The sequence below is a fragment of the Flavobacterium sp. BFFFF1 genome (assembly GCF_002256285.1).
Taxonomy (GTDB): domain Bacteria; phylum Bacteroidota; class Bacteroidia; order Flavobacteriales; family Flavobacteriaceae; genus Flavobacterium.
Genome location: NZ_NKJE01000003.1, coordinates 128615 through 184290 on the forward strand (window position 1 = coordinate 128615; position 55676 = coordinate 184290).

Consider the following 55676-nt stretch of genomic DNA (forward strand, 5'->3'; position numbering starts at 1 on the left):
CCGGAGATGCCTTTTCCCGGTACTTCGGAAAACCCGCATACCTGTAGCGTTCCTTTTTCCGAAAGATGGTTGTACAGCATCCTGCTCAGCGGATGATTTGACTGCTTTAACAGGTTTGCTATCCCGGTATTTTGTTTGGAATCAATGGATATCCCTTCATAACTGATTGCCGACTTGCTATTGGTGGTTATTGTTCCTGTTTTGTCAAAAACAATCGTATCGACTTTTGCCAGCTGTTCAATGGCCAAAGTGTTTTTCAGGTAAAACTTTTTCCTGCCGAGGATTCGCAGTACGTTCCCAAGCGTAAATGGTGCTGTTAAGGCTAACGCACAGGGACAGGCGACAATTAGTACCGCGGTAAACACATTGAACGCCACATTGGCATCAATGCCAATCCAAAACCCAAATCCGCCAAAAGCAATTAGAAGTAAAATTGGCGTGAAATAACGGCTGATCCTGTCAGTAATATTGGTATAATTGACTGTGGTTCCCTTATCAAATATCTTATTGCTCCAAAGCTGGGTAAGATAACTTTGTGACACTGGTTTTACCACTTCCATTTCTACAACAGCACCTGAAAGGCGTCCGCCTGCGTAGATCTTATCCCCCGATTTTTTTGACACAGGCACCGCCTCACCAGTGACAAAACTATAGTCGATGGAAGCCGTTTTGGATATCAATATGCCATCCGCAGGAATGATTTCAAGGTTACGGATCAGCAAACGATCACCCTTAATAACCTCATAAACCGGTACGTTTTCCTCCACTCCGGACAAATGCACTTTGGTAACCGCGATGGGAAAATACGATTTAAAATCCCTTTCGAAATTCAGGAATTTATATGTCTTAAGCTGGAACATTTTTCCAAGCAGCATAAAAAATACCAATCCGGTCATGCTGTCGAAAAAGCCCGGGCCGTGGTTCAGTATCAGATCGGAAACACTTCGGACAAACATCACGATGATCCCTAACGCAATCGGAACTTCGATGTTAAGTGCCCGGGCACGGATGCTTTTCCAGGCTGCACGGTAATAGCCGCTGGCAGAATATAGAAAACTCGGTAGCGAGAGGCCGAAAATCAACCATCGGAAAAAACCCCGGTATTGGTCGAGCCAGAACTCATGGTGTTCAAAATATTCGGGAAAAGACAACAACATAATGTTTCCGAAGCAAAAAAACGCAATGCCCAATTTATAGGTCAGACTGCGGTCGGCCGGTGTTTCTGTATTGCGGTAATCTTCCAGGCTGATACGGGGTTCATAGCCAATTGCTGACAAAAGTCTGACCACATCCTTAAGCGAAAGCGCCCCGGCATTGAAATTGATCCGGACTTTTTTCTCGTGGAAGTTTACTTTTGAGGACACAATTTCAGGCTGCAATTTTCGCAGGTTTTCCAAAATCCAGATACAGGAACTGCAGTGAATGTGGGGGACCTGAAGCGCGACTATCTGGGTGTTGCCTTCACGAAACTCCAGGATACTTTCAACGATTTTTTCGTTGTCCAGAAAGTCATACTTTTTTGCATCCTCCAATGGCATTGCCCCCGGATTATCCTGAAAATCATAGTACGAGGAGAGTCCGCTCGTCGTGAAGATTTCATAAACCGTTTTGCATCCGTTACAACAAAATATCTTATTGTCAAAATGCAGGATTTCCGGATCGGGCGCATGTAACCCACAATGGAAGCATTGATTATCGCTCATAATTTTGCTCGTTTACCTGTAGCAAATGTCCATCGATACGCCCTCCTGAAAAATGATGCATATCATTTTTAGCTGTTGATTGCTGTGATGGATATCATAGTTTTTTGACGATGGCATGAGTAATTTCGGCGGTACACTAAAACCATCAACAGTCATGAAAAAAATTCTTTTCCCATTCGATTTTTCGATGACGTCCGTAAATGCATTTGCTTATGCGATCAAGCTCGCTAAAAAAGTCGGCGCTGAGATCATTACCGTCCATGCCTACAATTTTCCGGCAGGAGTGACTAACGAATACTACAGCAATTTGCTTGAAATGTACGATGTAACGGAACTGGGCAGCTTCGAAAACTATACAAACGAAGTGCCAAAGCTGCGCGAAATCGCTGAACAGCAGAAGGCGCAGCATGTAAAACTATCCCATGTACTCGAAAATGGTGAGGCTGTCGATACCATCTTAAAACTGGCGGATAAGAACCAGGTTGATTTCATAGTCATGGGAACAAACGGTGCGTCGGGACTTGAAGAAGGCCTGTTTGGCTCGGTCACCGAAAGGGTTATGAACCGTTCAAAATGTATCGTGCTTGCTATTCCAGGCTCCTGCAATGACCTTTCCCTGTCAAAAATCCTTTTCCTTTCCCAGTATGAACAACGGCACAAAAAAACACTCCACGACCTAACAGTTTTCGCAAAAGCCTTTAAAGCCCATATCGATGTGCTTCAGGTAAAACCGCACCACAGCGATGACGAGCCGGATACAATCAGCGAGTGGAAAAAGGAGTTTTCGAATGAAGATATCCATTTCCATATCATTGGCAGTGATACGATTGAAGAGACCATTACCGATTTTATGGAACTCCACCACAGCCATCTATTGGCCATGACCGTAAAACACAAAGGACTATTTGAAAGACTTTTTTACTACAGCATCGCAAGTAAAATGGTGTTCCATTCCAAAATTCCAGTATTGTCAATTCCTTACGAATAAAGATTCCTGTTTATGCAAAAATATATATCTGCCTCCGAAGCCGTCGCTACCATCCCATCCCATACGCGCGTATACGTGCAGGCTGCTGCGGCGACGCCATCGGTTCTAACACATGCCCTTGCCCAACGCGCTCCTGATTTGCGCGGTGTCGAAATATGCCATCTTCATACTGAAGGGCCAGCGCCGTATGCGAATCCTGCTTTGTATGCATCGTTTCATGTCAATTCATTTTTCATAGGGAAAAATGTCAGGCATACGCTTTCCGCCGGAAATGGCTCGTACACTCCGGTCTTCCTGAGTGAACTTCCGAGGTTATTCCGGAAAAAAGTCATTCCGCTGAATACAGTATTCATTCATGTTTCTGTACCTGACAAACATGGCTATTGTTCCCTGGGCGTATCGGCTGAAGCCACGCCGGCTGCAATTGAAATGGCCACGACAGTAATTGCTCAGGTAAATCCCAGTATGCCACGTACTTTCGGCGATACTAATATTCATATTTCTAAAATAGATTACCTGGTTGAAGTCAACGAGCCTATTTTCGGAAATGAACTGAGTCCTATTACTGAAAACGAAAATAAAATTGGCGGGTATATCGCATCCCTGATTGACGACCGCAGCACGTTACAAATGGGAATCGGATCAATTCCAAACGCAGCGCTGGCGAATCTCCACAATCATAAAGATCTTGGGCTGCACACTGAAATGTTTTCCGACGGCGTCATTGACCTGATTGAGAAAGGCATCATCAATTGTAAATTTAAGGGAACGGTAAAAGGACGAGCGTTGGCTACTTTTTTAATTGGTTCCCAAAGATTGTATGATTTTGTAAATGACAATCCGTTCATTGAAATGCGTGAGTCATCTTTTGTGAATGATACGGCGGTCATCCGCAGGAATCCGAAAATGGTAGCGATTAATTCGGCGATAGAAGTGGATTTGACGGGACAGGTATGTGCGGATTCCATTGGCACCAGAATGTACTCTGGCGTAGGCGGCCAAATGGATTTTATCAGGGGAGCCTCTTTAAGCGAAGGCGGCAAAGCGATAATTGCCCTTCCCTCGATAACAAAACGCGGGGAAAGCCGGATCGTACCCTACCTTAAAGAAGGTGCGGGTGTTGTGACCACGCGTTCCCATGTCCAGTATATCATCACCGAATATGGCATTGCAGATCTTTATGGAAAAACACTGCAGCAACGCGCAAAAGCACTAATCAACATTGCCCATCCGGACCATCGCGAGAAAATCGAGCGGGCGTACTTTGATAATGTACAAATGTCGAGATCGGAACATGCCATAATAAATAATCATGAATATTAGAAGCATACAACGGCGGAGGCTGTACAATCATTCCTTTTGGAGCCTGGTTTTATCTTGATGGTTTTCCTGAGCTCCTTCAATTGAATGTGAAGTTTGCGGGCTTTCGTAGTGTGCTGATAATTCGCTGAGGCTGCGATAATATTTTTGTACGACAATCATTTCTTCTTCTGTCATGTTCTCGATATCGACAAGCCGGTTACTCGAATTCTTACTGGATGCTACAAGTTCGTTGAGCTTTAGTTGAATCGCTGGCGAACCTTTGTTCTGGGCTTTTTGAATCAGGAATACCATTAAAAAAGCAACAATTGTTGTGCCTGTATTGATGAACAATTGCCAGGTTGGCGAAAAATCAGAAAATGGCCCGCTGACGCCCCACCCTATAACCATAAGAAACGCAAAACTAAATGCTGCAGTACTTCCTGCAGCTTTTGATACCCGCGTTGCAAACCGTTCAAAAACGGATTATGTCCTTTTTTTCGTTAAAATGGTGTATACTGCTGTAGGTTCTAACGTTGAGTTTTTAAATAAATAGGGGGGCCTAATGCTGCCGGTGGAATCCAGTTTATGGATCTTAGACTTTCAACGATATAGCTTGTGGCGTTGGAATGGTTACAGGTTTCAATCATGAGATTTATAACATTTTCATCTCGAAGCGATTGGCACAATATTGTACCTACAACAAAAACTATTAACGCGGAAATTAAAATGATTGTAATCGATAACGTAAAATAAAAAATCCTCAAACTATTCAAAATCAATAGTTTAAGGATTTCTGTTGTGACCTCGACTGGATTCAAACCAGTAACCTCTTGAGCCGTAATCAAGTGCGCTATTCAGTTGCGCCACGAGGCCTTTATGCGGGTGCAAATATACGTAAACTTACTGATTATGCAAATTCCAGCCATAATAAAAATCTATTTTTTTACAATGTCCTGTCAACGTGTAAAATAGCTATCCGTGTTTTCGGAAGAAAGTCCAATTACTACTCATCTTGAGAAACCTTTGTTTGGTTTCACGATTAGAAACAATGGAATCGATTTCAAGATGCCTATGGGTCTTGTCTTCAAAGACCCTTATAAAAGTAGCGATAACTTCATCGGTTGTCGATTCAATATCCTGATCGGTAAAAATGGAATTGGTAACGATAAAACTGGCATAGACAAAATCTTCGCAATCAACAATTTCATTGTTGAAATTATACCTTCGGCTTTTTTCGTTAATGTAACCAATATACTCGATCTGAAAATTTCCCCTGCGTAGAAGGTGTAAAACTGCATCGGTAATACCTTGCCTGAACCTCTCACGCTGGTCATTGGGCGGGGTGCTAATCGCAAAATATATTACAACTGTCAAAGTAAGCACATTGTCAGGAACGCAGAAATTGGCATCCGGCTTTAGATTCTTCATAGCGTATTGTATTGATTGTTATACAAAGTGACGCATTATTAAACAGACAACGTTATGCAATCTAAACGGAAAATTATAAAGTATAATTATCGAGATTGTAAGGATTAACAGGGAATTTATAAGAAATCAAAAAACGGTGTTAATTGCATGTCAATAAAAAGTGAAATGCATTATTTGAAACTATACCGCTTCGTAGTTTTGTGTTTACTTAAAAAGAGGCTTACGTATTATTGCTGGGTTGTTCCCGGAAATAATCTCAACGCAGACTAAAAACGACCCGGAAAATGGATAAAATGAAATACGAGCGATTTCAATAATCGGTGAAGCCAGTAGATATGGCACGATAATTTTAAGAACTGGAAAAGTTAAAAACTCCGCCAATGTGCAACGCGGTAAAAAAAACCGCAAAATCAAATATTAATTTGAAACCTAAAGGTAACTTACGCCTGAAAAGCTAAATTAATTTGAGTTTCTTTTTTAAATGTTCGAACTTATTTTGGTTTGGGTCTGAATTAAAACCGTCCCGTTTTTATAAGTTATTCATTAAAAACAAATTATAATATCTGTCTCACAATTTGAACGATAAGCTGTAAATTAAAAGAAACTTTTTCTATATTTACTCGCCTAAAGGCTGGAAAATTGAAATAACTCCCGATAAAATGAAACAAAACAGAGAAAAAATAAACATTATATTCACAGATGATGATATCGATGACTGCAATATGTTTGCGGACGCTTTATCAGAAGTTGGAATCAACCATTCATTAAACCTGTTCCATGATGGCAAAGATCTGCTTGCCTATCTTAACAATGAAGACACCAAGGTTCCGGATATTCTTTTTCTCGATTTAAATATGCCTTTCACGAATGGATTAGACAGTTTAAAATTAATACGTTCGAACAAGAAATACCGAGATTTGACCATAGCTATTTATTCCACTTCTTCGTCTGAGAAAGACCAGGAAGAGACCTTTATTGCTGGCGCCAATGTATACATCAGGAAACCCAATGAGTTTTCCACACTGAAACGGGTACTTAAGGAGGTTCTTGAAATTAACTGGCAGTATTATACTTCAAACCTAAACAAGGATACTTTCTTCCTGACAATTTAATTTTTTTTGAGAAGCTATTCACGCTCTTCGCTGTATTCCAGATAAATAAAACCTAAAGCTGGAAGCCTTGTTTTTTTTATATGGAGATGCCGATTCGACCGGGGCTGGTAGATGAATGACTGCATTTTAACGAGACTCGATTTAAATTGCTATTAAAATAAAAAACCCAGTGATTACTCACTGGGTTTTCTATTTATGAACATCTAAATCTTAGTTCTTAATCACTTTAACAGTTTTCACCTGATCCTGTGCAGTTACTTTAACGATGTAACTTCCAGATGCCAATGCTGACATATCAACCTGCGCTGTATTTGAACTCACTGCTTTAGCAATAACCTGCTGTCCAAGTAAGTTGTAAACTGCAATTGATGACATGCCTTCGGCAGTTAGGTTTAGCATATCGTTGACAGGGTTAGGGTGGTAAGAAAACCCTGAAAAAACAGGATTGTCAACACTTAAGTTTGTATTTTCAACTCTTAAGCTAAAAGTACCCTGCTCAATAACATTTGACCAAACCTGAACGTAGTACGTATTACCTGGTGTTAAATCACCAGCAAGGTCCGCAACTGACTCTGTTGCCTGATTTTGATAACAAAAGCCCATCGGCACTAACGCTGAACAATCTCCTGAATAAACAGCGAAGTTAAGCGAAGTCATCGTACCATTTGTCATCGTACAGGTTACACTGTCAGAAGGTGCTACAAATGAAAACCAAACATCCTGAATACTACCAAAAGTATCACATGTTGGCTGTATTGGGCTAATATCGCCGTATGAATTGTCAGAGTCTACTACAGTACCGTCTGTCGGTACGTCAAGAGCAGTAGTACAAACCTGGTTGGCAACTGCAGGTGGATTCACAGCACCGCAAATTACATCCATCGAATAAGCACCATTTGAAAAATCCGTATAACCTCTCAAGTCAATATAATAAGTTGAAACTCCATCTGAAGTAAATGTAACATACGAGCGGGTATTTGCCGTCGGGCAAGCATCACCACCGTCATCATTCCCTGCTACAACGGATAAATTTCCACTTGTCCCTGTGTAAACAAGGGCTGCGGTATCATACGAAGAGGCACATAAAACCAAATCAATCGTTTCAGGCGATCCACTTCCGGTATAGCTATACCACACATTTCGTGAGGTACCTGTAACACCAAATCCAACTGGCGCAGAAGCTTCATCAATAGTAGCCTGAGCTGTACTTCCCGTAACTGTAACGCCACAGCTCAATGGAATGGCATCAGCAAAATTATCGTTAAGCGGTGGACATTCCAATTGATTCAACGTCCCACTTGTTATCGTACAAGCTGGATTCTGATCATTCGCAATAGTTATTACAACCGGCGTATTGTTTTGGAAAGGACCAAATTGAACCTGTCCCGCAGCTGAAATAGTTTGCGGCGCGCTTCCCTGATCATCCGTCACTGTGACTGATGAAGCTGAACCCAGACTGGTAACATCAACTGAAACAAAAAATTGTGGTGCATTCGCGCAATCGGAAACTACGCTATATGTTGCAGCAGAATTTTCACAATCCAGATAGTATCCACATAAACTCCAGGTACCGATGCCATCATTGTTGTAATCCCAAGCCCTTAAATAATAGGTATCACCTACTGTTAGTCCTGTGTAGGTTTTTGTCCCTGCGTTACTGCAAGTTCCAACCTCCGTCAAATTCCCTGGTGTTCCTGAATATAAGGCAGTTGATACAGAGAAAATATCGCCTTGAATATTTGAAATGTTTGTTGTGATTGTAGATGCAGGTGCAACGATGTAATACCATAAGTCACCATTACCAACCGAAGGATTGTAATCTGTACAAGATGGATCAATCTCAGAATCAGAACCTGTTGTTCCATCATTGGAAATTCCGGTAATTTGGTTTGGTCCACATGCCGTACCTAAATCAAGCGTCAGTAAGATTGCGCCTGCAGCATCATCATTTACTGGAGGACAAGCTGTTTGGTTTAACACCGGACTTGTCAAGATACAATTACTATCCTGATCGTTTGAAATTGTTACGATAACTGGTGTATTATTAGGAAAAGGTCCAAACTGAACCGTTCCAGTAGCAGATAACGATTGTGAGGCACTACCCTGGTCATCACCAACAGTCACTGAAGTTGCAGAGCCAAGGCTTGTTACATCCACCCCAATCATGAATTGCTCCCCATTGGCACAATCAGAAATGACATGAAATTCTGCAGTAGCGTTTGTACAGGCAATCACCGACCAAGCCAAGGTAAATGTCCCTGAAGAAGTGGCTGAATAGCCATCCTGAATCCAGTAAAAAGTCTGGTCACTCCCCGTATCGTTTGCCCATACTACCTGAGTATAATCAGAATCGTCAAAACAGATAATCTGTGTCCTGTTCGTACAATCGCCATAAAAAGCGACAACTGTGGAATCAAAATCATTTACGGTCTGACCTATTGTAATCGTGGACCCGGCCGGCACCAAAATCGAATAATATAAATCGGGCGCAAGATTCGTGTTATCGAGACCACTATTAAAGCAGCTGATAAGATTGTCGTCGGTTGCGCCAACTGTGGTTCCATCCATTGGTGATGTCATTGAACCGAGATCAATGGCGGTGTCGCATGTTTCCTGCGCTTTCACCTGAAAAGCCACGAAAACAAAAAACAGTAATAAGTAAATTTTTTTCATAAAAATGTAATTAGATTAATTGCCCCCTAATTTAACTAAAATACTTGTATTCCAGCAACATATTTTAAATAATTGTTAAAAAAAAATTAAAATACTGAAACGACTGATTTAAATGTACCGAAGGCAACTTACTACCTAACGTTGCAAAATAAAAAAACCCTTCTTTTCAGAAGGGCTTTTAAGCTTAAAAAACCGAGGTTATTGCTTTACAACTTTAATTGTCTTAAATTGGTTCTCTGCCGTGACCTTTACAAAATAGGTTCCGGATGCCAGGTTAGACATATCAACTTCTCCAATATTCGCATTAATGGATTTCACCATAATTTGCTGACCAAGCATGTTCAAAACCGCAACGTTTGAAATTTCCTGATTGTTTGATAACTTAAGGATGTTTTTAACAGGATTAGGGAAAGCAGCAAATGATCCAAATGCAGCATTATCAATACCTAATGCAGTCGAAGTAATCTCAATGTCCATAACACCTTCAGCATCATTGGTAAAGCCACTGTAGTAACCCGCATTTACATAATATGTGGTTCCAACTAATGACCCTGTGATTGTGTAGGTCTCAGGATCTCCTGCTGAAAATCCATTGTCTACTGTACCCACGCATGTCAATGCTCCGCATGTCCCGGTGTAAATTCCAAGTTGTGGATCCCATGCAGTAGGATTGAGATTAATCGTGATATCGCCTCCATCACCTACAAAAGTGTACCATACACCATCATTCATTCCATTTGCAGCACAAGTGTTTATAAAACCGTCATTGTTAGTAGCTCCACTGGCATCCTGTGAATTCGTATAAGGAAAAGAAGTTACAGCCAACGCAGTATCACAAGAATCATTTGCCGGAGGACAGGCAACTTGAACCTGCTCAGGACTTGTAATTGTACAAACACTATTCTGGTCATTGGCAATCGTGAAAATTACTGGTGTTGCATTTGGAAATGGCCCAAATGTAAACGTACCCGTGCCATTGGCTACCTGCGGAGCACTTCCCTGATCGTCTGCAATCGTCAAGCTCGTTGCCGTTCCCATTTCAGTGATGTTTACATCAATAGTAAATTGTTCTCCATTGGCACAATCGGATACAACGGTATACTCTGCCACCGGCATTTCACAGTCAAGATAATATCCGCATAAATCCCAAGTACCCACTCCGTCATTGCTGTAGTCCCACATTCTAAGATAGTACGTTTCTCCAACAGTTAATCCTGTAAAAGTTTTTACTGCTGCATTGTCACAGACACCCACCTCTGTTAAGTTTCCTGAAGTGCCTGAATATAGTGCATTTGAAACAGTATACAAAGGCGATCCATTTGTACCTACAACGTTCGAGATACTAATGTTAATTGTTGGTGCAGGCGCTACGATATAGTACCATACATCCCCATTACCCGGCGTTGGATTGTAGGCACAAGAAGGCGCCACTTCCGAAGACTCCGTGCTCGCATCATTTGTAACTCCAATAACCTGGTTAGGCCCACATTCGGTACCAAGATCCAGAACAAGTTCAAGAGCTCCGGAAATATCATCATTTACAGGTGGAGGAGCGAGAGTTGTAAAATCCTTTCCTCTCCAAGTGCTTAAATCTCCGCCTCCACAGTTAGACCGTACCCAGAAATAATAGTGTGTAGATTCTACTAAACTTGAAAAGTCCACGCTAAAAGTAGCATCCGATACACTTCCTGTTGGTGAGGTCGATGCATCTGGGGCTGTGCTGTCTTCTGTAAAAATATAATCATAACCGCCGGCTGGAGCTGAGATTGACGCGATCCAGGTAACTGTGGCAGTGTTGGTTGTCAGGTTTGATACTGTTATATTTCCGGCTGGAAAGCAACTTGGAGGTGTACCGCATACGATTCCCCTTGTCCTGAATACAAATCCGTCACCACTACAGGCATTGTCTTTGTGGGTGTAAAACCTCACAACACCATCAACGTCAGAAAGCCAAAGGACATAAGCATTTTCGCCATAAGCAAGCGTCGTAGTACCGGCTTCATCGGCAATTGTGATTACGTCACCAGCGTTCGAGCTGGAAAACTGATAGGTCTCACCTGCAGTTACGTTTACTAATGAATACTCATCCGCAAATGCCAGCGTAGTAATTTCATTCAGCGTACTACCGTCACAAGTCGCAGCCGTGTATGTTGTGTCGGGATACTGCCCATTGGTTGCAGTGAGACATTGCGCCGATAAAAACGACGAAAATCCCAGCATTAAAAACATTAAAGTAATTTTTTTCATATATAGAGTTTTAGATTGGGCGCTAAAATAAAAATTTACGTCACAAATGGCAAAAATAATAGGCCAAAACTCAATACTTTAACAAATACTACGATCTAAACATAAAAAAAGTGGCCATTTACGGACCACTTTTAAATTTACCGAAATAAATCAATTTATTTTATGCTTTCGATCAACACCATTTCGTTAGCATCTGAATGATAATCCACCCCTGCAAATTCAAATCCGAACAAATTCAGAAAATCATTTTTATACCCAGCCAGATCGCCAATTTCAGGTAATATTTCAGTGGTTGCTTCCTGCCAGAGCTTCGCCACTTTTTCCTGTACATCATCACGCATTTCCCAGTCATCAATTCGGATTCTGCCTTTATCATCCGTAGGGATCGCTCCACCATGATACAGCCTGTCCTGAAACAAACGCTGGATTTGCTCTATGCATCCTTCATGTATCCCTTTCTCTTTCATGATTTTATACAACAGCGAAATATACAATGGTATCACGGGGATCGCAGAACTTGCCTGGGTAACCAGTGCCTTATTCACCGAAACGTATGCTTTCCCTCCTATTTCTTTTAAACTGTCGGTAATAGAGAATGCGGTAGCTTCCAGGTGGTCTTTTGCTCTTCCAATCGTTCCCTTTCTATAAACTGCTTCCGTAACTGCCGGGCCGATATAGGAATAAGCAATCGTCATTGCGCCGTCAGCAAGTAAGCCCGCATTTTTCAAATCGTCGATCCACATCGCCCAGTCTTCACCACCCATTACGACAACCGTGTTCTGAATTTCTTCTTCATTCGCGGGTTCGATGCTAACATTAGAAACAATGCCAGTGTGAAAATCTACTGTTTTATTGGTAAAGGTTTGTCCAATCGGCTTTAACGTCGAACGGTGGGTAACGCCTGTCTTAGGATGGGTCCTGACTGGAGATGCCAAACTGTAGATGATAAGATCAACCTGACCTAAATCCGATTTTATCATTTCGATAACCTGCTGCTTAACGTCGTCAGAAAATGCGTCACCATTAATGCTTTTTGCATAAAGCCCGGCGGCGTGGGCTTCTTTTTCAAATGCTGCCGAGTTGTACCAGCCCGGAGACGCTGTTTTGCCCTCAACCGGTGGCTTCTCAAAAAAGACCCCGATGGTAGCTGCGCCTGATCCAAACGCGCTTGTAATTCTTGATGCCAGTCCAAAGCCCGTTGAGGCGCCTATCACCAGGACTTTTTTAGCACCATCGATAGCGGCTTTTGATTTTACGTATTCAATTTGATTTTTAACGCTTTTCGCACAACCATCCGGGTGCGAGGTAAGGCAGATAAATCCGCGCATTCTTGGCTCTATAATCATATCAGCTTAAATTTAGTTTTTGTTTAAAAAGCGGAACGAAGTTAACAAAAATAAACGGGATTTCAGCAGCCTCCTATTATTGTAACCGAGCTTTGTTTATTACAATCCTGATTTTGGAAATGGCTGCCCCACGGTAAACCAAGATATTTTTAAAACACCAGGTCTCAGGAATAAATCGACAGTTTTCCCAGTACTGGTTATTTCGTATATCTTTTTCGGCACATCAATTTCGTCCGAAGTCTTTAATCCAGCCCATGGGGCAAGCTTAATATAATAAGTATCTGATTTGCCCTTTGAAATCCGCTTGCCCAGGACAACTACACTATATTTCTTTGGAACTGAGTTATCCAAACTACAATTAAGACAGGTAACACTGCCATAACTGTAACCCAGGACAAAAAGTAACAACATAATAGAAAGCACTATATCATTTTTTTTACGAAACCTAAAAGCCTTCACTGAAATCAATAAAATCAGGTACAGCAAAGTAGTACACCACATAGGCGCCCAAAACTCCTGAATATCAAAAAGGTTGTAGAATATCATTCCCCGCATTCCAAGGCTCATTGTAGAAGGGAGTATGGCGGGCATCACACTCGGAAAAGCACTTTCCCTTTTTGCAGTTATTTTAATTAGGCCCTCCGAAAGTTTTACGACGATAATAGCCACCAACGGAATCAATATTGCAGCGACGACTGCTGGTATATCACCTAAAAAAAATGCCCAAACCGCAATCAGGCCACTGATCCAGTTTAATACTTTGGCTGTTTTTCGCGCCTTCGTGAGTTTGACAGCCCTTTCTTCCTCTGTCTTGCCCAAAACAGGATTCATGAGTATTTCCCGCTCTTCCATTTCAGCTTCTTCCCGATCCAAATTGGGATATGAATGCACGAACCAATTTTCGATTTCGTCATAACCCTCGTAACTTGAGCTAATTTTTATTTTCTTTTTTGATCTGTCAAATGGTTCGACAAGGAGAACCTTGCCGGTGAAACGGTATCCCCTGATCTCGTCAAACGAAAGCGTCCTTCTGGAAAAAGCGCTTACTAAGACAATCTCCTCCTCATCCATAATGACTTTAGATTTGTATACCTGGCAAAGCAGATAGACCATGAGAAGGATCATAATCATTGAAAATGGAACCAATATCCAATAGCTGTCAGGTTCCGGTGGATGATTTACGCCCGAGACAAAAGGCAGTACAAGCAGCCAGCCGAAAAGCCCGATAACCATCGCCGCAATAAGGCAGATAAACAATTTCTGGCTGGATTTTATCGTGTACGCTTTCATTGCGGTCGGCTAGCTTAATAATGCTTTGGCGTGCATGATCGCAGAATCGGTAATGTCTTTTCCTGAAAGCATTTCGGCAATTTCGGTAATGCGTTCTTCAGGTGACAGTTGTTTCAAATCAGATTGAGTCTGTTCATTGGACACTGATTTAAATACTTTGAAATGTGAGGTGCCTTTAGCCGCAATCTGAGGCAAATGGGTTATCGCAAACACCTGCATTTCATGGCTCATCGACTTCATAATCTCTCCCATTTTATTGGCAATTTCGCCGGAAACACCCGTATCGATTTCATCAAAAATAATCGTTGGCAGTTTAGAGTACCTGGCTAAAACGGCCTTGACTGCCAGCATAATCCTTGACATTTCCCCCCCGGAGGCCACTTTTTTCAGCAATCCGAAATCAGATCCCTTATTCGCCGAAAATAAAAATTGCAACTCGTCTTTGCCATTCAAAAAATAATGATCCGATTCCACAATCCGTATATTAAACCGGGCGTCGGGCATTCCCAATTGAGACAGGATTGTAGTTAATTGCAGCGATAATTTAGGGATTGCCTCACTTCGCCTTTGATGAATTACAGCACCTTTGTCGTTAAGGCCGTTCTCGTCTGCGGTGATTTCTTCTTTCAACTTCTGTATTCCGGACTCGAGATCACCGGCAACTGCAACTTTCGAGGAGAGTGTTTCCTGAAGCTGAATCAGTTCTTCAACCGATTGTACCTGGTGTTTTTTCTGGAGCGCATAAATCACTTGTAACTTCTGTGTTACCTTTTCGAGTGCCGCGGGATCGTCAATCAGCTTTTCAGTGTGTCGGTTTATTTCGCCGAAAATATCATCCAGTTCAATCAGCGTACTGTCTGTTCTTTCAAGAAGCACTGCATATTCTTTGGAAACTGAGGCGATCTTCTGAAGTGACGCTTTGATTTCCTTCAAATGCTGCAGCACGCCGAACTGCTCGTTGTCTCCTAACGAAATCACCTTCGCAAATGATTCTTTGATGGCTTCCACATTGCTCAGCTGTTCGTTTACCGCTTCCAGCTCTTCCTGCAGACCCGGTTTCAGGGCGGTGGCAACAAGTTCGTCTAGTAAAAACGCATTGTAATCCTGCTCTTTATTCGCCTCCTGTAGTTGGAAAGTCAAATCTGCAAGTCGTTGCTTCCTGGTTTTATATCCTTTCAACTGCACTTCAAACGCTGCAAGCTGATCTGCGTTATCGGCAATTGCATCGATAATTTTAAACTGAATGCCTTCGTCCGAAAGCTCCTGGGTCTGATGCTGTGAGTGGATATCGATTAGAAACAAACCCAATTCCTGAAGTTCCGGCAAATTAACCGGGCTGTCATTAACAAATGCGCGGGATTTTCCTGTGGGCAAAATTTCCCTCCTTAAAATTGTCACGTCCTCATAGTCGAGGTCATTGTGCTTAAAAAAGTCCTGAAGTGTATACGCTGCAATATCGAAATGTGCTTCGACCACACATTTTTCGTCTTTTTTACGCAGTGATGAAAGGTCTGCCCTCTTGCCCAATACCAATCCCAAGGCACCAAGCAGAATGGATTTTCCCGCGCCGGTTTCTCCTGTAATAACAGAAAATCCATCGGAAAAATCGATGGATAATTTTTCAATTAAAGCAAAATTCCTAATGGAGAGGGAAATGAGCATCTTATTTTTTTAAGTGGATTACAATATTACGCAATCGCCTGTCAAAAACCAATCGATAAGTTACCCTAAAATTTAATGGAAGACCATTTTGATGAATTCACTGGCGAAAGTTTATTAAGCATTTCAGTAAGGTCAGCAATATTAATCGATGGACCGGCTGAAAAAATAGAAACAATTTCATCCGCTTTTGAGTCGAAGAAAACCCGGGTTAAAAACGCGTTTGGCCGCGTATCATAAACTTTCTGCAATGTCATCAGCGTTGCTTTTATTTTTTCTTTACCTGCTTTTGTATTTTCACCGAAAACATCAAGCGCGCCAATATGGTAATCGTATAGTGCTTCTCTGATCGGTGCAAAGGTATTCGAAAGCAAATCGTTAATCAGGAAAAAACGATTTTGGTTCCCGTCCTGCTGGCTCCAGCCTTTATAACCTCCCTGTTGTGCCACGCTGGCAATGGAATGCGCAGCATTAAAGTAGTCTGTCCCACCCATTAATGAATAGGTATCTGCATCGAGTCCTATGATAATATTGGCATAAAATGCCAATACAGAAACCAGATTTGAGTCAAAACTATTCGGGTTGAAAAACAGGTTCTCGTATTCAACATATTTGAAATTGAAATCCTTATCATTATAGTTGAAGACCGGTGAAGAATAGGTGGAATTGTATACCGGACGTGAAGATTGTATTTGCAGTGTTGCGGAAAACTGGTCTCCACTGTATGAAGCCACGTTGATAAACATCGTGCAGTCTATCCGTTCTTTTGTTTTAAAACTGGTTTCTGTCCACTTGGTTTTGTTCACAAACTCGTTGAGCGATTTCTCCAGTGTTTTGAATATCTGTTGATTGGTACTTCCAACGCGGTCGGAGTTTATCCTGACTTCGCAATTCAATTCCTGGGCATTTGAAATGCCGGTAGCAAACAGCAGAAAAAAGAGAATTTTACGCATTGAAATGTGTTATTACTTTATTTAAAATATCATCGGCAACGGCCTCCTTAGCCTTCAGTTCCATCGGTTCAATATTAAAATTCTTATCGATAAAAGTGATTTTATTTGTGGTTTTCCCGAATCCAGCACCCTCATCGCGCAGCGAATTAAGGACAATCAAATCGAGATTTTTCTTTTGAATTTTCAATTTGGCATTCTCAATTTCATTTTCTGTTTCCAGTGCGAACCCAATTAAAAACTGATTTTTTTTAGCCTGTCCCATCGATGCAAGAATATCCTTTGTTTTTTCTAACGCAATGGTAAATTCGTCCGATGATTTCTTAATCTTTTCTCCGGCAACTATTTTCGGCCTATAATCCGCGACCGCAGCTGCGGCAATGGCAACGTCCACCTCTCCATAAAAACGATGGCATGCGTCATACATTTCCTGTGCAGACACCACTTTAATGGTTTCGATATTGCCACTTTTAGCGGTAAAGTGCGTTGGGCCTGTAATCAAAATAATGGTAGCGCCGAGTCCAGCGGCTGATTCTGCAAGGTCAAATCCCATTTTTCCGGATGAATGATTCCCTATAAAACGCACAGGGTCTATCGCTTCGTATGTGGGCCCGGCAGTAATTAGGATTTTTTTTCCTTTCAAAGGCAATCGGGAAGCAATATCGCTCTCAATAAAATGCACTATATTCTCTGGTTCAGCCATCCTGCCCTCGCCCGATAATCCGCTCGCCAACTCTCCGCTTTCAGCAGGAATGATCGTGTTGCCGAATCGTTTCAAGATGTTAAAATTATCGAGTGTCGATCCATGCCTGTACATATCGAGGTCCATTGCAGGAGCAAAATAAACGGGGCATTTTGCAGAAAGATAGGTTGCAGTAAGCAAATTATCACACGTCCCGGAAGCCATTTTCGACAGTGTATTTGCCGTTGCAGGCGCAACAACCATCAGATCAGCCCAAAGTGCAAGATCGACATGATTATTCCAAACCGCATTTTCATCGTCATCATTGTAGAACGAGGAATGGACGGGATTTTTCGAGAGTGTCGATAACGTCAGTGGTGTGACGAAATCTTTAGAGGCAGGCGTCATGACTACCTGGACCTGCGCGCCTGCTTTTATAAAAAGTCTAACTAAACCTGCAGTTTTATATGCGGCAATGCCACCAGAAACACCCAGCAATATTTTCTTACCGCGTAAAACTGACATAGATACTATTTATTTGGAATCTTTGTGGTAGATTTTATCTTCCAGCCATTCCTGCACTGCTAAAGCGTGGGGTTTTGGCAATTTTTCGTAAAATTTAGAAACCTCAATCTGCTCTTTATTTTCGAAAATTTCTTCAAGACTGTCATTGTAGGTAGCAAACTCTTCCAATTTCTCAGTAAGTTCTTTCTTGATTTCAGAGTTAATCTGGTTTGCTCTTTTAGCCATAATTGTGATTGCCTCATACACATTTCCGGTTGGTTGCTCAATCTGGCTTTTATTATAAGTGATTGTATTCACCGGAGCATTCGTCTTTTTTAAATCCATGACTTATTATTATTTAGAAAATTGTTTTAAATCTGTTTCAATTCTGGCCAGCATATCATCTGCTTTGGCCTTATATTCGGTGGACGCATTAAATTTCATAAGGCTTGCATAAGCACTTTTCGCCACCAGCAGACGTTCCTCCATTTTTGAAGGAATACTGTTTATAGCGAGATTGTAAGCCGAGTCGAATTTGTAATATAATGCTTTTTCTTTGTAGGGCGTACCTGGAAAATCTGCAATGAAGTTATCGAAGGCTACCAATGCTGACTTGTAATCTGAAATCGTATTGTATTGTTTGGCAACCTCAAAATTCTTCTTTTCAATCTTCTCCCTTAGCTCTTTCGCAATGCGGTTAGCCTCAGTCAGGTATTCAGAATTTGGATAATTGTTGATGAACGACTGCAATTTATCAATGGCTTTGAATGTATCGACCTGGTCAAGACTGTATCGCGGAGACAATTTAGAAAAACTGTATGCTGCAAGGTAAGCTGCTTCTTCGGCTTTCTCGCTTTTTGGATAACTGGAAGAAAACTTATCGAACTGATAACTCGCTGGATAATACTGCTTTTCAGCATAAAAAGATTTGGCATACATATAAAACAACTTCTCTGCCTGTGGTTTTCCCTGGTAAGAAGGTGCAATCTGTTCAAAAAGCCTCAGCGCCTTAGAAAATTTGCCCTTATCGTACATTTTCGTCCCTACTTCGTATTTTTTTGCGGTGTCTTCGTTCTTTAGCGCTTTTTGGTATTCGCTACAGGAACTGAACAACACGAGAACAAATAGCAGAGAAATAAATTTCTTCATTTTTATTTTTTGAATTTTAATGATTTTGCCGGAAATCAGGGATTGTAATATTCACTGAAAATCAAGCAGCAAATTTAGTTATTAATTGCAGACTACAAAACATTTTTTTGTGGGTGTCTTTGACATGTCTCAGACTTAATATCCCAGTGATTTTACGAAACTATTAATCCGTCCAGCCAATTCTTCGTTGACTTCAACAAGTGGCAACCGAACGGTATTTTCCGAAAGCCCTAACGCTTTATGAATTTGCTTAATTCCGCCGGGATTACCTTGTTCAAAAATCATGTCAATCGAATCTGCTATCTTGTAATGCAGCGCGTACGCGTCATCTGTTTTTCTTTGCAATCCAAGGCGTACCATTTCGGAAAATTCCTTAGGAAACCCCTCGCCGATCACCGAAATTACGCCTGCTCCCCCCGCCAGTATCATAGGCAGCGTAATCATGTCATCGCCTGAAATGACCAGAAAATCTTTTGGTTTCATCTGTATCAACTTCATGGCCTGTACCATATCGCCTGCAGCTTCTTTCACACCGATGATATTTTCGAATTCGTTCGCAAGCCGGATAATGGTGGCTGGCAATACATTGCTGCTTGTTCTTCCGGGAACATTGTATAGGATAACCGGAACCGGTGAAGCGTTTGCGATCGCACTGAAGTGGCGGTAAATCCCTTCCTGTGTTGGTTTGTTATAATAAGGCGATACCGAAAGCACAGCCGAAAAATTTGAAAAATCGCGGGTTTTCAATTCAGCCACCACTGCGGCCGTATCGTTCCCCCCAACACCAAGCACCAGAGGAAGCCTTCCATTGTTTGCCTGCACAATCGTATCAATAACCAACTCCTTTTCCCCTTCCGTAAGTGTTGCCGGCTCTCCGGTCGTTCCAAGAACCACAAGATATTCGACACCGCCATCAATGACATGATTGACAATTTTTACAAGGGCTTCCGTATCCACGGAAAAATCTTTTTTGAAAGGAGTTACCAGCGCAACGCCGGTACCGAAGAATGGTTGCATAACTAAATTTTGTTTAAAATTTTGAGGTATTTAAATAGTTCGGAGATAAAGACCTGATAACTTTCTGCGACCGTAGTGATCATGAAATGGTTCAGGCGTTTGTCAATAGTGGAAAATCCGGCTTTAAATGAGGCTTTAGACCTTTGTGTCACCAACAAAAGTGGTGCTTTTTCAATATCGTAGTAACTAATCAGCAGGTCAAAGTTTTGGCTAATGAAATTCGTTACCGCGTCGCTGTGAAAATGAGCGTCCCAATCGATGTCTTTCAGGCTGAAAACTGGATAATCAAAAACTTCATTCTTTCTAATCCTATCCCTATAGGCGAGAACCGTAACATGATCCCTAGAAATTCCATTGTTCACCAGTTCGGCAACAAATGCTTCACGGGCATCAAAATAGCTTTCATCAATGAGGATACCGACCGAACTGATGCTGTTTCCATCAAAATTGTTCTTAACGTTAGAGAGGCTTTTTTTTAACTTTCTTTTTAATAAAAAATTCTTCAAAAACTTTAAAAACATATTACTTTTACTTGATTTACAAATTTACTCAAATTACTGCCAAAAATCGATGGTAAATCTAAAAAACAATAACGTAGCCGTAAAGCATTTTGTTTTATTCTTAACATTTCTGTTTTTTTTTAGTTGTGGACCACACAGAAATTATGTCACCAGAATAGAAGGAAAGCAGATTGGCATCAACAATTCTCAACCGGAGACCGCGGCGATTGACGCCTTTGTAAAGCCCTATCGGGAACACATTGATGAAGATCTGAGCGCTATTTTGGCTTACGCACCGGAAACACTCGAAAAATTTACTGGGGAATGGCAGACAAACATTGGTAACTTTATGTCCGATGTGACTATGCAAAGATGCACACCAATTTTTAAGACACGTGAAAACCTGCAAATTGACATTTGCTTACTCAACCACGGGGGAATACGTGCCGGCATTGCCAAAGGAAATGTCACCGCACGAACAGCATACGAAGTCATGCCTTTTGAAAACAGTGCGATCGTCGTAGCGCTTAAGGGAGAACAGTTGAAAGAAATTGCCACTTATATCATTAAAGAACACAAACCCCATCCATTGTCCGGAATGACCTTTACAATTAGTAAAGACAAAACCCCAAAGGATATCCTGGTCGGCGGCAACCCCTTGAACACCGAAAAAACCTACTACGTGGTCACTTCAGATTATCTGGCAAATGGCGGTGACAACATGGCGTTTTTTAAAAAATTTGTGGCCAAATATGATTTGGATTACAAGCTGCGTAACATCCTGATTGATTATTTTAAGGATGTGGATACTTTGGAAGTGCGTCATGACCAGCGCATTTCTGTTGAATAATAGCAAACGGAATACATACTCTAGCCCTGATCGAAGCGGCATCTCCCAATTTAAAAAACAAGGTGCCAGCCGTAGTTTTTAAAATTGGGAATACAGCGGAGAGCAGGATTAAGCTCCTAAAAAAATGAAGAGAAGGGATTTTATACAAAAGACTGCGGCAGGATCAGCATTTCTTGCCTTGCCAAGCGTACCGCTGATGGGTTTCGCGACAAGCGTAAAGCATCTGGTGATTTTGCACACCAATGACGTACACAGCCACATCGATCCGTTTCCGGCAGACGATCCAAAAAACGCGAATAAAGGTGGTGTTTCAAGGCGCGCCTCACTGGTTGAAAGCATCCGCAAAGAAAACCCAAATGTACTCCTGCTGGATGCCGGTGACGTTTTTCAGGGCACGCCTTATTTTAATTATTATGGCGGCGAATTGGAATTCAAGTTGATGAGCATGATGAAATATGATCTGGCTACGATGGGCAACCATGATTTTGACAACGGCATTGAAGGTTTTTACAAGCAGCTGCCCAATGCGAATTTTGAATTCGTTTCAGCCAATTACAATTTTAAAAATACCATCCTCGACAGCATTGTAAAGCCTTATAAGATTTTTATAAAAGACGGCATTAAGATTGGCATTTTCGGGTTAGGTGTGGAGCTCGAAGGACTGGTCGATAAAAAAAATTACAAGGAAACCGTGTACCTTAATCCCGTTGACATGGCTACCGAGATGGTGAAAAAACTCAAAAAGGAAGAAAAATGTGATTTGGTAATTTGCCTTTCCCATTTGGGCTATGCTTATAAAGATGATCCTGAAAAAATATGCGACCTGAAGTTAGCGGCACAAACTAAAGACATCGACCTTATTATTGGCGGCCATACGCATACCTTCCTTGACAAACCCACTATCGTTAAAAACCTTGATGGGAATGACGTACTGGTGAATCAGGTGGGCTGCTATGGTATAAACCTAGGAAGAATCGATTTTTACTTTGATCAAGATCAAAAATCAAATGTGTCCAGGGTAATTTCGGTATAGGTCAGGAATTAATCAGCTGATCCCGCCGTAAAAAATACCTTGCCATGAAGAAGTAAGACAGCAGCTGCGCCGACACATATATGATTTCGAACATCCAGAATGCGACATAAAAATGGTATAGCACATAAAAAATATCCGAGAGCAGGAAACAGGTCCACATCAACACACAACTAATTGTTTTCCGGGAACCTTTCGCAATATAATTCAGGATGGCCAGTTTTCCCATTACCGCCAATATGATCCCATATATAAGGAACAATTGAAAGAACCGCTGTTCGTTTTTGAAATCGAGACGCAACATTGTGATGAGCAGGTAGGTGATAAATACCAATACGATTAAAATGGGGAGCGCATCCCCTTTCCTGAATTTATTTGTCATAAAATCCTTCGCTACCTGCGGCAGGATCATGAGGTAAATCAGCATAAAACATCCGAAAGAGACCAGGAATGACGTTTCATACTCCATCATGCTGTAGACATCACCGGTGAACGCCAGCAAAAAGATAATGGCCTTATCAAAGCTGATTGTGTAATTATTGTTTACGTAATAATAATAAAATATAGAGGGTACGACCACCGCCTTCGGAAATATAACCCAGTCATTCATTCCAAGGCAGCCAAACAGTACGCAAAGCAATGCCGCTGCGAAATAAGTGATCAAGGCAGGGGTATCTATCTTCATTGCAACATTTTAATAAAATCTGATTCGGAGATCACTGGTACATTTAGTTTTGTCGCCTTTTCAAGTTTTGCAGGTCCCATATTGTCCCCAGCGACGACATAATCGGTTTTAGCCGATATAGCACTACCCACTTTTCCACCATTGTCTTCAATCGCCTTTTTAAGATCGTCTCGGGAAAATGTTTCAAACACCCCGGACACCACAAAGATCTTTCCCTGTAGCTTGTCCGTCGCGTCTGGGTTAATGCGCTCGACGGCTTCCAATTGCACACCATAACTTTTAAGCCTTTGGATAATCAAACCATTTTTTTCATTGGAGAAGAACTCAATGACACTTTGCGCAATCCGCTCTCCGATTTCGTCCACGAGAATGAGATCCATCAAACTTGCGCCAGCCATTGCGTCAATATTTTTATAATGTTTTGCCAGTTTTTTGGCGACTGTCTCCCCTACATACCGTATTCCAAGCGCGAACAGCACCCGTTCAAATGGAATTTGCTTTGAGTTTTCGATACCGTTAATCAGGTTTTCAGCTGATTTTTGCGCCATACGCTCCAACGGCAGTACATCTTCCACTTTCAATTTATAAAGGTCTGCGTAATCATTTATCAGTCCGTTGTTGTGCAACAATGCTACAGTCTCACCGCCCAGCCCTTCAATATCCATTGCTTTCCTGGAAATGTAATGTTGAATTCTCCCTATTATCTGCGGAGGACATCCGTAGTAATTCGGGCAATAGTGCTGCGCCTCGCCAGCGTTTCTTATTAATGCAGTATGACACTCCGGGCAATGCGTGATATATGCTGTAATGGATGTATCGGGTCTTCGCTTCGACAGGTCGACGGCGATAATTTTGGGAATAATTTCACCTCCCTTTTCAACGTATACTTCGTCTCCAATTCGGATGTCCAGCTTTTCAATCTGGTCTGCGTTATGTAAGGAGGCTCTTTTCACGACGGTCCCAGCGAGTTGTACCGGCTCCAAATTGGCTACCGGGGTAATCGCTCCCGTCCGGCCAACCTGGTAAGAAATCGAATTCAGCCGGGTAGACACCTGCTCCGACTTAAATTTATAGGCAATTGCCCAACGCGGCGCTTTGGCGGTATATCCTAATTCGTCCTGAAAGTGCAATGAATTTACTTTGATGACCACACCATCTGTTTCATAGGGAAGATTATGGCGGTGCGTGTCCCAATAATCAATAAATTCAAAAACTTCTGTTAGGTTTTTGGCCAGTTGTGCTTCTTTCGGGACTTTGAAACCCCAATCACGTGCGTGCTGTAATCCCTCATAATGCGTTTTGAACTGCAGTTTATTGCCAACAATCGAATATAATAAACAGTCTAATGGGCGACGGGCCACTTCAGCGCTGTCTTGCAGCTTTATACTCCCAGATGCGGTATTCCTTGGATTAGCATAAGGCATTTCCCCAATTTCAATCAGGTCCTGGTTCATTTTTTCAAAGCCAGCCAGTGGTAAAATAATTTCTCCCCTGATATCAAAACGGCCGGGAAAATCTCCTTTTAGTTGCAATGGGATTGATCTTATCGTCTTTACATTTGTAGTGACTTCATCGCCTTTGAAGCCATCGCCGCGGGTCACGGCGTGTTTAAGCAACCCATTTTCATAGGTAAGGCTTATGGATGCGCCATCATATTTTAACTCGCAGGTAAAATCCGGGTTGACATCGCCCAGAACTTTCAGTATCCGCTTTTCCCAATCTTCTACGTCTTCTTTGGAATAGGAATTGTCAAGCGAGTACATGCGGTTTTCATGAACAATGGTCGGGAAGTTTTTTGTAACCGTACCACCGACTCTTTGTGTAGGGGAATTTTCATCGAAATATTCAGGATGCTGGTTCTCCAATTCCTGAAGTGTTTTCAGTTTCAGGTCAAATTCTAAGTCAGAAATCGTGGGCTTATCGACTACATAATAATTGTAATTGTGTTGATTAAGTTCGTCTCGCAGCGCCTGAATTTTTGCCTTAACTTCCATTTATTTCCGGAATATAAACGTTAGAATTTAAAGTGCCAATTTAATAAATTTTATCTGCTTTAGGTAAAAAGACCGCTACCGATTTCGGCCTCATTTTAAAGATATTTTTGTGCGTATTTAGCATACCATTAGTAAGAAATGAAATAAAACACTTTTTTTTGTAATCTTTTGATATAAAACTCATTTAAAATAGTATATTTGAAAGCTCTTTTACAAGACAAGCCATTGACATTTTGTGAGTTTAAAATAGATGCCGTCCCCAAATTCTATCGTTAACCTATTCGAGATGAAGCATAACCAAAAACTTCATTTGCGAATATTTCTTACACGTTCATTTCCATAAGTACAGTACGAATGCTATTTGCAATATCACAAACACACACAAAAGCAAAAATCATTTTAACAATTGAAGGAAAATGCAAGAAGACAAAATTATTGACGCCGAATCGGTTATTCTAAGATTAAAGCAAGCTTTAAAAATCAGAAAAGATATTCATCTGGCCAGGATGCTGAATATCAGGCCGAATACCATTTCCACCTGGAAAAAGAGGAATACATTGGATTACCCTGCCATAATCGGCATTTGCCAGGAAATGGAACTGGACCTTAATGAAATTTTGCTGGAAAAGAAAACGACCAGGCAGAACGATTTAAGTAAACCGGTACAGACGAAACTTGTGAGCCGCGAAGTACAATTCGAATACTGCATGGGCTCTGACGAACTCGTAGAAAAACTCCCTAGATATAATTTTCCGTTCATCATCGGCAGCAATTCACGCGCTTTCCAGGTGTTGAGCAATAATATGTTCCCGATTATCGAGGAGAATTCATTTGTAATTTGTGAAGAGACTAAACTTAGTGAAATCCCGGAAAACAGTCTGGCTGTAATCATCAGCAGAAAAAAAGGGTTGTTTATTAACCGTATCCGTCGCATTGCCGATAAAAAAGACGTTTATCTGCTGACCAGTGAAAATACCTTTTTCAACAATGTCAATATGAGGGAGGAAGACATTAATGAAATCTGGCTGATTAAGGCATCTTTATCTTACAACATGAACGTCGATAACAAATTCAAGTTTATTAACGACAGCATTAAGGTAATCGATCGCGCACTGATTGATTTCAAGAGTTCATAACCGAGATAATCTGGCGGTAAAGTTGGCCATCACTCAAAAATGCGCCCTGTTGTATCAGCGCAAAAATAGAAGCATTGCGGTCTTCGCCGAAATCCCTTGTTCCCATCTTCATTTCAATGGTATCGGTAAACATATTGTCGCCCAGCCATTGCAATCCGGCTTTGGTCAGGAAATCAACATTTCCGTCAAGTGATTTGAGCACCAAAGATTTAATTTGAGCATCACCTGCATGAAAAAGAAAAATGTGGTTTTTCGAGAAATGCTCCAGGTATTCCGCACGCGTTAACACACCTTCCCAGATCAGGTCGGAAAAAACATCAAGTTCCTGCTCTGCGATCTGAGGGTTTTCGGACTTGATCTTGTCCCATTCTGCCTTGTCAATGGATTGGGTGGCCAGGAAGTTTATAAACTCCGGGTGCAGTTCTTCGAATTGTTCTTTAGTGAGGCGTGCGTATTTCATTTGGGCGGGGCTGGGTTGGAAAGTTTGAAGTTGAAAGTCTAAAGTTGCAAAGTTATAAAGTTTTGGAACTTGTCCATTCAAATTTCGTTGTCCATTAGTCAAAATTGTTGAAAACCGGATGTTGAAAAACGAATTTCGAAGTTTAACAGCACCCTAGCCCCGATTGAAGCCGGCATCCTTTTTTATTTTTCGGATTTGCCCTTCGACGGCACCCGAAGTAAAAAAATAAAAAAGATAAAGGCGGAAAGCGGGATTAGCTCCAAAAAAAAAAAAATCCCGACTTTCATCGGGATTTCTATACACTTTGCAAATCAGCTGCTCATTAGATCAGCTACTATTTCTCAGCTACAATCTCGTAAGGCAGGTCAACTACAACATCCCTGTGTAAACGCACAGAAGCATTGTATTTCCCGGTGCGTTTCACGATACCGCTTGTGATGAATTTCCTGTCGATTTCGTGTCCTGCTTTAGCCAAAGCTTCAGCAAGATCGATATTCGTAATCGAACCGAAAAGTTTTTCGCCACCTGCTTTTGCAGAAAGTTTGATATCCAATGATTTTAGGGTTTCAGCCAAAGCCTTAGCATCGTTAACGATTTTAGCTTCTTTGTGAGCCCTTTGTTTCAGGTTTTCAGCCAATACTTTTTTAGCTGAAGGTGTTGCCATTTGTGCAAACCCCTGAGGAATTAAGAAATTACGTCCGTAACCTGCTTTCACAGTAACGACATCATCTTTAAAACCTAAATTTTGAACGTCTTGTTTTAAGATCAATTCCATGTTGTTGTCCTTATTATAGAAGTTAGGTTCCGTTTGATGGAAACCAACAACTGATTTTTAAATTATTTCAATAAATCGGCCACGTATGGCATTAAAGCCAAGTGACGTGCTCTTTTCACAGCCACCGACACTTTTCTTTGGTATTTCAATGAAGTTCCGGTTAAACGGCGTGGAAGGATTTTCCCTTGCTCGTTCACGAATTTCAATAGGAAATCTGGATCTTTATAATCTACATATTTGATTCCGGATTTCTTGAAACGGCAATATTTTTTGGTTTTATTGGTTTCAATGTTCAAAGGCGTAAGATATCTGATATCCCCGTCTTTTTTTCCTTTTGCTGATTGCTCTATAGTAGACATAATTATGCTTTTGCTTTAAGTTTTGTTCTTCTTCTTTCAGCCCATGAAATGGCGTGTTTGTCAAGTGTTACAGTTAAAAAACGCATAACCCTTTCGTCACGTCTGAATTCAGTTTCGAAAGCGATAAGGTGCTCACCGGCAACTTTGAATTCAAATAAATGGTAAAAACCACTTTTTTTGTTTTGGATTTCGTAAGCCATTTTTTTCAGGCCCCAATCCTCTTTAGATACCATCTCAGCTCCTTTTGCGGTAAGAAAATCTTCAAATTTGCTTACTGTTTCCTTTACCTGAACTTCAGATAAAACGGGATTTAAGATGAAAACAGTTTCATAATGATTCATAAAAAATATTTTTAAATTGGGTGCAAAAGTAATCAATTAATTTAATTGCACAAGCATTAACCCATTATAATCGACGAAAGGCAATTTTTGACTGTAAAAATTAGTTTGTTTAAAAAATTTGATATACTTTTAAAATTCCCAAAATTTAAGAACAGAGATTTATGAAGTTGAATTGTGTAATTGTAGATGACAGCTCTATACAGAGGATGATTGTCGGAAAACTGGTTAGCAATCACCTTAACCTGAATTTAGTCGGTGAATTTTCAAATGCGATCGAGGCCAAGAATTTCATGTCATATAACTCAATTGACCTGTTATTTCTTGACGTCGAAATGCCTATTGTAAGTGGTTTCGACCTGCTTGATGGCCTTAAAACAAAGCCACAGGTTGTCTTTATTACCTCAAAACCGGAGTATGCGGTAAAGGCATTTGACTATGATGCAACAGATTATCTTCAGAAACCCATTACGAACGCCCGTTTTGAATCGGCGATAAAACGTGCCATCAACCTCTTTAACATGCAGAAAGAAAGCATGGAAGAGGATGGGGACCATATTTTCATCAAAAGTAAACTTAAGAAACTCAAGATATTTACCGCCAGGATCAAATGGATTGAGGCATATGGCGATTACGTTAAAGTGGTCACCGAAGATGAGAATCACCTTGTGCTGTCAACGATGAAATCTTTCGAAAATGACCTACCGGCAGATCGTTTTGTCCGCGTCCACAAGTCATACATTGTGAATATCGATAAGGTTGATAAGTTCAACAGCAAGTTTGCCGAAATCGGCCCAACAAAGATCCCGTTAAGCCGCAACAAAAAAGAAGATCTCAAAAAGGCGCTCGAGGTTTCTCAGTAAAAATCAACGTTTACAATTGCTTTGATTGCCCTGAACTGCGGAACAGCCTCAAAACTGTTCAGTATTTTACGCAGCGTCATTTTTGTGCTTCCTAAAGCCTTTTCCTGCGGAATTTTGATCATGATTGTCCTAATGTATTCATTCCTGATCCTGCTGATGGAAGGTTCTTCCGGGCCCAAAACCGGAATATCCAGATTTTGTTTTAACACTTCATAAAGCCAAAATGCACCCGCTTTCAGTTTTTCAAAATCACGGTGCTTCAGTGTTAATTTGATCAACCGAAAGTAAGGTGGATACTTGTATATCTGGCGTTCATAAAGTTGCTCTTTGTACATGCCGTGGTAATCATTCTGCGTAACCTGCTGTATCGTGTTGTGGTTTGGGTTGTAGGTTTGGATAATAACCTTGCCCCTTTTAGCGGAGCGGCCTGACCGCCCGGAAACCTGGACCATCATTTGGTAACTCCGTTCCAACGCCCTGAAATCGGGATAATACAGCATGTTATCGGCGTTCATAATCCCAACCAGTGAAACATTATCAAAGTCCAGCCCTTTCGCCAGCATTTGCGTTCCAACGAGGATATCCGTTTCCCTGTTTTTAAACCCATCGATCAATTTTTCGAAACTATATTTCCCGCGCGTAGTATCCTGATCCATCCTTGAAACCCTTGCTTCAGGAAACAGCACTTCCAGTTCCTGCTGCACCTGTTCTGTCCCAAAACCTTTCGTTGTGAGGTCGACACTGCCGCATTGGTGGCAATTGATGGGCATCGCAATCGAATGTCCACAATAATGGCATCGCAATTGGTTTTTAAATTTATGGTACGTGAGGCTGACATCGCATTGCGGGCATTGCGGCACATGGCCACAAGTCATGCATTCCACAACAGGTGAATAACCGCGGCGGTTTTGAAAAAGGATGACCTGTTCGCCCAGCGACAAAGCTTCGGCGATGTGCTCCGTAAGCGTATCACTGAAATGCCCGGTCATTTTCTTTCGGAAGTGCTTGTCTTTTAAGTCGACCAATTCGATTTCAGGCATTAACACATTTCCAAACCGCTCCGTAATTTCGGCATAGCCATATTTACCGGATTGCGCATTAAAATTAGTTTCCAGGGAAGGCGTTGCCGATCCCAGCAATACTTTGGCAGCATGTTGTGAAGCCAATACAATCGCCGCATCCCGCGCGTGATAACGCGGTGCCGGGTCCTGTTGCTTAAATGTTTGCTCGTGTTCTTCATCGATAATAATCAATCCCAACTGATTGAAAGGAAGAAACAACGCCGAACGTGCCCCAATGACAATCTGTGCCTTATCAGAGCTTTCGAGCACGCGATTCCACGTTTCTATACGCTCGTTATTGCTGTATTTTGAATGAAAAACAGAAACTTTGTTTCCGAAATGCTTCTGCAGCCTGCCAACAAGTTGCGTTGTCAAAGCGATTTCCGGCAGTAAGTACAACACTTGTCCCCCGTCCTTAATATAATGTTCTATCAACCTTAGATACACTTCGGTTTTTCCGGAAGAGGTAACTCCTTGGAGCAGACACACTTCTTTTGACCTGAAAACAGTGCTAATTTCCGTCAACGCTTTTTGCTGTGCCGGACTGAGGTCAAGCGTGTCATTTCCAGGGTCTTCACCGAAGTCAACACGGTCTTCCCGAATGAGATACTCTTCGAAAATTCCTTTATCCAATAATCCTTTGATGACTGCGGGCGATGAACCGGAAATTTCCGAAAGCCTTTTCATCGGGATAGGTTTTCTTTCGGCCGAAAGCTGGAAGTAGCTCAGGATGGCGTCTTTTTGCTTGTTAGCGGATTTCAACATTTCGAGTAATCCCTGTAAATCAGCGTCCTCGCGATAGTCCGGATGCAGGCGTACGTATTTAACGAGCTTTGGCGTGTAGGTTTCGTGGATTTCCTCGCGGATGGTGACGATATTGTTTTCCATCATTTTACGCAGGATCGGGAAGACATTTTTGCGGTCCAATAGCGCAATAATATCGGCTACTTTTAACGAGGGTTGGTGCAGTAACGCCCGGTAAATCAGGAATTCATTGTCCGAAAGGCTTTCTTTTTCAAAATAGGTTTCCTGTTTCAGCGAAATCAGTGTTTCACTTTCCAATAAAAATGCGGATGGCATCGCGCCGCGGTACACATCGCCGATGGCACACATATAATATGAGGCAATCCAAAACCAATGGGCAATCTGAATTTCCGTTACAATCGGCTTCTCGTCAAGGATGTGCGCAATAGGCTTTGCTTCGTATAAGTTTGGCGCATTCTCATGCAGGTCGATGACCAGACCGGTGTAAATCTTATTCCTTCCGAACGATACCGCGACACGCATTCCTTTTTGCAGAAAGTCCCACTCTTCTGCCGTGACGCTGTATGTAAAAGTACGGGAAAGGTTTAACGGTAAAATGACTTCGGCAAACATGTTTTTTGAATGAATAGGTAATAATGAATAATTAATAACGAGCGGCATTGGGAATGCCCCTGAATTTCAAACTATACTCTTTCATTATTAATTACTAATTGTAAATTATTAATTACTTCACGCGGTGCCAATACTGCGTCCTGCCGAATAACGAGATTCCGATGTAGCCGCGCACTTTCAGTTTATTGCTGTCTTCCAGATTAATATAACACTTGTATAGTTTCCCGCTTTTCGGATCGAGAATGCGTCCGCCATTGTATTCATCGCCGTCTTTCTTCAAACCTTTGATTACGGTCAGGCCAAGTATGGGTTTGTCCTTATCGTCACCTGAGCAGTTTGAGCAGGTTTTATGCTTGTCTTTTGGATTCAGGATATCGAGCACCTTACCATAAATCTTTCCGTTTTTCTCATAAATTTCCAGAATAGCCAGTGCCTTTCCGGTTTCGTCATCGATGGTTTTCCATTTGCCGATAACCGACTGTGCGAACACCAACGGGCAGCACAGTAGAAAGACAATTGTAACAAATAGTTTCTTCATGTGGATGATAATAGCCCTGATGGAAGCGGCATCCTTTTTTATTTTTAGAGTGGCGTTTTGGTAAAACCTAATCGTCAAAAAATAAAAAAGATACAGCGGACAGCAGGATTAAGCTCCTAATTAAGCTTTTTCTTTTTCAATCTGTTGATGGTGACATTGAGTTCAAAACCCAGCAGCAACACCATACAGTTAATCCAAATATAAAACATTACGATGAGTAACGTTCCGATTGAACCGTACAATTCGTTATATTTTGAAAATTTAACAACCCAGATCCCGAAGAAGTAGGAAGACAAAATGACCAAAATCGTCGTAACCACAGATCCGACAGATATGAATGCGCGCTTTGCAGTGCGTTTGGTCCCGAATTTAAACAAGATAGAAATCCCAATCAGAATCATCAGGATTACGAAAATATAACGGCCAAGGACAATGAGCGGAATGTTGTCACTGATTATACCTGGGATGTCTGTACTTCGAATAAATACTTCAAAAATCACGATAATGGCGACAGTCAATATTAAAATGAACGTTAACAGCAGTGACATCGCCAGCGCAACCAAATATTGCCGGAAAAATCCACGCCGCGCTTCGACATGCTGCGATTTCTGAAAACCGACGAGCACTGCGTTCAGTCCATTGGCCTGCAAAAATATTGACAACAGGAATCCCGAAGAAAGCAGGCCCTGGTAACTGTTGTTCATGATGTCGTTGATGATTGCTGCAATGGCGTCATACGTATTTGGCGGCACCCCTTCTTCGACAAACTTCAGGAAATCCTGTTGGAAACCGGAAATCGGGATATACGGAATCAGATTCAATATAAACAGCAGGAACGGAAACAACGCCATAAAGAAACTGAATGCAATCGCACCCGCCCTGTAGGGAAGCGCCCCCTCTCCTATTCCGGTAAAATACAATTCCAGTAAATCATACAACGTAAACCCGTTAAGCCAGGGCAGCTTGATGCGTTGCAACACATGCATCAGGTTCCGGAGTACGGGAATTCTCTCTATACGGGATTCTACTTGTTCGGACATTGAAAATAATTATGAATTACAAATTATGAATTACGCATTTAGGAATTGAAATGCGTTGTGAGCAAAAAGGTGCCTGAATTAAATCCGATACTTTATTCTTAATTCCTGATTCTCAATTGCTAACTCTCAAATCGCTTTCAGGCTCAGGTCCATATTGTAAACAGAATGCGTCAAAGCACCCGAAGAAATGTAATCCACGCCACAATCTGCATAGGCGCGAATCGTATTTTCGTTGATATTCCCGGAAGATTCCGTCTGGCATTTGTCGCCGATGAGTTCGACCGCCTTTCTGGTGTCCTCAAAGTTGAAATTGTCAATCAGGATGCGGTGTACGCCCTCATTCTGCAATATTTCACGTATTTCATCCAGCGTCCTTGCCTCGACAATAATTTTCAGGTCAAGGCTGTTTTCCTTTAAATAAGCTTTTGTTTTGGTAATGGCGTTTGTAATGCCGCCTGCGAAATCATTGTGGTTGTCTTTCAACATGATCATATCATACAACGCAAAGCGATGGTTCTCACCGCCTCCTATGGTGACCGCCCACTTCTCTGCCGCACGGAAACCCGGAGTCGTCTTACGCGTATCGAGCACTTTTGTTGATGTCCCTTCCAGCAATTTTGCATAGGATTGCGTCTTGGTCGCAATGGCACTCATGCGCTGCATCGAATTTAAAACGACGCGCTCTGATTTCAGAATGGATTGCGAGCTTCCCGACACGTGGAACACCACATCGCCATATTTTACCGGCTGTCCATCTTCGATAAAGACATCAATGGCGAGCGAAGGGTCAACATAGTGAAATATCATCTTCGCAAATGCTACCCCGGCGATGATACCATCCTGTTTTACAAGTAATTTTGCCTTTCCGGTTGCTGATGCGGGAATGCAGGCCAAAGAACTGTAATCTCCGGGACCAACGTCTTCGCGGATGGCGTTTTCTATAATCAATTGTAGTTCGTTGCGAAACTGGGAATCTGAAATCATAGTATTCATTTAAAACTGTGGCTAAAATACAAGATAATTAGATAATGTGTCAATTAGAAAATCAGATATTGATTATTATGGAGCTATTAACGTGAATTTTTAATTTTCCAATTTTTCTAATTTTCTAATTTTCTAATCTTTTAATTACTAAAACTCCCTACACGCCATTCAACCCACGCGTTGGCACCTATCTAAATAACGCAAAGCCATTCGCTCAGTTGATATTGGAACACCTATTTGCGTGAAAGCCAATGCCGGCGCTATTAAACCGCCAAGTGGGACCCAAAATTGGATACCGAAAAAACAAAGCATCTGTGGAAAGGATCCCCGAAAAGAAAATAAATTCGAAATCCCTGAAAGAAATTTTAAAATGTCGCAGGTCAATTAAGTATGATGCATTTAAAAGCCGCTATTGAATTCCCTCAGCGCGCAATAAAAACTCTACATGGGTCTTAAATCCCTTTAATGTATGGCGCGACTGGAAATAATTGTCAAAAACCTCATCATCATCATGGTTTTTCAAGGTTTTTAATTCGAATTCCATCGCCGCCGTACGCGATTCCAGCGAACCAGCAAATTGTTCGTATGCCCCAGGGTCAGGAAAATCATCTGCTTCCAAAGCAATGTAGCGTTTAAACAAAGGGCGGTAAATCGCCCGCACTTCCATAAACGCTTCACTTGAAAGGGCCTTAATCTTTGCCATCCCGGCTTCCATATCCTGTATCAATTGCTTCTTATCTGTCATTGGTTTTATTTTTTCTGGAGGCCATTCTTTCAAAGGTAGTCAAAAACAACCGGAGTATCGAGAAAGAAATCCAAAGGTATTTTGACTACATTTGGAAATCACTGTACGATAAAGCATTTCGACATTTATGGATAATAAAAAAACCTCCTTATAAATTAAGATTATGAATTCGCGAAAGATTACCCTGGTGGCTGATTGACTTAGGATTTGCAGCAAAAGGCAAAAATTGTGAGGCTGCAGAGGCACTCCTTCAGTAGTATAACAAAGGGAATAATACGTCATGCCACGTGATGCAGGAAGGTGAATTATGGAAAAAAGGCAGCATTACATTCGGAGAAGATTGACGTAAATTGTAAATACAACCAACTAATTATGGACATCAATAAAATAACCGCCGTTAGTGAAAGCGAAGGCCTGCAATTGAGCATCGCTGGTGGCAATTACCGAATCGTCATCTCAGGAAAACAAACCGGCGGGAAATTTGCAGTAATCGAAATGCACGTTCCTCCCGGCGCCGGGCCAGGGCTGCATGCCCATACTGACATCCACGAGTCTTTTTTTGTCCTTGAAGGGGAAGTGACGTTTCAATCTGAAACTGGAGCATATACCGCAAATGAAAATGCGTACATCAGTATCCCCACAGGTGGCGCTGTCCATGGCTTTAAAAACACGACGGATTATCCGGCTAAATTATTGTGCACCGTGATGCCAGCGGGACTCGATGACTTCTTTATAGAAATGGATGCATTGGTTCAATCCAACCTTACGGAAAACGACCATAAGGAAAAAATGAAAGCGCTCGCGGAACAATACGGGCAGCAGTTTTATCCGGAGGATTATTTCAGCGGAAGCAAGCAATAGGCAAGCTAAACCTTCGCTTAATATTAGCTTAAAAGGATACGTTGCTCAAAATACATTCAATCGTGTTCCGTTTCGAGAACATGACAAAAACAATACCCACTAAGTTACCGGAACTTACAATCTCCTTTTGGATCATCAAGATTTGCGCGACCACTTTAGGCGAAACTGGCGGCGATCTGCTCGCGCAGACAATGAAAGTCGGTTATGTGACCAGCTCAATCATTTTCCTGTCGTTCTTTTTTCTCGCCTTTTTCACACAGATCAATGCCAAAAAATACAATCCGCTAATTTATTGGTTTGTGATTGTGACCACCAGTACTGCCGGCACGACGATTTCAGATATGATGGACCGGACGATGGAGTTGGGTTACGCCAAAGGCTCACTAATCCTCTTGTCGCTGTTGGTGATTATACTTACGGCGTGGAAATTAACCGAAAAGACGATTTCAGTTTCTGCAATCAAATCAGTACGCGCCGAAACGTTTTATTGGGCGGCAATATTATTTTCAAACACACTCGGTACGGCATTAGGCGATTTCCTGTCCGACGACTCCGGTTTGGGTTTTGCAGGTAGTGCCGCGCTGGTTGGAGGCTTATTATTGCTGACTATACTTGCCTATTATTTCACAAGATTATCCAGAGTGGTACTGTTTTGGCTCGCGTTTGTCCTGACACGACCGTTTGGGGCGACTTTCGGGGATTTCCTGACCAAGCCAATCGAAAAAGGCGGATTGGAAATGGGTACAGCGATTTCATCCGCCATACTCGGGGTAATCATAATGATTTTAATATTCCGGGAAATGAAAAGCCTGCAAATGAAATCAGCGGAAGCTTAAAATAGAATGTCTTACCGCGTAAACACTAAATGATTCCCTTTTGATAAATTCGCATCAAAAGCATAGCCATCATAATTGAATCCTTTTAAGTCATCAATCGTCTTCGCATCCGTATCAATAATATAACGCACCATCATACCGCGTGCCTTTTTCGCGAAGAAACTGATGGTCTTGAGTTTTCCGTCCTTGAAATCCATAAAATCCGGTGTAACCACGGGCACTTTCAAAGCCTTCACATCTACCGCACCAAAATATTCCTGGCTTGCCAGGTTGATAAAAAGTTCCCCTTTCTTTAATTCCTTATTTAAGGCTTTCGTAAGGTCAGCTTTCCAGAATTCATAAAGGTTTTTGTTTTCACCGACAGGCAAATGTGTTCCCATTTCCAGACGGTACGGCTGCATTAAATCCAGCGGCTTAAGCAATCCATACAATCCGGAAAGGATCCTGAGTGTATCCTGCAACGCATCGATTTTATCCAAAGGAAGATTATAGGCGTCCAATCCCTGGTACACATCACCGTCAAAAGCATATATCGCGGGACGTGCATTATCCGGCGTGAAAGGGGTTTTCCATTTTTTGTTGCGCTGCCAGTTCAGTTCAGCCAGCTTATCGGAAATATCCATCAGTTCAGAAAGTTCTGCCGGCTTTTTCTTCTTGATTACCGAATGGACCAAACGGCTTTGCTTCAAAAAAGCGGGTTTCGTATGCCTTTCTGTAGGCAATGGCGATTCAAAGTCGAGGGATTTGGCGGGGGAAATGACGATTTTCATAAATTAATTTTAAAGATCGGGAGTTCGTAAGATCGTTAGCAATAATGTATCTGTTTTTTTCATTACCTAAATTATCTCATTCGCTAATTTTCTAATTAAACAACTCCTCTTCAATCTGGAAACTGCTCAAAAATTCAATTGTTTTGACAATATCATAATGCAATATACGGTCCTCTCCTACCAATGGGATTTCTTCTCGGTAGGATTTCAGGAACATCTCAATAAAATCGCTCGATTTCAAAGGCTCCCGGAAATGGATCGCCTGTGAAGCATTCATCAGTTCTATCGCCAATATTTTTTCAAGGTTTTCCATCACCTTCAACGCTTTCACGGCCGCATTGGCCCCCATACTGACATGGTCTTCCTGGCCATTCGACGAGACGATGCTGTCAATACTCGCCGGTGTCGAAAGCTGTTTGTTCTGGCTGGCAATGCTTGCGGCAGTATACTGCGGAATCATAAATCCTGAGTTCAATCCCGGATTTTCCACCAAAAACGCAGGCAGCCCGCGCAAACCTGAAATCAGCTGGTATGTCCTCCTTTCGGAAATACTGCCCAACTCTGATAACGCAATCGCAATAAAATCCAAAGCCAACGCCAGCGGTTGTCCATGGAAATTCCCGCCTGAAATGATCTTGTCGCTCTCGTAAAAGATATTTGGATTGTCCGTCACCGAATTCACTTCGGTCTTAAACACTTTTTTGACATAATCGATGGCATCTTTTGAAGCACCGTGTACCTGAGGGATACAACGGAACGAATACGGATCCTGTACATGTTGCTTCTGCTGCGTAATGATCTGGCTTCCTTCAAGGAATTCCGTAACGCGTCTCGCGGTTATCACCTGTCCTTTGTGCGGTCTGATAAAATGAATGTGCTCGCTGAATGGCTCAATCCTTCCGTCGAATCCTTCAATGGAAATGGACCCAATCAAATCAGCGAGATAGGAATATTTACAGGCCTTCAGCAATACATGTACGCCATAAGCGCTCATAAACTGCGTTCCGTTCAACAAAGCCAGGCCTTCTTTGGATTGGAGTACGATCGGTTCCCAGCCAAAATGATCCAAAACATCGATTGCCGGTAACTTCTTATCCCCAAAACAAACTTCGCCCATCCCGATCAACGGCAGTGACAAATGTGCCAAAGGTGCCAAATCTCCCGAAGCCCCAAGCGATCCCTGTGTGTAAATAACAGGAAGGATATCGTTGTTGTAAAAATCAATCAGCCTTTCCACCGTAATCAGCTGTACGCCTGAATTACCATAACTTAACGACTGTACCTTAAGCAAAAGCATCAATTTAACAATCGGAAGCGGCACCTCATCCCCGATACCACAAGCGTGCGATTTGACGAGGTTTTCCTGAAGCTGTGAAAGGTTTTCCTTCGAAATTTTAATATTGTAAAGCGACCCAAAACCGGTGTTGATTCCGTAGATGGGATCATCGTTGGACTGCATCTTGTGATCAAGATAATCGCGGCATTTCTGGATATTTACTTTCGCTTCTTCCGATAACGCTATTGGCTTATTTTGAACGATCATTTCGTTAATCTGCTCCAACGTAAGTATCTCGGAGCTTATATAATGGGTATTGTCCATAATGCGGGTTAGATTGAGTGCCAAAATTCCACATTCGACAGTTAAAAAGCAAGATTTGTTGATAATAATTAGGTCGCGTTACACTTGTTTGTAGCGGTTAAAATTTGGAATCCGTATTTTTTACTCTGAATATGTGAAAAATCATTCCCAACCTTGTTATATATCTCTAATAAAATTCAGTTTTCGTAAAAATTTCACACAAGCAACCATTATATTTAAAAAAATGTATTTTTGACAATATCAAATGACAAGAACAGGCCACATATCCACCCCCCTATGTAAAACGTTTGCCAAAGGCACAACGAACGGCACTACTACAACCCCTTTGGGGTAAATTTGTCACATATCATCCCATGCAATTATTTTCGGAAGAAAAAACAAACTCCATTTACACTTTTTAAAAAATACCCATAATGAAAATCCTCAAATTTGGTGGAACGTCAGTAGCTGATGCCCAAAATATTAAACGCGTTATCAACATTGTTAAGGATAAATCACAGGAAAGCAGGCTAATCGTAGTAGTTTCCGCACTTAGCGGTGTGACAGACCTTTTGCTAAAAGCGTCGAAAGAAGCATCAGAGAAAAATGAACACTACAAAGAAATTACGAAGCTTATCGAACAAAAACACCTTGAAGCGATCAAGGATTTGATATCGGTAAACCATCAAAGTGCGCTCCTGAGCCATGTAAAACGGATCATCAACCATTTGGAAACGTTGCTTGATGGTTGTTTCCTACTCGGCGAACTTTCGGCCAGAACGTCAGACACCATTGCAGGGTTCGGGGAAATATTGTCCTCCTACATCATCTCGGAAGCAATGAAACACGACGCCGAACTCGTGGTAGAAACCACTTTTAAGGACAGCCGTGAACTAATTATTACCAACAGCAGTTTTGGAAAAGCTGCCGTGAATTTTGAAATTACAAACCAGCTGATCGCCGACTATTTCCACAACGAAGGCGCGCGTGTTACGGTTATGCCAGGATTTGTCGCATCATCCATGGATGGCAACAATACGACTCTGGGTCGTGGCGGCTCTGATTATACGGCAGCGATATTGGCGGCTGCAACGAATGCTTCAGACCTTGAAATCTGGACCGATGTGAATGGCATGTATACCGCAAATCCCAGATTGGTCAAACAGGCACAGCCCATCAGGCACATTTCTTATCAGGAAGCCATGGAACTTTCACATTTTGGCGCAAAAGTACTGTACCCACCAACCATTCAGCCGGTGCTCCACTTAAACATTCCAATCTGGATTAAGAATACTTTCGAACCGGAAGCATTTGGGACCTATATTTCAAACGAAAACAATTTACAATCCAACCCCATTAAAGGAATCAGCCACATTGACAAAATTACGGTCATTACGCTTGAAGGTTCTGGAATCATTGGTGTCAGCGGGTTTTCAAAACGCCTTTTCGAAGCGCTTTCCAATGAAAATATCAACGTCATCTTTATCACGCAGGCGTCCTCTGAACATTCAATCTGTATCGGGATACTGGATGTCGATGCGGATAAAGCCAAGGTGGCCGTTGACAAGGCCTTCGAGGTAGAAATTTCTCAACTGCGGATTGATCCCTGCACCATTGAAAAAAATATGTGCATCGTAGCGCTTGTCGGTGAAAACATGAAAAACCATCAGGGACTCAGCGGAAAAATGTTCAGCACGCTGGGCAAAAACAACGTCAACATCCGCGCCATTGCTCAAGGGGCTTCGGAACGGAACATTTCGGTGGTAATTAATGAAAAAGACGTTCAGAAAGCTTTAAATACACTACACGAACGTTTTTTCGAAGACAATATAAAGCAATTGAACCTGTTTGTAATGGGTGTCGGAAACGTGGGTGAGAAATTTATGGAACAAATCACAAATCAAAAGAAATACCTGCGTGAGAACCTTAAAATCAACATCCGTTTAATCGGCGTTTCCAATTCAAGAAAAATGCTGTTTGATGGCGATGGGATTCCGTTGAAAGACTGGAAAAACCTCTTAAGTGACGGCGAAACCGCGGACAAAGACGCTTTTATAGAACGTGTAAAGGCACTGAATTTACGCAACAGCGTTTTCGTAGACATTACCGCCAACGATGAAATCTCCAAGACTTACAGCCAATACCTTGAGAAAAATATTGCGGTGGTCACCTGTAATAAAATTGCGTGTGCCTCTGCATTTGACAATTATAAGAACCTGAAAAATCTATCCCGGAAGTACAATGCGCCATTTTTGTTTGAAACCAATGTGGGCGCCGGATTACCGATTATTGACACCCTGAAAAGGATGATTGCCTCAGGCGATAAAATCAACAAAATACAGGCGGTGTTGTCCGGAAGTTTAAATTTCATTTTTAACAATTTCAACGAAAACACCTCCTTTCATGACGTGGTGAAAGAAGCCGGCGTACAGGGTTTTACAGAACCTGACCCGAAAATTGACCTTAGCGGTGTCGATGTCGCGCGGAAAATCCTGATTTTAATCCGTGAAAGTGGCTATGAAATGGAGATCGATGACATCGAAAATAAATCATTTTTACCACAGGCGTCATTAGACACCGACAATGTTCCGGATTTCTTCACTTCGCTGACCGCCAATGCGCAGCATTTTAACGACCTTTACAAAGAAGCCCTGGCAAAAGAAAGCCGCCTGAAATATGTCGCGCAATTTGAAAATGGAAAAGCATCTGTAGGACTGCAATTTATTCCGAAAGGCCATGATTTTTATAATCTGGAAGGGAAAGATAATATCGTGTTATTCTATACGGATCGTTATGTAGACCAGCCTTTGATTATTAAAGGAGCCGGCGCAGGTGCTGCCGTCACCGCATCCGGAATTTTCGCAGATGTAATCCGTGTTGGGAATGTTTAAAAGAAGTGGCTAAGCAGTACAGTTACAAAGTGCCAAAGTTTTTTGACACTCCTGTCTGAACTTCGCAACTTTGAAACTCTGCAACTATTTAACTACGTAACTATGAACGAAATCAAAATCTTCTCTCCCGCCACCATAGCGAACCTTTCGTGCGGTTTTGATGTGCTTGGCGTTTGCCTTGACAATATTGGGGACGAAATGGTTGTGCGTAAATCCAGTCAGCGCGGTGTGCGTATCACGCGAATTGAAGGTGCCGATTTGCCCTTGGAAACGGAACGAAATGTTTCAGGTGTAGCGGCATTGGCCCTGCTGGAAGAAGTTGACACCGACTTCGGGTTCGAAATCGAAATCTATAAGAAAATTAAGGCTGGCAGCGGCATCGGAAGTTCGGCAGCCAGTTCCGCCGGAGCCGTTTTCGGGATCAATGCGCTTTTAGGGCATCCATTTTCGGCCAAAGAACTGGTTAAATTTGCGATGCAGGGCGAAAAGCTCGCCAGCGGAAGTGCCCATGCAGATAACGTGGCCCCGGCACTGTTAGGGGGATTCACATTGGTTCGAAGCTACGATCCATTAGACATCATCAAGATTGAAAGCCCGTCTGAAATTTACGCCACCGTGATTCACCCGCAAATTGAGTTGAAAACCTCAGATGCCAGATCGGTGCTGAAACAGCATATTACGCTAAAAAGCGCGATTACACAATGGGGCAATGTTGGGGGCCTTGTCGCTGGTTTGTATACCCATGATTACGAACTGATTGGCCGCTCGCTTCATGACGAAATCGTAGAGCCAATCCGCAGTGTTTTAATTCCTGGATTCGACCGCATTAAGAAAACCGCAAAGGACCAGGGCGCCCTGGGCAGCGGAATTTCAGGTTCGGGACCTTCCATTTTTGCATTGAGCAGAGGAAAAGAAACAGCGGACAAAGTGGCCCACGCCATGTGTGCCGTGTATGACGAAATCAATTTGCCTTATGAAATCCATGTTTCAAAAATAAATGATGACGGGATCAAAATTTTGAGCACACAATAATCTTGCAGCACCTTTCGACTTTTGACTTTCGACTTTTGACTTTTGACTATAAATTTTCAACCACAATGAAATACTACAGCTTAAACCATAACGCACCAAACGTCTCTTTTCAGGAAGCGGTAATCAACGGGCTTGCTCCGGACCGCGGTTTGTATTTTCCGGAGAACATTGCGCCATTACCTGAAACGTTTTTTGAAAACATTGAAACGCTATCTAATGAAGCCATTGCGTTTGAAGCAATTAAACAATTCGTTGGTGATGAAATACCGGAAAAAGAATTAAAGCAAATCATTTCCGAAACCTTGTGTTTTGATTTCCCTGCGGTGAAGGTCGAAGAAGACCTATATTCGCTTGAATTATTCCACGGGCCTACCATGGCTTTTAAGGATGTCGGCGCACGCTTTATGGCGCGCTGTTTGGCTTATTTTAACCGAAACAATCCCGATTTGCACAACACGGTTCTGGTGGCCACTTCAGGAGACACTGGTGGCGCTGTAGCAAGCGGTTTCCTCGGGGTAAAAGGGGTCGATGTGGTCATCTTATATCCTTCGGGAAAAGTGAGCGACGTACAGGAACGGCAATTGACAACTTTAGGACAAAACATAACTGCGCTTGAAGTCGACGGCGTTTTTGACGACTGCCAGGACATGGTCAAACGCGCGTTTTTGGATGAAGATTTGAAATCCCAGAACCTCACTTCGGCCAATTCGATCAATATTGCACGCTGGCTGCCGCAGATGTTTTACATTTTCTTTGCGTACAAACAATTAAAAAGGGAAAACAAACCGTTGATTATTTCGTGTCCAAGCGGAAATTTCGGGAACATTTGTGCCGGAATTATGGCGAAACGACTCGGATTGCCCATTGCGCGTTTCGTAGCTTCGACGAATGCCAACGACACGGTTCCAAGGTTTTTAGAAAATGGTGCATACGACCCAAAACCATCTAAGGCGACCATCTCAAACGCTATGGATGTTGGGAATCCAAGCAATTTTATCCGGATCCAGGAATTGTACCACAATGATTTAACGGAATTCGAAAAGGATTTTTCATCGTATGCTTTTACCGATGACGAGACCAAAGCAGCGATGAAGCGCATTTACCAAAATTCAAAATACGTCGCCGAACCGCACGGAGCTGTAGGTTATTTAGGCCTTAAAAAAGAAATGAAATTGAATCCAGGAAGCGTCGGCGTATTTTTAGAAACGGCACACCCGATTAAATTTCCGGAAACGGTGGAGCCACTTTTGGGAATTACGCTTGAAATCCCAGCGCAAATAAAGAGCGTGTTAGGAAAAGAGAAAAAAAGCATACAGATTAACTCTTATGACGAACTTAAAGATTTCTTAAACCATTAAGGAATTAAGGTAATTACCGATGAATAGAATGCTTAATGATCTTAATCCCTTAATGGTTCATACTTAAAATCGCACCCATTTCCTGCTGTATTTTCAATGCCTCTTCCCGCGCCTTTTCAGCAAAATCTTTTTCTGCGGAAGCGTAAATGATGCCGCGTGAAGAGTTTACCAATAACCCTACATTTTCGTTCATTCCGTATTTGCAAACTTCAGACAAGCTCCCGCCCTGTGCCCCGACACCCGGAACGAGCAGGAAACTATCGGGGACAATTTTACGGATTTCGGTAAAATATTCCGCTTTCGTAGCACCGACGACATACATCAACCGGTCTGCGTTTTTCCATGTTCTTGAAGTTTTCAGGACTTGCTTGTAGAGTTCCGCTCCATTGGCATCCAAAGTCTGGAAATCGAAAGCCCCTTCATTAGAGGTCAGCGCCAGCATAATCGCAAACTTGTTTTCAAAAGTCAAAAATGGTTCGACGGAATCCTTTCCCATATAGGGCGCCACGGTTACCGAATCAAATTGCAAATCCTCCAAAAATGCCTTCGCATACATTGTTGATGTATTTCCAATATCACCACGTTTGGCATCTGCAATTGTGAAAATTTCAGGATGGTTTTCGTTCAGGTAATTAATCGTTTTTTCCAGTGCGATCCAACCTTTAATCCCATAGGCCTCGTAAAATGCCGTATTCGGTTTATAGGAAACCGCCAAATCATGGGTAGCATCGATAATCGCCTTGTTGAATTCGAAGATGGGGTCTTCAGTCTCCAGCAAGTGTTTCGGAATCTTACCTAAATCGACATCGAGGCCAATACAAAGAAAGGATTTTTTTTGGTGGATTTGTTGCGTAAGTTGTGCTGTAGTCATTGATAATAGTTGTGTGCCAAAGTTAAGGAAAATGCCCTAGCCCCGATAGAGCCGATATCCTTTTTTGCAAAAAAAGATAAAGGCGATAGCGGGAATTAGCTCCAAAAAAAAATGCCCGCTATAAAGCAGGCATTTCTTGACTCTTGTATCTAAAATCTATTTTCTCAATAAATTTCACTCGCTTCCTTCAGTTTCTCCATATTGTTAACGAGCTGCAGCTCATCAACCAATTTCTGAATTTTACCGTTCATCACACCATCCATATCAAAAACATCCATACCAATACGGTGATCGGTAACGCGGCCCTGTGCGTAATTGTAGGTGCGGATTTTCGCAGAACGGTCTCCTGAACTTACTTGTGAAGTACGCTTTTTAGCATCTTCTTCCTGTTTTTTTGCTAATTCCTGTTCGTACAAACGGGAACGCAAAACGCCTAATGCCTTGTCCTTATTCTTATGTTGTGACTTCTGGTCCTGGCATTGTGCCACCAATCCGGTTGGGATGTGGGTCAAACGAACGGCAGACTTGGTCGTATTTACCGATTGTCCGCCAGGCCCTGAAGAACAGAAAAAGTCGACCCGCACATCGTTCATGTCAATCTGCACGTCGAATTCCTCGGCTTCAGGAAGCACCATAACGGTCGCGGCAGAAGTATGCACGCGGCCTTGCGTTTCCGTTTGTGGCACACGCTGTACACGGTGTACGCCGGCCTCAAACTTTAAAGTTCCGTATACATCTTCGCCGGTCACTTCAAAAATTACCTCTTTAAAACCGCCTGATGTTCCTTCATTCATATCGACCACTGAGGTTCTCCAGCCACGACCTTCACAGTATTTTGTATACATGCGGAACAAATCCCCAGCAAAAATACTCGCTTCATCCCCACCCGTTCCGGCGCGTATTTCGACCATGACATTTTTGGCGTCTTCTGCGTCTTTTGGGATCAGCATGAACTTAATCTCTTCTTCGAGCTCCGGTAATCTTTGTTTGGCTTCCTCGAGTTGGAGTTGTGCCATTTCGCTCATTTCCGGGTCGCTGCCGTCGGAAATAATTTCGTTTGCCTCGTCAATGTTACCGAGTACATTCATATATTCCTCGCGCTTCTCATTGAGTGCTTTGAGGTCCTTGTATTCCTTATTTAAAGCGACATAGCGCTTTTGGTCGGCGATCACATCCGGCTGGATGATCAGGTCGGATATTTCGTCGAAACGCTGTTTTACGTATTGCAGCCTGTCTAACATTTTTTTTCTATTTGGAGTGCAAATTTACGTAAAAAGATCGGAAGTTCAAAAGTTCGTAAGATTGCGAGGAATGTCTGGAAATTCCCCACTCCCGATCTGACAGACTTTTGAACTTCCGATCTTTTTCCGCGTTAGGAATCAAAGCGAAAATCCATTGTCTAACGAAGTGATGCGAGGAAAAGATTACCTTCGGTCAGTTTTGCCTTTGGCCACGCGTGCTGGCCCTGAAAAAGTTACACTAACCAGTGTGGTAAAGCCAGAATAAACTACGCAACTTTTCGATTGTTAATTACTTTTTAGGGCAGTTCCCGATATAAGTTTTACCTTTGCTTTCCAATTTTAAAAAGAATTTTTATGGTTTATAAATTCAGGGTGATACTCGATGCCGAAGAAGATGTTTTCCGTGATATTGCCATACAGGACGGGGATACACTTGAAGATTTCCACAATGCCATTGTGAACGCTTTTGGTTTTGACGGTAATGAAATGGCTTCGTTTTACACCTGCGACGACCAGTGGAACCAGGATGAGGAGATTTCGCTTTTTGATGGCGGTGATGTTCCCGGCGAGCAGATGATCATGTCAGATTACCTGCTTTCACAGCTTCTGGATGAAGACAACACCAAGATTATTTATGTTTATGATTTCCTGAACATGTGGACATTCCTTGTGGAACTGGCTGCGATTGAGGAGCCGCAATTGGGAGAAAGCTATCCCGCCACCTTGTTTTCCCACGGTATCATGCCCGCTGATGCGCCGGACAAGCAATTCGAAGCCGATGAGAATGAGTTCGGGTATGAAGAGGACGGCTACGACGAGGACGACCTGGATGAATTCGACAGCGGCGAGAACTTTGAAGATTATGGATTTGAGGAAAATTGGAATTAGGTTAATTAATAGTGAATAATTAATAACTAATAATTCAAAACTTCCCAAATTAGAACAATATATCCACCCCAACAACAATCCAAACATTATTAATTATTAATTGTTAATTATCCATTAATTAAGTGATCAACCTATACAACGCACACATCGAATCGCTTTCCATCCACCGTGTTGGAAACAAATCCCGTAACGAATCAACCTTTTTATCTGATCAGCCTTTCGGTCTTAAGGATGAAATTGTTCCTTTAATCAAAGAGTATTTCTTTAAACCGTTCCGTGACAAGGAAGAAAATTATTTCCAGTTTGCCCACGAAGTCGATTTGGATTATAATGACATGTTTAAGTTTGCTTCGGAGATTTTTGAAAATCCGTCGAACGTACATGACATTTCCAAGAAAATCACGAACCACCTGTATGAGCAGTCAAACCATCCGCACATCAAAAACGGTGAGGTTTATGTGACTTACCTAACCAATATCACCATCGATAATAATCCCGTAGATGTTATCGGGATTTTCAAAAGTGAATTGCAAACTGATTTCCTGCAGTTCGAGGAAAAAGGCACGGCACTTGAAATGATATTACAACAAGGAATCAACCTGAACAAGCTCGACAAAGGCTGCCTGATTTTCAACTACAAAAAAGAAGAAGGCTACAAAATCCTGACTGTCGACAGCAACCGTTATGATGCACGTTACTGGCTCGAGCATTTTCTATCTGTCGACGCCTTCCAGGACGAGAATTTCATCACCAAAAAATACCTGAAATTCTGCCAGGATTTCGCTAAAGATGTCGTGCTTCCCGCAGAAGATAAAAAGGAAGAAGTGATGTTCATGAACCGTTCCGTGAACTATTTTGCAAAGAATGACCAGTTTGAGGAAACGAACTTCCTGAATGAGGTTTTGGACAATCCGGATTTAATTCCTGAGTTCAAAAACTACAAAGTCGACAAGGGGGAAAAATACAGCATCGAAGACGTGACTACGTTCCCAATTGCGAATGCCGCCGTTTCGGACGCGCGCAAGAAAATCAAAAATGTGATTAACCTCGATACGAATATCCAGATAAAACTCGATTTCATCAACCCCGAAAGCGCCGAAAAATTTGTTGAAAAAGGCTGGGATGAAGAAAAACAGATGTATTACTATCTGGTTTATTTCAACAAGGAACAGAAGAGTTAATTGAAAATTAATAATTAACAATTAATAATTAGAAGCCGGACGATTTTTGCAATGCCCCAAAAAAGTTACATACTAGTTGGGGCATTATAAATTATCCGGCTTTTTTATTGACTTTGCTTAGCATTATCAATTATCAGATGAAGAAAAACAGATGTATTACTATCTGGTTTATTTCAACAAGGAACAGAAGAGTTAATTGAAAATTAATAATTAACAATTAATAATTAGAAGCCGAACGATTTTGCAATGCCCCAGAAAAGTTACATACTATCTGGGGCATTATAAATTATCCGGCTTTTTTATTGACTTTGCTCCGCATTATCAATTATTAATTATCAATTGTCAATTGTTAATTGTTAATTCCTCATCAGCGTGCCCATCCCACCGTTAATCCCAATTACCTGGCCCGTAATCCATTTGGCCTGATCTGAGAGCAAATACGCCGCCATTGCAGCAATGTCTTCCGGCTGGCCAATTTGCTTCAATGGATGTTTGTCCGCGTTGGCTTCGCGCTTCGCCTCCGAATTCAGGAGTTGTCCCGCCAACGGAGTGTCTGTTAAGGATGGTGCTATACAATTGACCCTGATGACAGGTGCAAGCTCCGCAGCCAGGGATCGGGTCAATCCTTCTACAGCTGCTTTTGATGCCGCGATACTGCTGTGAAACGACATACCTGTTCCAACTGCAACCGAGCTGAATAACACAATGCCCGGATTTTCAGCCTGTTTCAAATTCGGAAGATACCCCTTAATCAAACGTACAGCGCCCAAAACATTAAGCTGGAAATCTGCCGCGAAATCCTGTTCCGTAAACCTTTGGAATGGCTTTAGATTGATGCTGCCGGGACAATAAATGATTCCGTTCACTGGTCCGGTAACTTCCGGCAATGCGTCGCCCGAAGTAAAGTCATACGGTATAAAACGGCAGTTTTGCAGTCCGCCTAAATTTCCCGCGCTACGGCTCAGTGCGACGATGTTGTTTCCGAGATCAGTCAGTATTTTCGCAAGTTCGCTCCCAATGCCACTGCTGGCACCGGCGATGATGTATGTCTTTTTATCCATTTTAGCTGATTATTTTTGGTGAAGGTATAAAACCGCTGCCGCTTCATTTGTTGAACAAATATTAAAGTTTCTTAATATTTACTACCCTACGCAACCTTTGCTCTTTTCAGGCGTCTAAAGCTTAAATGGTTTAAGGTTAGTTAATAAAGGTCCATAATTGTTTTTGTTTTAAATTGGAATGCGCTTCGCCCCACACGAAGCGCATTTCTTGTTTTACGGCTTACTGCAACTGTCAACCCTCCTTTTTTGTGGGCGCCACCTGCTATAAATTTGGGGAAATTTGCAGACTCCGTAACAAATCGCCCTATCTTTCGTCCAACGATAAACAAAACCGAAATATATTGGAAACAATCCTATCCATTAAAAACCTGTATAAAAATTACGGCAAGGTAAAAGCTGTCAAAAACGTATCCCTTGAAATCCAAAAAGGCAATGTCTACGGCATCCTTGGCCCAAATGGCAGCGGGAAATCGACCACACTGGGAATCGTGCTCAACGTGGTCAACAGGACTTCCGGCAAATACTCCTGGTTCGGCGGGAAAATGAATGACACCGAAGCATTGAAACATGTAGGCGCCATTATTGAACGGCCAAACTTCTACCCGTACATGACGGCCGAGCAAAACCTAAAACTGGTTTGTAAAATCAAGGGGGTTAATTTTTCAAACATCCAAAAAAAACTGGAAATCGTAGGCTTGCTGGATCGGAAAGACAGTAAATTCAGTACGTTCTCGTTGGGTATGAAACAGCGTCTTGCTATCGCATCGGCCCTGCTTAACGATCCGGAAATTCTAATTTTGGACGAACCAACAAATGGTCTGGATCCGCAGGGAATTCACCAAATCCGCGAAATCATCAGGCAAATCGCCGCATCCGGGACGACCATATTGCTGGCGTCGCATCTGTTAGACGAAGTGGAAAAAGTGTGTTCTCATGTATTGGTGTTGCGGAAAGGCGAAATTCTATATTCCGGTGTGGTGGATGGAATGACCTCAAATGAAAGCTTTTTTGAACTTCAGGCTGAGAACATGTCCCTGCTGGCCGATACATTGGCACAGCATACTGCAGTGAAGAAAGTGGTTCTCGAAGAATCGAAAGCAATTGCCTACCTAAGTGAAGACATCAAATCAGACGAATTAAACCGTTGGCTCTTCCAGAAAAATATCGCGCTAACACACCTGAACAAACGCAAAAACAGCCTCGAGGAACAATTCCTGGAACTCACCGCCGAATCTGACTCCAACACCAAATAACATGAAAAGATTACTATCTATAGAGCTCCAGAAAATCTGGAGGAACCGTTCCAGCAGGATATTGACCATAACCTATTTTGCGCTGCTTGGCACGGTTGCACTTCTGGCTTCAGTAAATTTCAACTTTATCGGAATTAACGCGCGCCTCGCCGATCTTGGTATTTTTAACTTCCCATATATATGGCATTTTAACCTGTTCATTGCGTCATACTTTAAGTTTTTTATGGCCATTATCATTGTTTCGATGATTGCCAACGAATACAGTTATGGTACTTTAAAACAAAACCTGATTGACGGACTGTCGAAAAAAGAATTTGTAGCTTCAAAATTCCTGACGATTTTACTTTTTGCTGCTATCTCGACTATTTTTATGTTCATTATCACTTTGATTCTCGGCTACAGTTTTTCATCTTATAATGAACTCTCGATCGTTTTCACCGATTTAGATTATCTATTTGCCTATTTCATACGGATAACTGCTTTCTTCAGCATGTGCCTCTTCTTCGGTTTTCTGATTAAACGTTCTGCATTTGCCATCGGTTTTATATTGGTGTGGTATATCATTGAAAAAATTCTCATGCAAGGATTCAGGATTCCAGGATTTTTATCCGATCTCCTGCCCTTAGAATCAATGTATAACCTGACCAAGGAACCTTTTACGCGTTTGAGCGCGATTAAGAATCTTGAAACGGTTTCAAATAATGGTCATGAAGTAGTAAGAGATTATGGTATTCATTTGTCCTCCATAATGATTGCGATCGTATGGATCGTTATATTTTTGTTAATGTCCTATAAATTGCTGAAAAAACGGGATTTGTAGTATCTTTGCGCCCGCTATGGATATTCAGAAAAGACCCTATTTCTTTTGGCTCCTGATGGCTTTTGCTTTTAACGGCAATGCCCAATACATACAAATTGACGAAAATCGAACGCCGCAACAGCTGGTGAAGGACGTACTCATCGATAATCCCTGTGCCGACGTTTCCAACATAGCTGTCAGCGGGTGGTCGCAGAACAGCGGGGGTACTTACGGTTATTTCACTGCCGGCACCAGTGCTTTTCCCTTTGCCGACGGGATTATTTTAAGCACCGGTTTGGTGGCTTCAGCGCCCGGACCTAACAATTCCATTTTAAGCGAAGGTCCTACATCCTGGCTTGGTGACGATGACCTGGAACAGGCGTTAGGCGTGAATAACTCCATCAATGCCACTGTTTTGGAATTTGATTTTTTGCCACTGGCAAATAAGTTCAGTTTTGAATATATGTTTTCCTCGGAACAGTACCTTTCCAATCCCTCTTCAAACCAATGTAATTATACTGACGGTTTTGTATTTTTATTAAAAGAAGCGAATTCAGCAAATCCTTACCAGAACCTGGCGGTTGTTCCCGGAACAAGCATTCCGGTAAAAGTGAATACCGTACGCGGCCCCGGAACAGTCTGTCCAGCAGCCAATGAGCAATTTTTCGGCGGGTTTAACGGCGCGGAACATCCAACAAATTTCAATGGCCAAACCGTAATCCTTAAGGCTGAATCTCCCGTTACTCCAAATGTTTGGTACCATATCAAACTCGTTGTCGCGGATCAGGGAAATAATCTATACGACTCTGCTATCTTTTTAGGTGGTGGCAGTTTTAAAGTGCAGAAAGATCTTGGGATCGACAGACTGCTTTCAACCAACAACCCTGTTTGTACTAACGAAACGGTGGTGCTCGACGCTACTGAACCTGGAAACAACGGTTATCAATGGTTTCGCAATAATATTCCCATTTTTGGAGCAACCAATCCACAATTTCAGCCTCTTCAGGAAGGGCATTACAGTGTGGAAATCACTTTAAATTCGACAGCCTGCAAATCTACGGGTGAAATAACCCTTGAATTTTCTGCTCCGCTTGACAATAGCCCTGTTAACATCGTACAATGTGACGATAATAATGATGGTATGGCAGTGTTTAACCTTTATAAAGCGAATGACCGCATCCTGGCAAATAGTCCGGGTGTACTGTTTCAAGCCTATTATGAAGATGCATCGGGAACCAATATCATCGCTGCTCCCGACAATTTTACATCCGGTCCGACAACCGTGTATGTAAAAATAGCAAATGAATACGAGTGCACGACAATTGTACCCATCAGCTTACAGATTGCAAACAATTCGCTTCCGGCTGCGCCTTCAGCAGTTGCCTGTGACAGTGACAACGATGGTTTGTATCCTTTCACGTTGTCTACGGACATCACGCCGCAAATTACTGTCGGACTCCCGCCAGGCATCAGCATAAAGTATTATCTGAATCCTCAGGAAGCTGCTTTGGAGCAAAATCAACTACCCGATACTTTTACAACTACTGAGGCCTTCCAACAACAAATATGGGCGGCACTGACAAATGGCCCGGATTGCTATGGCTTAATACCCGTAACATTGACCGTAAATGTCTTTTCAGGCGTTGGACTCGACAATGAAAACCTATTTCTCTGCGAGGGAAGTGCGATTCCGCTTGAGGCACCTATGGGATTTTCGTCATACAAATGGAACAATGCTGCACAGTCGGCAACCAGAATAATTTCCGTTGACCAGTCCGGAACTTATACGGTTACCGTAACGGATGCCAATGGGTGTGAGGGCTCCAAAACTTTCATTGTAACGGATTCAGGCGAGGCCACCATCAACGCGATTGACATTATCGATTTTCAGGGCGACAGGAATACCGTCCAGGTCAATGTGAGCGGAGCCGGCAGCTATGAGTTCTCTCTGGACGGCCAGCAATACATTGATAATTCGATTTTTACGGATGTCGTTTCAGGTGCATATACAGTATATATTCGCGACAGGAATGGCTGCGGCATCGTGACAAAACCGATTTTGGTGATGGATTACCCGAAGTTTTTCACACCCAATAACGATGGCATAAACGACATTTGGCAAATTCCGTTTTTACGCCTTTATCCTTCCGCCCAGGTGGTTATTTTTGACCGATATGGGAAAGTCGTTTATGGTTTTGGAGGGAGCGGTAATGGTTGGGATGGAACACTGAATTCAAATCCTTTGCCTTCAACGGATTATTGGTTTACTATTTCAATAGACGATCGTATTATCAGGGGACATTTTGCGCTCAAAAGGTAAAATTCCTTACATTTGAAATCTTATGTACGCACATGAAAAAACTGTTACTACTGATATGTATCCTTCTAAATCTTCACTGTTTTTCACAATTCAGTAAAACACATTATATCCCACCCTTATCAAACTCGGATGCTCAGGAACCCCAAGGGCAGTTTATGTATATTTCCTGTCCGAGCCTCACTCCAGTAAATTTTAAAATTATAGCACTGGGAGGTTCCGTAGTTGCGGGTACGGTTTCCAGAGATGCACCATATGTATTCAATATTGGTTCAGGTTTTAATACGCAGTTAATGGTTAACAGCTTTGACGTGAATGCTGTAATGCAAAATAAAGGGTACATTGTTGAAGCGGAAGACCAGGTCTATGTAACCGTCAGGATGACGACTACGCCTCAAAATTTTCAAGGTGGAGGGTTGGTGTCAAAAGGTCTTGCGGCGCTGGGTACGCAATTTCGCGTGGGTGCTTTTATTAATACCGGCATCGCCGGAACAAATGAAAATCATTACACCTTCGCTTCCGTTCTGGCGACAGAAAATAACACACAGGTTACTTTCAGCCCACCGCAGGCTAATATTGGAATTACGTTGCTCAACCATGAAACTTTTGCGAATACGCCTCAAACGGTAACATTGAATCGTGGCGATAGCTTTTCAATTGCGGTACAAGGCCCAAATGCCGCAAATGCTGACGGACTAATTGGTACGCTTATCAGTTCTGATAAACCGATCGCGGTGAATTGCGGATCGATTGCCGGGACAGATGGGGACGCTTCCAATCTAGACCTTGGTTTTGACCAGATTGTATCTGCTGAGCGAACAGGCACAGAATATATTTTTATCCGTGGGAATGGACTGGATGTGGTGGAACGGCCCCTGATTGTGGCTAATGAGAACAACACCGAAGTTTTTCTGAACGATAGCATGGGCGCTTTCATTACATTAAACGCAGGCCAATATGTCGCGTTAGATGGTTCTCAATACAGTGCCGACGGAAATCTGTACGTGAGGACTTCTCACCCTGTTTTTGCGTATCAGGGCATGGGTGGACAGATCAGTCAGGCAAACCAAAACATGTGTTTCCTGCCTCCGCTGAGTTGCGAAACCCCAAGGGTTATTGACAATATTCCGCTCATCAATGAAATTGGTGGGCTTACCGATTTTATTGGCACCGTAAACATCGTTACTGAAACCGGCGCTGAGCTGTCATTTATCATTAACGGGGTAACCTATGCGTTCGCTGATTTGCCACAGGGAATTACCGCAAACGGCCCGTTTAATGTGCTTGGAACCGCTAACTACCAAACCTATACCTTTCAGGGGCTAACAGGAAATATCTCAGTATATTCCACGAAGCAGGTATACCTTTCTTATTTTGGCTCCAGTGGCGCCGCTACTTACGGTGGCTTTTATTCCGGATTTACATTCAAACCTGAAATCGCATTTAAAAATGTAGACACAAGCATTACTTCTAATTGTATTCCGAATATTGAACTTTCTGTAAATATCCTGACCGCCTTCGATACTTTTCAATGGTACTTCAACGACGACCTTATTGTGGGCGCCACCGATAGAACCTATGTTCCCTCCGAACCAGGATTTTATTATGTGAAAGCGGTTATCTCCGCCTGTAACACGGAAAAAATATCCGACAAAATACCGGTTAGTTCCTGCGCCGCTGACACTGACTCAGATGGCACGAATGACAATGCCGATATCGATTTTGATAATGACGGCATTTCCAACTGTGTCGAATCGTTTGGCGACGCTTCGGTAAATCTTTCCGTGACCAACAATGGGCAGATACAGGTAGGCACCTACTCAAACCAATATACCCTTAGTTCAATTCCAGGCGCCGGCCCGCAACCGGCCAACCCTTTTACAGGAAATCCCGATGGTAGCTTTATTGTTGAAACTGCTGCCGGGATTGGAAATTCCATTTCTGAAAAGATCT

Annotated in this window: 47 protein-coding genes, 1 tRNA gene and 1 pseudogene; 18 read left to right on the top strand and 31 right to left on the bottom strand. The window is 42.2% G+C overall.

Translation table 11 applies throughout. The features are described from left to right. Positions 1 to 1703, bottom strand: a 1703-nt coding sequence (locus CFE23_RS02840; RefSeq protein WP_291083706.1) for a heavy metal translocating P-type ATPase metal-binding domain-containing protein, incomplete at its 3' end; no start/stop codon positions are given. A 154-nt stretch (positions 1704 to 1857) separates the two neighbouring features. On the opposite strand from CFE23_RS02840, the gene CFE23_RS02845 reads away from it, so the two are divergent. Beyond that, on the top strand, positions 1858 to 2691 hold the full coding sequence (locus CFE23_RS02845; RefSeq protein ID WP_291083709.1) for a universal stress protein: 834 nt from the start codon (positions 1858 to 1860) through the stop codon (positions 2689 to 2691). A 12-nt stretch (positions 2692 to 2703) separates the two neighbouring features. Continuing rightward, entirely contained in the window at positions 2704 to 4014 is a 1311-nt protein-coding gene (locus CFE23_RS02850; protein ID WP_291083712.1) for an acetyl-CoA hydrolase/transferase C-terminal domain-containing protein, read from the top strand. 27 nt (positions 4015 to 4041) lie between these two features. Here CFE23_RS02850 and CFE23_RS02855 read toward each other — a convergent pair. The 3 genes and pseudogenes from CFE23_RS02855 to CFE23_RS02865 all read right to left on the bottom strand — a co-directional run. Next, positions 4042 to 4458: pseudogene (locus CFE23_RS02855) on the bottom strand (low affinity iron permease family protein); the annotation flags it as partial. Positions 4459 to 4792: 334 nt separating this feature from the next. Continuing rightward, a tRNA-Arg gene (locus tag CFE23_RS02860) sits at positions 4793 to 4866 on the bottom strand. Between the two features lie 99 nt (positions 4867 to 4965). Next, complete coding sequence (locus CFE23_RS02865; RefSeq protein WP_291083715.1) at positions 4966 to 5421, bottom strand: hypothetical protein; 456 nt, start codon at positions 5419 to 5421, stop codon at positions 4966 to 4968. Between the two features lie 659 nt (positions 5422 to 6080). Between CFE23_RS02865 and CFE23_RS02870 the strand changes: the two genes are divergently transcribed. Beyond that, positions 6081 to 6533 (top strand): response regulator, encoded by a 453-nt coding sequence (locus tag CFE23_RS02870; protein ID WP_291083719.1) that lies wholly within the window; start codon positions 6081 to 6083, stop codon positions 6531 to 6533. A gap of 210 nt (positions 6534 to 6743) precedes the next feature. Here CFE23_RS02870 and CFE23_RS02875 read toward each other — a convergent pair whose 3' ends face one another. The 11 genes from CFE23_RS02875 to CFE23_RS02925 form a co-directional block, all read right to left on the bottom strand. After that, positions 6744 to 9206 carry a T9SS type A sorting domain-containing protein gene (locus CFE23_RS02875; RefSeq protein ID WP_291083723.1) on the bottom strand — a complete coding sequence of 821 codons (2463 nt, stop codon included), beginning with the start codon at positions 9204 to 9206 and terminating at the stop codon, positions 6744 to 6746. A 198-nt stretch (positions 9207 to 9404) separates the two neighbouring features. Next, the gene (locus CFE23_RS02880) at positions 9405 to 11453 is read right to left on the bottom strand and encodes a T9SS type A sorting domain-containing protein (protein WP_291083725.1); all 2049 of its coding nucleotides are present in this window, start codon (positions 11451 to 11453) and stop codon (positions 9405 to 9407) included. 155 nt (positions 11454 to 11608) lie between these two features. Beyond that, positions 11609 to 12799, bottom strand: coding sequence for an enoyl-ACP reductase FabV (gene fabV, locus CFE23_RS02885; RefSeq protein ID WP_291083728.1), 1191 nt, complete (start codon positions 12797 to 12799; stop codon positions 11609 to 11611). Positions 12800 to 12898: 99 nt separating this feature from the next. Continuing rightward, entirely contained in the window at positions 12899 to 14089 is a 1191-nt protein-coding gene (locus CFE23_RS02890; protein WP_291083731.1) for a hypothetical protein, read from the bottom strand. 9 nt (positions 14090 to 14098) lie between these two features. After that, positions 14099 to 15751, bottom strand: coding sequence for a DNA repair protein RecN (gene recN, locus CFE23_RS02895; RefSeq protein ID WP_291083734.1), 1653 nt, complete (start codon positions 15749 to 15751; stop codon positions 14099 to 14101). Positions 15752 to 15816: 65 nt separating this feature from the next. Then, positions 15817 to 16701, bottom strand: a complete 885-nt coding sequence (locus CFE23_RS02900; RefSeq protein WP_291083737.1) for a DUF4835 family protein — start codon at positions 16699 to 16701, stop codon at positions 15817 to 15819. Next, on the bottom strand, positions 16694 to 17905 hold the full coding sequence (gene coaBC / locus CFE23_RS02905; protein WP_291083740.1) for a bifunctional phosphopantothenoylcysteine decarboxylase/phosphopantothenate--cysteine ligase CoaBC: 1212 nt from the start codon (positions 17903 to 17905) through the stop codon (positions 16694 to 16696). Before coaBC ends, CFE23_RS02900 begins: the two co-directional genes overlap by 8 nt. Before the next feature lie 9 nt (positions 17906 to 17914). Next, positions 17915 to 18229, bottom strand: a complete 315-nt coding sequence (locus CFE23_RS02910; protein ID WP_291083743.1) for a DNA-directed RNA polymerase subunit omega — start codon at positions 18227 to 18229, stop codon at positions 17915 to 17917. 9 nt (positions 18230 to 18238) lie between these two features. After that, positions 18239 to 19033 (bottom strand): outer membrane protein assembly factor BamD, encoded by a 795-nt coding sequence (gene bamD / locus CFE23_RS02915; RefSeq protein ID WP_291083746.1) that lies wholly within the window; start codon positions 19031 to 19033, stop codon positions 18239 to 18241. A gap of 135 nt (positions 19034 to 19168) precedes the next feature. Then, complete coding sequence (dapA, locus tag CFE23_RS02920) at positions 19169 to 20050, bottom strand: 4-hydroxy-tetrahydrodipicolinate synthase (RefSeq protein WP_291083749.1); 882 nt, start codon at positions 20048 to 20050, stop codon at positions 19169 to 19171. Positions 20051 to 20052: 2 nt separating this feature from the next. Continuing rightward, entirely contained in the window at positions 20053 to 20556 is a 504-nt protein-coding gene (locus CFE23_RS02925; RefSeq protein ID WP_291083752.1) for a hypothetical protein, read from the bottom strand. A 64-nt stretch (positions 20557 to 20620) separates the two neighbouring features. On the opposite strand from CFE23_RS02925, the gene CFE23_RS02930 reads away from it, so the two are divergent. Beyond that, entirely contained in the window at positions 20621 to 21400 is a 780-nt protein-coding gene (locus tag CFE23_RS02930) for a 5'-nucleotidase (RefSeq protein WP_291083754.1), read from the top strand. Positions 21401 to 21524: 124 nt separating this feature from the next. Continuing rightward, positions 21525 to 22433, top strand: coding sequence for a metallophosphatase (locus CFE23_RS02935; RefSeq protein WP_291083757.1), 909 nt, complete (start codon positions 21525 to 21527; stop codon positions 22431 to 22433). Position 22434: 1 nt separating this feature from the next. Here CFE23_RS02935 and CFE23_RS02940 read toward each other — a convergent pair whose 3' ends face one another. Further along, entirely contained in the window at positions 22435 to 23115 is a 681-nt protein-coding gene (locus CFE23_RS02940; RefSeq protein WP_291083760.1) for a lysoplasmalogenase family protein, read from the bottom strand. After that, positions 23112 to 25109 carry an NAD-dependent DNA ligase LigA gene (gene ligA, locus CFE23_RS02945; RefSeq protein WP_291083764.1) on the bottom strand — a complete coding sequence of 666 codons (1998 nt, stop codon included), beginning with the start codon at positions 25107 to 25109 and terminating at the stop codon, positions 23112 to 23114. Before ligA ends, CFE23_RS02940 begins: the two co-directional genes overlap by 4 nt. 416 nt (positions 25110 to 25525) lie before the next feature. Between ligA and CFE23_RS02950 the strand changes: the two genes are divergently transcribed. After that, positions 25526 to 26245 (top strand): helix-turn-helix domain-containing protein, encoded by a 720-nt coding sequence (locus tag CFE23_RS02950; protein ID WP_291083767.1) that lies wholly within the window; start codon positions 25526 to 25528, stop codon positions 26243 to 26245. On the opposite strand, the gene CFE23_RS02955 is transcribed toward CFE23_RS02950, so the two are convergent. From CFE23_RS02955 to rpsF, 4 genes are all read right to left on the bottom strand, one after another. Next, positions 26232 to 26705 (bottom strand): DUF6495 family protein, encoded by a 474-nt coding sequence (locus CFE23_RS02955; protein WP_291083770.1) that lies wholly within the window; start codon positions 26703 to 26705, stop codon positions 26232 to 26234. The genes CFE23_RS02950 and CFE23_RS02955 overlap by 14 nt on opposite strands. Before the next feature lie 334 nt (positions 26706 to 27039). After that, positions 27040 to 27480 carry a 50S ribosomal protein L9 gene (rplI, locus tag CFE23_RS02960; RefSeq protein WP_291083773.1) on the bottom strand — a complete coding sequence of 147 codons (441 nt, stop codon included), beginning with the start codon at positions 27478 to 27480 and terminating at the stop codon, positions 27040 to 27042. Positions 27481 to 27542: 62 nt separating this feature from the next. Further along, a complete protein-coding gene (gene rpsR / locus CFE23_RS02965; protein ID WP_020211613.1) occupies positions 27543 to 27839 on the bottom strand; it encodes a 30S ribosomal protein S18 in 297 nt (98 codons plus the stop codon). A 2-nt stretch (positions 27840 to 27841) separates the two neighbouring features. Continuing rightward, positions 27842 to 28180 carry a 30S ribosomal protein S6 gene (rpsF, locus tag CFE23_RS02970; protein ID WP_291083776.1) on the bottom strand — a complete coding sequence of 113 codons (339 nt, stop codon included), beginning with the start codon at positions 28178 to 28180 and terminating at the stop codon, positions 27842 to 27844. A gap of 161 nt (positions 28181 to 28341) precedes the next feature. Here rpsF and CFE23_RS02975 point away from each other — a divergent pair, with 161 nt between their 5' ends. Continuing rightward, positions 28342 to 29040: a LytTR family DNA-binding domain-containing protein gene (locus CFE23_RS02975; RefSeq protein WP_291083779.1), complete on the top strand. Its 699-nt coding sequence runs from the start codon at positions 28342 to 28344 to the stop codon at positions 29038 to 29040. Here the strand turns inward: CFE23_RS02975 and priA are convergent. The 5 genes from priA to CFE23_RS03000 all read right to left on the bottom strand — a co-directional run bounded on the left by priA (position 29034) and on the right by CFE23_RS03000 (position 34818). Further along, a complete protein-coding gene (priA, locus tag CFE23_RS02980) occupies positions 29034 to 31478 on the bottom strand; it encodes a primosomal protein N' (RefSeq protein ID WP_291083782.1) in 2445 nt (814 codons plus the stop codon). The two genes, CFE23_RS02975 and priA, sit on opposite strands and share 7 nt — an antisense overlap. 112 nt (positions 31479 to 31590) lie before the next feature. Then, positions 31591 to 32016, bottom strand: a complete 426-nt coding sequence (locus CFE23_RS02985; protein ID WP_291083785.1) for a DUF2147 domain-containing protein — start codon at positions 32014 to 32016, stop codon at positions 31591 to 31593. Between the two features lie 116 nt (positions 32017 to 32132). After that, positions 32133 to 33056 carry a YihY/virulence factor BrkB family protein gene (locus tag CFE23_RS02990; protein WP_291083788.1) on the bottom strand — a complete coding sequence of 308 codons (924 nt, stop codon included), beginning with the start codon at positions 33054 to 33056 and terminating at the stop codon, positions 32133 to 32135. 126 nt (positions 33057 to 33182) lie between these two features. Beyond that, positions 33183 to 34040 (bottom strand): carboxylating nicotinate-nucleotide diphosphorylase, encoded by an 858-nt coding sequence (gene nadC / locus CFE23_RS02995; RefSeq protein ID WP_291083791.1) that lies wholly within the window; start codon positions 34038 to 34040, stop codon positions 33183 to 33185. Between the two features lie 409 nt (positions 34041 to 34449). Then, positions 34450 to 34818 carry a hypothetical protein gene (locus tag CFE23_RS03000; protein WP_291083794.1) on the bottom strand — a complete coding sequence of 123 codons (369 nt, stop codon included), beginning with the start codon at positions 34816 to 34818 and terminating at the stop codon, positions 34450 to 34452. 339 nt (positions 34819 to 35157) lie between these two features. Here CFE23_RS03000 and CFE23_RS03005 point away from each other — a divergent pair, with 339 nt between their 5' ends. Further along, complete coding sequence (locus CFE23_RS03005) at positions 35158 to 35646, top strand: cupin domain-containing protein (RefSeq protein WP_291083797.1); 489 nt, start codon at positions 35158 to 35160, stop codon at positions 35644 to 35646. Between the two features lie 41 nt (positions 35647 to 35687). Then, positions 35688 to 36482, top strand: a complete 795-nt coding sequence (locus tag CFE23_RS03010; protein ID WP_291083800.1) for a hypothetical protein — start codon at positions 35688 to 35690, stop codon at positions 36480 to 36482. Positions 36483 to 36493: 11 nt separating this feature from the next. On the opposite strand, the gene yaaA is transcribed toward CFE23_RS03010, so the two are convergent. Further along, positions 36494 to 37252 carry a peroxide stress protein YaaA gene (yaaA, locus tag CFE23_RS03015; RefSeq protein WP_291083803.1) on the bottom strand — a complete coding sequence of 253 codons (759 nt, stop codon included), beginning with the start codon at positions 37250 to 37252 and terminating at the stop codon, positions 36494 to 36496. A gap of 91 nt (positions 37253 to 37343) precedes the next feature. After that, entirely contained in the window at positions 37344 to 38852 is a 1509-nt protein-coding gene (gene hutH / locus CFE23_RS03020) for a histidine ammonia-lyase (protein ID WP_291083806.1), read from the bottom strand. Positions 38853 to 39265: 413 nt separating this feature from the next. On the opposite strand from hutH, the gene thrA reads away from it, so the two are divergent. The 3 genes from thrA (at position 39266) to thrC (ending at position 44112) form a co-directional block, all read left to right on the top strand. Then, entirely contained in the window at positions 39266 to 41722 is a 2457-nt protein-coding gene (gene thrA / locus CFE23_RS03025; RefSeq protein ID WP_291083809.1) for a bifunctional aspartate kinase/homoserine dehydrogenase I, read from the top strand. 102 nt (positions 41723 to 41824) lie between these two features. After that, complete coding sequence (locus tag CFE23_RS03030) at positions 41825 to 42754, top strand: homoserine kinase (protein WP_291083812.1); 930 nt, start codon at positions 41825 to 41827, stop codon at positions 42752 to 42754. A 65-nt stretch (positions 42755 to 42819) separates the two neighbouring features. Further along, entirely contained in the window at positions 42820 to 44112 is a 1293-nt protein-coding gene (gene thrC, locus CFE23_RS03035; RefSeq protein WP_291083814.1) for a threonine synthase, read from the top strand. A gap of 49 nt (positions 44113 to 44161) precedes the next feature. Here the strand turns inward: thrC and pyrF are convergent, their stop codons facing one another. Next, positions 44162 to 44983 (bottom strand): orotidine-5'-phosphate decarboxylase, encoded by an 822-nt coding sequence (pyrF, locus tag CFE23_RS03040; protein WP_291083816.1) that lies wholly within the window; start codon positions 44981 to 44983, stop codon positions 44162 to 44164. 164 nt (positions 44984 to 45147) lie between these two features. Continuing rightward, positions 45148 to 46224 (bottom strand): peptide chain release factor 1, encoded by a 1077-nt coding sequence (gene prfA / locus CFE23_RS03045; protein WP_291083818.1) that lies wholly within the window; start codon positions 46222 to 46224, stop codon positions 45148 to 45150. 354 nt (positions 46225 to 46578) lie between these two features. Here prfA and CFE23_RS03050 point away from each other — a divergent pair, with 354 nt between their 5' ends. Then, positions 46579 to 47112, top strand: a complete 534-nt coding sequence (locus CFE23_RS03050) for a hypothetical protein (RefSeq protein WP_291083820.1) — start codon at positions 46579 to 46581, stop codon at positions 47110 to 47112. A gap of 122 nt (positions 47113 to 47234) precedes the next feature. Further along, positions 47235 to 48293 (top strand): nucleoid-associated protein, encoded by a 1059-nt coding sequence (locus CFE23_RS03055; protein ID WP_291083823.1) that lies wholly within the window; start codon positions 47235 to 47237, stop codon positions 48291 to 48293. A 356-nt stretch (positions 48294 to 48649) separates the two neighbouring features. Here the strand turns inward: CFE23_RS03055 and CFE23_RS03060 are convergent, their stop codons facing one another. Beyond that, entirely contained in the window at positions 48650 to 49354 is a 705-nt protein-coding gene (locus tag CFE23_RS03060) for an SDR family oxidoreductase (RefSeq protein WP_291083826.1), read from the bottom strand. A gap of 341 nt (positions 49355 to 49695) precedes the next feature. Between CFE23_RS03060 and CFE23_RS03065 the strand changes: the two genes are divergently transcribed. The 4 genes from CFE23_RS03065 to CFE23_RS03080 all read left to right on the top strand — a co-directional run. After that, positions 49696 to 50607, top strand: a complete 912-nt coding sequence (locus CFE23_RS03065) for an ATP-binding cassette domain-containing protein (RefSeq protein ID WP_291083829.1) — start codon at positions 49696 to 49698, stop codon at positions 50605 to 50607. Position 50608: 1 nt separating this feature from the next. Continuing rightward, the gene (locus CFE23_RS03070) at positions 50609 to 51427 is read left to right on the top strand and encodes an ABC transporter permease subunit (RefSeq protein ID WP_291083833.1); all 819 of its coding nucleotides are present in this window, start codon (positions 50609 to 50611) and stop codon (positions 51425 to 51427) included. A 16-nt stretch (positions 51428 to 51443) separates the two neighbouring features. Beyond that, complete coding sequence (locus CFE23_RS03075; protein WP_291083836.1) at positions 51444 to 53726, top strand: choice-of-anchor L domain-containing protein; 2283 nt, start codon at positions 51444 to 51446, stop codon at positions 53724 to 53726. Positions 53727 to 53758: 32 nt separating this feature from the next. After that, positions 53759 to 55676, top strand: a 1918-nt coding sequence (locus CFE23_RS03080) for an IgGFc-binding protein (protein ID WP_291083839.1), incomplete at its 3' end; no start/stop codon positions are given.

Excerpts from the sequence above, each read along its gene's own strand:
- CFE23_RS02845 (WP_291083709.1), top strand. The coding sequence starts at position 1,858 with ATGAAAAAAATTCTTTTCCCATTCGATTTTTCGATGACGTCCGTAAAT.
- CFE23_RS02850 (WP_291083712.1), top strand. The coding sequence starts at position 2,704 with ATGCAAAAATATATATCTGCCTCCGAAGCCGTCGCTACCATCCCATCC.
- CFE23_RS02865 (WP_291083715.1), bottom strand. The coding sequence starts at position 5,421 with ATGAAGAATCTAAAGCCGGATGCCAATTTCTGCGTTCCTGACAATGTG.
- CFE23_RS02870 (WP_291083719.1), top strand. The coding sequence starts at position 6,081 with ATGAAACAAAACAGAGAAAAAATAAACATTATATTCACAGATGATGAT.
- CFE23_RS02875 (WP_291083723.1), bottom strand. The coding sequence starts at position 9,206 with ATGAAAAAAATTTACTTATTACTGTTTTTTGTTTTCGTGGCTTTTCAG.
- CFE23_RS02880 (WP_291083725.1), bottom strand. The coding sequence starts at position 11,453 with ATGAAAAAAATTACTTTAATGTTTTTAATGCTGGGATTTTCGTCGTTT.
- fabV (WP_291083728.1), bottom strand. The coding sequence starts at position 12,799 with ATGATTATAGAGCCAAGAATGCGCGGATTTATCTGCCTTACCTCGCAC.
- CFE23_RS02890 (WP_291083731.1), bottom strand. The coding sequence starts at position 14,089 with ATGAAAGCGTACACGATAAAATCCAGCCAGAAATTGTTTATCTGCCTT.
- recN (WP_291083734.1), bottom strand. The coding sequence starts at position 15,751 with ATGCTCATTTCCCTCTCCATTAGGAATTTTGCTTTAATTGAAAAATTA.
- CFE23_RS02900 (WP_291083737.1), bottom strand. The coding sequence starts at position 16,701 with ATGCGTAAAATTCTCTTTTTTCTGCTGTTTGCTACCGGCATTTCAAAT.
- coaBC (WP_291083740.1), bottom strand. The coding sequence starts at position 17,905 with ATGTCAGTTTTACGCGGTAAGAAAATATTGCTGGGTGTTTCTGGTGGC.
- CFE23_RS02910 (WP_291083743.1), bottom strand. The coding sequence starts at position 18,229 with ATGGATTTAAAAAAGACGAATGCTCCGGTGAATACAATCACTTATAAT.
- bamD (WP_291083746.1), bottom strand. The coding sequence starts at position 19,033 with ATGAAGAAATTTATTTCTCTGCTATTTGTTCTCGTGTTGTTCAGTTCC.
- dapA (WP_291083749.1), bottom strand. The coding sequence starts at position 20,050 with ATGCAACCATTCTTCGGTACCGGCGTTGCGCTGGTAACTCCTTTCAAA.
- CFE23_RS02930 (WP_291083754.1), top strand. The coding sequence starts at position 20,621 with ATGGTAAATCTAAAAAACAATAACGTAGCCGTAAAGCATTTTGTTTTA.
- CFE23_RS02935 (WP_291083757.1), top strand. The coding sequence starts at position 21,525 with ATGAAGAGAAGGGATTTTATACAAAAGACTGCGGCAGGATCAGCATTT.
- CFE23_RS02940 (WP_291083760.1), bottom strand. The coding sequence starts at position 23,115 with ATGAAGATAGATACCCCTGCCTTGATCACTTATTTCGCAGCGGCATTG.
- ligA (WP_291083764.1), bottom strand. The coding sequence starts at position 25,109 with ATGGAAGTTAAGGCAAAAATTCAGGCGCTGCGAGACGAACTTAATCAA.
- CFE23_RS02950 (WP_291083767.1), top strand. The coding sequence starts at position 25,526 with ATGCAAGAAGACAAAATTATTGACGCCGAATCGGTTATTCTAAGATTA.
- CFE23_RS02955 (WP_291083770.1), bottom strand. The coding sequence starts at position 26,705 with ATGAAATACGCACGCCTCACTAAAGAACAATTCGAAGAACTGCACCCG.
- rplI (WP_291083773.1), bottom strand. The coding sequence starts at position 27,480 with ATGGAATTGATCTTAAAACAAGACGTTCAAAATTTAGGTTTTAAAGAT.
- rpsR (WP_020211613.1), bottom strand. The coding sequence starts at position 27,839 with ATGTCTACTATAGAGCAATCAGCAAAAGGAAAAAAAGACGGGGATATC.
- rpsF (WP_291083776.1), bottom strand. The coding sequence starts at position 28,180 with ATGAATCATTATGAAACTGTTTTCATCTTAAATCCCGTTTTATCTGAA.
- CFE23_RS02975 (WP_291083779.1), top strand. The coding sequence starts at position 28,342 with ATGAAGTTGAATTGTGTAATTGTAGATGACAGCTCTATACAGAGGATG.
- priA (WP_291083782.1), bottom strand. The coding sequence starts at position 31,478 with ATGTTTGCCGAAGTCATTTTACCGTTAAACCTTTCCCGTACTTTTACA.
- CFE23_RS02985 (WP_291083785.1), bottom strand. The coding sequence starts at position 32,016 with ATGAAGAAACTATTTGTTACAATTGTCTTTCTACTGTGCTGCCCGTTG.
- CFE23_RS02990 (WP_291083788.1), bottom strand. The coding sequence starts at position 33,056 with ATGTCCGAACAAGTAGAATCCCGTATAGAGAGAATTCCCGTACTCCGG.
- nadC (WP_291083791.1), bottom strand. The coding sequence starts at position 34,040 with ATGATTTCAGATTCCCAGTTTCGCAACGAACTACAATTGATTATAGAA.
- CFE23_RS03005 (WP_291083797.1), top strand. The coding sequence starts at position 35,158 with ATGGACATCAATAAAATAACCGCCGTTAGTGAAAGCGAAGGCCTGCAA.
- yaaA (WP_291083803.1), bottom strand. The coding sequence starts at position 37,252 with ATGAAAATCGTCATTTCCCCCGCCAAATCCCTCGACTTTGAATCGCCA.
- hutH (WP_291083806.1), bottom strand. The coding sequence starts at position 38,852 with ATGGACAATACCCATTATATAAGCTCCGAGATACTTACGTTGGAGCAG.
- thrA (WP_291083809.1), top strand. The coding sequence starts at position 39,266 with ATGAAAATCCTCAAATTTGGTGGAACGTCAGTAGCTGATGCCCAAAAT.
- CFE23_RS03030 (WP_291083812.1), top strand. The coding sequence starts at position 41,825 with ATGAACGAAATCAAAATCTTCTCTCCCGCCACCATAGCGAACCTTTCG.
- thrC (WP_291083814.1), top strand. The coding sequence starts at position 42,820 with ATGAAATACTACAGCTTAAACCATAACGCACCAAACGTCTCTTTTCAG.
- pyrF (WP_291083816.1), bottom strand. The coding sequence starts at position 44,983 with ATGACTACAGCACAACTTACGCAACAAATCCACCAAAAAAAATCCTTT.
- prfA (WP_291083818.1), bottom strand. The coding sequence starts at position 46,224 with ATGTTAGACAGGCTGCAATACGTAAAACAGCGTTTCGACGAAATATCC.
- CFE23_RS03050 (WP_291083820.1), top strand. The coding sequence starts at position 46,579 with ATGGTTTATAAATTCAGGGTGATACTCGATGCCGAAGAAGATGTTTTC.
- CFE23_RS03060 (WP_291083826.1), bottom strand. The coding sequence starts at position 49,354 with ATGGATAAAAAGACATACATCATCGCCGGTGCCAGCAGTGGCATTGGG.
- CFE23_RS03070 (WP_291083833.1), top strand. The coding sequence starts at position 50,609 with ATGAAAAGATTACTATCTATAGAGCTCCAGAAAATCTGGAGGAACCGT.
- CFE23_RS03075 (WP_291083836.1), top strand. The coding sequence starts at position 51,444 with ATGGATATTCAGAAAAGACCCTATTTCTTTTGGCTCCTGATGGCTTTT.